Source organism: Streptomyces sp. NPDC012825 (assembly GCF_042900925.1).
GTDB lineage: Bacteria > Actinomycetota > Actinomycetes > Streptomycetales > Streptomycetaceae > Streptomyces.
Genome location: NZ_JBIBBZ010000007.1, coordinates 166,027 through 221,545, shown reverse-complemented (window position 1 = coordinate 221,545; position 55,519 = coordinate 166,027). Strand labels below are relative to the sequence as shown.

The 55,519-nt window shown below is 73.7% G+C and carries 55 protein-coding genes (2 of these 55 running past the window's edge); 23 read left to right on the top strand and 32 right to left on the bottom strand.

Features of this window, described 5'->3' with window-relative positions; genetic code table 11:
* Nucleotides 1-307: the end of a serine/threonine-protein kinase gene (locus tag ACFY7E_RS18350; protein ID WP_389486016.1), read on the top strand. It extends 1,238 nt beyond the left edge of the window; 307 of the gene's 1,545 nt are visible here — the last part of the coding sequence; its start codon lies off the left edge, out of view; its stop codon occupies nt 305-307.
* 6 nt (nt 308-313) lie between these two features.
* Here the strand turns inward: ACFY7E_RS18350 and ACFY7E_RS18345 are convergent, their stop codons facing one another.
* From ACFY7E_RS18345 to ACFY7E_RS18310, 8 genes are all read right to left on the bottom strand, one after another.
* A complete protein-coding gene (locus ACFY7E_RS18345) occupies nt 314-1,243 on the bottom strand; it encodes a M23 family metallopeptidase (protein WP_389486014.1) in 930 nt (309 codons plus the stop codon).
* Between the two features lie 374 nt (nt 1,244-1,617).
* Nucleotides 1,618-2,037: a peptidase inhibitor family I36 protein gene (locus ACFY7E_RS18340; protein WP_365542068.1), complete on the bottom strand. Its 420-nt coding sequence runs from the start codon at nt 2,035-2,037 to the stop codon at nt 1,618-1,620.
* 115 nt (nt 2,038-2,152) lie between these two features.
* Nucleotides 2,153-3,073 carry a hypothetical protein gene (locus tag ACFY7E_RS18335; RefSeq protein WP_389486012.1) on the bottom strand — a complete coding sequence of 307 codons (921 nt, stop codon included), beginning with the start codon at nt 3,071-3,073 and terminating at the stop codon, nt 2,153-2,155.
* Between the two features lie 199 nt (nt 3,074-3,272).
* Complete coding sequence (locus ACFY7E_RS18330; RefSeq protein WP_389486010.1) at nt 3,273-4,073, bottom strand: peptidoglycan DD-metalloendopeptidase family protein; 801 nt, start codon at nt 4,071-4,073, stop codon at nt 3,273-3,275.
* Between the two features lie 625 nt (nt 4,074-4,698).
* Nucleotides 4,699-4,884: a DUF1737 domain-containing protein gene (locus ACFY7E_RS18325; RefSeq protein ID WP_389486008.1), complete on the bottom strand. Its 186-nt coding sequence runs from the start codon at nt 4,882-4,884 to the stop codon at nt 4,699-4,701.
* A 236-nt stretch (nt 4,885-5,120) separates the two neighbouring features.
* Complete coding sequence (locus ACFY7E_RS18320; protein WP_389486006.1) at nt 5,121-5,906, bottom strand: calcium-binding protein; 786 nt, start codon at nt 5,904-5,906, stop codon at nt 5,121-5,123.
* A 186-nt stretch (nt 5,907-6,092) separates the two neighbouring features.
* The gene (locus tag ACFY7E_RS18315; protein WP_389486146.1) at nt 6,093-6,308 is read right to left on the bottom strand and encodes a hypothetical protein; all 216 of its coding nucleotides are present in this window, start codon (nt 6,306-6,308) and stop codon (nt 6,093-6,095) included.
* Nucleotides 6,309-6,370: 62 nt separating this feature from the next.
* A complete protein-coding gene (locus ACFY7E_RS18310; RefSeq protein WP_383447560.1) occupies nt 6,371-6,886 on the bottom strand; it encodes a lytic polysaccharide monooxygenase auxiliary activity family 9 protein in 516 nt (171 codons plus the stop codon).
* A gap of 378 nt (nt 6,887-7,264) precedes the next feature.
* Between ACFY7E_RS18310 and ACFY7E_RS18305 the strand changes: the two genes are divergently transcribed.
* A complete protein-coding gene (locus ACFY7E_RS18305; RefSeq protein ID WP_389486004.1) occupies nt 7,265-7,492 on the top strand; it encodes a hypothetical protein in 228 nt (75 codons plus the stop codon).
* 348 nt (nt 7,493-7,840) lie between these two features.
* Here the strand turns inward: ACFY7E_RS18305 and ACFY7E_RS18300 are convergent, their stop codons facing one another.
* Complete coding sequence (locus ACFY7E_RS18300; RefSeq protein ID WP_389486002.1) at nt 7,841-10,060, bottom strand: ATP-binding protein; 2,220 nt, start codon at nt 10,058-10,060, stop codon at nt 7,841-7,843.
* A 292-nt stretch (nt 10,061-10,352) separates the two neighbouring features.
* On the opposite strand from ACFY7E_RS18300, the gene ACFY7E_RS18295 reads away from it, so the two are divergent.
* A complete protein-coding gene (locus ACFY7E_RS18295) occupies nt 10,353-11,099 on the top strand; it encodes a phosphotransferase family protein (protein WP_389486000.1) in 747 nt (248 codons plus the stop codon).
* A gap of 192 nt (nt 11,100-11,291) precedes the next feature.
* Here ACFY7E_RS18295 and ACFY7E_RS18290 read toward each other — a convergent pair whose 3' ends face one another.
* From ACFY7E_RS18290 to ACFY7E_RS18270, 5 genes are all read right to left on the bottom strand, one after another.
* A complete protein-coding gene (locus ACFY7E_RS18290; protein ID WP_389485998.1) occupies nt 11,292-12,215 on the bottom strand; it encodes a serine hydrolase in 924 nt (307 codons plus the stop codon).
* A gap of 319 nt (nt 12,216-12,534) precedes the next feature.
* Nucleotides 12,535-13,404 (bottom strand): alpha/beta fold hydrolase, encoded by an 870-nt coding sequence (locus ACFY7E_RS18285; RefSeq protein ID WP_389485996.1) that lies wholly within the window; start codon nt 13,402-13,404, stop codon nt 12,535-12,537.
* A 439-nt stretch (nt 13,405-13,843) separates the two neighbouring features.
* Complete coding sequence (locus ACFY7E_RS18280; protein WP_383443921.1) at nt 13,844-14,044, bottom strand: cold-shock protein; 201 nt, start codon at nt 14,042-14,044, stop codon at nt 13,844-13,846.
* A 146-nt stretch (nt 14,045-14,190) separates the two neighbouring features.
* A complete protein-coding gene (locus ACFY7E_RS18275; protein WP_389485994.1) occupies nt 14,191-14,472 on the bottom strand; it encodes an HU family DNA-binding protein in 282 nt (93 codons plus the stop codon).
* A gap of 186 nt (nt 14,473-14,658) precedes the next feature.
* On the bottom strand, nt 14,659-15,339 hold the full coding sequence (locus ACFY7E_RS18270) for an NAD(P)H oxidoreductase (RefSeq protein ID WP_389485992.1): 681 nt from the start codon (nt 15,337-15,339) through the stop codon (nt 14,659-14,661).
* Between the two features lie 121 nt (nt 15,340-15,460).
* Here ACFY7E_RS18270 and ACFY7E_RS18265 point away from each other — a divergent pair, with 121 nt between their 5' ends.
* Nucleotides 15,461-16,399: an AraC family transcriptional regulator gene (locus ACFY7E_RS18265; RefSeq protein WP_389485990.1), complete on the top strand. Its 939-nt coding sequence runs from the start codon at nt 15,461-15,463 to the stop codon at nt 16,397-16,399.
* A gap of 92 nt (nt 16,400-16,491) precedes the next feature.
* On the opposite strand, the gene ACFY7E_RS18260 is transcribed toward ACFY7E_RS18265, so the two are convergent.
* Both ACFY7E_RS18260 and ACFY7E_RS18255 read right to left on the bottom strand, forming a co-directional pair.
* Nucleotides 16,492-17,115, bottom strand: a complete 624-nt coding sequence (locus ACFY7E_RS18260) for a hypothetical protein (RefSeq protein ID WP_389485988.1) — start codon at nt 17,113-17,115, stop codon at nt 16,492-16,494.
* A 212-nt stretch (nt 17,116-17,327) separates the two neighbouring features.
* The gene (locus tag ACFY7E_RS18255) at nt 17,328-17,990 is read right to left on the bottom strand and encodes a DUF5701 family protein (protein ID WP_389485987.1); all 663 of its coding nucleotides are present in this window, start codon (nt 17,988-17,990) and stop codon (nt 17,328-17,330) included.
* A 515-nt stretch (nt 17,991-18,505) separates the two neighbouring features.
* On the opposite strand from ACFY7E_RS18255, the gene ACFY7E_RS18250 reads away from it, so the two are divergent.
* From ACFY7E_RS18250 to ACFY7E_RS18225, 6 genes are all read left to right on the top strand, one after another.
* A complete protein-coding gene (locus tag ACFY7E_RS18250; protein ID WP_383443904.1) occupies nt 18,506-18,679 on the top strand; it encodes a hypothetical protein in 174 nt (57 codons plus the stop codon).
* A gap of 312 nt (nt 18,680-18,991) precedes the next feature.
* Nucleotides 18,992-19,201, top strand: coding sequence for a helix-turn-helix domain-containing protein (locus tag ACFY7E_RS18245; protein WP_125660277.1), 210 nt, complete (start codon nt 18,992-18,994; stop codon nt 19,199-19,201).
* Nucleotides 19,201-19,752, top strand: coding sequence for a Clp protease N-terminal domain-containing protein (locus ACFY7E_RS18240; RefSeq protein WP_389485984.1), 552 nt, complete (start codon nt 19,201-19,203; stop codon nt 19,750-19,752). The genes ACFY7E_RS18245 and ACFY7E_RS18240 overlap by 1 nt, the downstream gene beginning before the upstream one ends.
* A 61-nt stretch (nt 19,753-19,813) precedes the next feature.
* Complete coding sequence (locus tag ACFY7E_RS18235; RefSeq protein ID WP_389485982.1) at nt 19,814-23,419, top strand: hypothetical protein; 3,606 nt, start codon at nt 19,814-19,816, stop codon at nt 23,417-23,419.
* Between the two features lie 266 nt (nt 23,420-23,685).
* On the top strand, nt 23,686-25,623 hold the full coding sequence (locus ACFY7E_RS18230) for an ATP-binding cassette domain-containing protein (protein ID WP_389485980.1): 1,938 nt from the start codon (nt 23,686-23,688) through the stop codon (nt 25,621-25,623).
* A gap of 194 nt (nt 25,624-25,817) precedes the next feature.
* A complete protein-coding gene (locus ACFY7E_RS18225) occupies nt 25,818-27,302 on the top strand; it encodes an NUDIX domain-containing protein (RefSeq protein ID WP_389485978.1) in 1,485 nt (494 codons plus the stop codon).
* Between the two features lie 209 nt (nt 27,303-27,511).
* On the opposite strand, the gene ACFY7E_RS18220 is transcribed toward ACFY7E_RS18225, so the two are convergent.
* Complete coding sequence (locus tag ACFY7E_RS18220; RefSeq protein WP_389485976.1) at nt 27,512-27,808, bottom strand: hypothetical protein; 297 nt, start codon at nt 27,806-27,808, stop codon at nt 27,512-27,514.
* Nucleotides 27,809-27,852: 44 nt separating this feature from the next.
* Between ACFY7E_RS18220 and ACFY7E_RS18215 the strand changes: the two genes are divergently transcribed.
* Together ACFY7E_RS18215 and ACFY7E_RS18210 are read left to right on the top strand one after the other, a co-directional pair.
* On the top strand, nt 27,853-29,058 hold the full coding sequence (locus ACFY7E_RS18215; RefSeq protein WP_389485974.1) for a cupin domain-containing protein: 1,206 nt from the start codon (nt 27,853-27,855) through the stop codon (nt 29,056-29,058).
* A gap of 9 nt (nt 29,059-29,067) precedes the next feature.
* Nucleotides 29,068-29,964, top strand: a complete 897-nt coding sequence (locus ACFY7E_RS18210) for a sucrase ferredoxin (protein WP_389485972.1) — start codon at nt 29,068-29,070, stop codon at nt 29,962-29,964.
* A 25-nt stretch (nt 29,965-29,989) separates the two neighbouring features.
* Here ACFY7E_RS18210 and ACFY7E_RS18205 read toward each other — a convergent pair whose 3' ends face one another.
* On the bottom strand, nt 29,990-30,484 hold the full coding sequence (locus tag ACFY7E_RS18205; protein ID WP_389485970.1) for a hypothetical protein: 495 nt from the start codon (nt 30,482-30,484) through the stop codon (nt 29,990-29,992).
* Between the two features lie 402 nt (nt 30,485-30,886).
* Between ACFY7E_RS18205 and ACFY7E_RS18200 the strand changes: the two genes are divergently transcribed.
* Entirely contained in the window at nt 30,887-31,471 is a 585-nt protein-coding gene (locus ACFY7E_RS18200) for a TetR/AcrR family transcriptional regulator (RefSeq protein WP_389485968.1), read from the top strand.
* Between the two features lie 161 nt (nt 31,472-31,632).
* Nucleotides 31,633-32,064: a DUF6003 family protein gene (locus tag ACFY7E_RS18195; RefSeq protein WP_389485966.1), complete on the top strand. Its 432-nt coding sequence runs from the start codon at nt 31,633-31,635 to the stop codon at nt 32,062-32,064.
* A 54-nt stretch (nt 32,065-32,118) separates the two neighbouring features.
* On the opposite strand, the gene xdhC is transcribed toward ACFY7E_RS18195, so the two are convergent.
* From xdhC to ACFY7E_RS18180, 3 genes are read right to left on the bottom strand one after another with little or no spacing between them, the layout of a single operon-like run.
* Nucleotides 32,119-32,928, bottom strand: a complete 810-nt coding sequence (gene xdhC / locus ACFY7E_RS18190) for a xanthine dehydrogenase accessory protein XdhC (protein ID WP_389485964.1) — start codon at nt 32,926-32,928, stop codon at nt 32,119-32,121.
* A gap of 1 nt (nt 32,929) precedes the next feature.
* The gene (gene xdhB, locus ACFY7E_RS18185; RefSeq protein ID WP_389485962.1) at nt 32,930-35,305 is read right to left on the bottom strand and encodes a xanthine dehydrogenase molybdopterin binding subunit; all 2,376 of its coding nucleotides are present in this window, start codon (nt 35,303-35,305) and stop codon (nt 32,930-32,932) included.
* A gap of 37 nt (nt 35,306-35,342) precedes the next feature.
* Nucleotides 35,343-36,806: a xanthine dehydrogenase small subunit gene (locus ACFY7E_RS18180; RefSeq protein WP_389485960.1), complete on the bottom strand. Its 1,464-nt coding sequence runs from the start codon at nt 36,804-36,806 to the stop codon at nt 35,343-35,345.
* A 585-nt stretch (nt 36,807-37,391) separates the two neighbouring features.
* On the opposite strand from ACFY7E_RS18180, the gene ACFY7E_RS18175 reads away from it, so the two are divergent.
* From ACFY7E_RS18175 to ACFY7E_RS18165, 3 genes are read left to right on the top strand one after another with little or no spacing between them, the layout of a single operon-like run.
* On the top strand, nt 37,392-38,819 hold the full coding sequence (locus ACFY7E_RS18175) for a uracil-xanthine permease family protein (protein WP_389485958.1): 1,428 nt from the start codon (nt 37,392-37,394) through the stop codon (nt 38,817-38,819).
* A complete protein-coding gene (locus tag ACFY7E_RS18170; RefSeq protein WP_389485956.1) occupies nt 38,816-40,234 on the top strand; it encodes an amidohydrolase family protein in 1,419 nt (472 codons plus the stop codon). Before ACFY7E_RS18175 ends, ACFY7E_RS18170 begins: the two co-directional genes overlap by 4 nt.
* Nucleotides 40,231-40,941: a TSUP family transporter gene (locus ACFY7E_RS18165; RefSeq protein ID WP_389485954.1), complete on the top strand. Its 711-nt coding sequence runs from the start codon at nt 40,231-40,233 to the stop codon at nt 40,939-40,941. Before ACFY7E_RS18170 ends, ACFY7E_RS18165 begins: the two co-directional genes overlap by 4 nt.
* On the opposite strand, the gene ACFY7E_RS18160 is transcribed toward ACFY7E_RS18165, so the two are convergent.
* The 6 genes from ACFY7E_RS18160 to ACFY7E_RS18135 form a co-directional block, all read right to left on the bottom strand.
* Nucleotides 40,925-41,965 (bottom strand): substrate-binding domain-containing protein, encoded by a 1,041-nt coding sequence (locus ACFY7E_RS18160; protein WP_389485952.1) that lies wholly within the window; start codon nt 41,963-41,965, stop codon nt 40,925-40,927. The two genes, ACFY7E_RS18165 and ACFY7E_RS18160, sit on opposite strands and share 17 nt — an antisense overlap.
* A 92-nt stretch (nt 41,966-42,057) precedes the next feature.
* On the bottom strand, nt 42,058-42,372 hold the full coding sequence (locus ACFY7E_RS18155) for a hypothetical protein (RefSeq protein WP_389485950.1): 315 nt from the start codon (nt 42,370-42,372) through the stop codon (nt 42,058-42,060).
* On the bottom strand, nt 42,362-42,994 hold the full coding sequence (locus tag ACFY7E_RS18150) for an RNA polymerase sigma factor (RefSeq protein ID WP_389485948.1): 633 nt from the start codon (nt 42,992-42,994) through the stop codon (nt 42,362-42,364). Before ACFY7E_RS18150 ends, ACFY7E_RS18155 begins: the two co-directional genes overlap by 11 nt.
* Nucleotides 42,995-43,235: 241 nt before the next feature.
* Nucleotides 43,236-43,808, bottom strand: a complete 573-nt coding sequence (locus ACFY7E_RS18145) for an antibiotic biosynthesis monooxygenase (RefSeq protein WP_383441800.1) — start codon at nt 43,806-43,808, stop codon at nt 43,236-43,238.
* A 61-nt stretch (nt 43,809-43,869) separates the two neighbouring features.
* Nucleotides 43,870-44,751, bottom strand: coding sequence for a diacylglycerol/lipid kinase family protein (locus ACFY7E_RS18140; protein ID WP_389485945.1), 882 nt, complete (start codon nt 44,749-44,751; stop codon nt 43,870-43,872).
* A 66-nt stretch (nt 44,752-44,817) separates the two neighbouring features.
* Nucleotides 44,818-46,413 carry an FAD-binding oxidoreductase gene (locus ACFY7E_RS18135; protein WP_389485943.1) on the bottom strand — a complete coding sequence of 532 codons (1,596 nt, stop codon included), beginning with the start codon at nt 46,411-46,413 and terminating at the stop codon, nt 44,818-44,820.
* A gap of 74 nt (nt 46,414-46,487) precedes the next feature.
* On the opposite strand from ACFY7E_RS18135, the gene ACFY7E_RS18130 reads away from it, so the two are divergent.
* The 3 genes from ACFY7E_RS18130 to ACFY7E_RS18120 all read left to right on the top strand — a co-directional run bounded on the left by ACFY7E_RS18130 (nt 46,488) and on the right by ACFY7E_RS18120 (nt 49,561).
* The gene (locus ACFY7E_RS18130) at nt 46,488-47,126 is read left to right on the top strand and encodes a TetR/AcrR family transcriptional regulator (RefSeq protein WP_389485941.1); all 639 of its coding nucleotides are present in this window, start codon (nt 46,488-46,490) and stop codon (nt 47,124-47,126) included.
* A complete protein-coding gene (locus ACFY7E_RS18125) occupies nt 47,123-48,682 on the top strand; it encodes a glycerol-3-phosphate dehydrogenase/oxidase (RefSeq protein ID WP_389485939.1) in 1,560 nt (519 codons plus the stop codon). The genes ACFY7E_RS18130 and ACFY7E_RS18125 overlap by 4 nt, the downstream gene beginning before the upstream one ends.
* Before the next feature lie 150 nt (nt 48,683-48,832).
* Complete coding sequence (locus ACFY7E_RS18120; protein WP_389485937.1) at nt 48,833-49,561, top strand: hypothetical protein; 729 nt, start codon at nt 48,833-48,835, stop codon at nt 49,559-49,561.
* Nucleotides 49,562-49,634: 73 nt separating this feature from the next.
* Here ACFY7E_RS18120 and ACFY7E_RS18115 read toward each other — a convergent pair whose 3' ends face one another.
* On the bottom strand, nt 49,635-50,762 hold the full coding sequence (locus tag ACFY7E_RS18115; RefSeq protein WP_389485935.1) for an NADH:flavin oxidoreductase: 1,128 nt from the start codon (nt 50,760-50,762) through the stop codon (nt 49,635-49,637).
* A 184-nt stretch (nt 50,763-50,946) separates the two neighbouring features.
* Here ACFY7E_RS18115 and ACFY7E_RS18110 point away from each other — a divergent pair, with 184 nt between their 5' ends.
* Nucleotides 50,947-51,348, top strand: a complete 402-nt coding sequence (locus tag ACFY7E_RS18110) for a MarR family winged helix-turn-helix transcriptional regulator (protein WP_389486137.1) — start codon at nt 50,947-50,949, stop codon at nt 51,346-51,348.
* Nucleotides 51,349-51,370: 22 nt separating this feature from the next.
* Here ACFY7E_RS18110 and ACFY7E_RS18105 read toward each other — a convergent pair whose 3' ends face one another.
* Together ACFY7E_RS18105 and ACFY7E_RS18100 are read right to left on the bottom strand one after the other, a co-directional pair.
* Complete coding sequence (locus ACFY7E_RS18105; protein WP_389485933.1) at nt 51,371-52,213, bottom strand: alpha/beta fold hydrolase; 843 nt, start codon at nt 52,211-52,213, stop codon at nt 51,371-51,373.
* A 4-nt stretch (nt 52,214-52,217) separates the two neighbouring features.
* Nucleotides 52,218-52,835 (bottom strand): dihydrofolate reductase family protein, encoded by a 618-nt coding sequence (locus ACFY7E_RS18100; protein WP_389485931.1) that lies wholly within the window; start codon nt 52,833-52,835, stop codon nt 52,218-52,220.
* A 145-nt stretch (nt 52,836-52,980) separates the two neighbouring features.
* On the opposite strand from ACFY7E_RS18100, the gene ACFY7E_RS18095 reads away from it, so the two are divergent.
* Nucleotides 52,981-53,856, top strand: a complete 876-nt coding sequence (locus ACFY7E_RS18095) for a YihY/virulence factor BrkB family protein (RefSeq protein ID WP_389485930.1) — start codon at nt 52,981-52,983, stop codon at nt 53,854-53,856.
* Nucleotides 53,857-53,931: 75 nt separating this feature from the next.
* On the opposite strand, the gene mscL is transcribed toward ACFY7E_RS18095, so the two are convergent.
* Nucleotides 53,932-54,375 (bottom strand): large conductance mechanosensitive channel protein MscL, encoded by a 444-nt coding sequence (gene mscL / locus ACFY7E_RS18090; RefSeq protein ID WP_389485928.1) that lies wholly within the window; start codon nt 54,373-54,375, stop codon nt 53,932-53,934.
* Nucleotides 54,376-54,564: 189 nt separating this feature from the next.
* Between mscL and ACFY7E_RS18085 the strand changes: the two genes are divergently transcribed.
* Complete coding sequence (locus ACFY7E_RS18085; RefSeq protein WP_383446434.1) at nt 54,565-55,314, top strand: ZIP family metal transporter; 750 nt, start codon at nt 54,565-54,567, stop codon at nt 55,312-55,314.
* A 73-nt stretch (nt 55,315-55,387) separates the two neighbouring features.
* On the opposite strand, the gene ACFY7E_RS18080 is transcribed toward ACFY7E_RS18085, so the two are convergent.
* Nucleotides 55,388-55,519: the 3' end of a serine hydrolase gene (locus ACFY7E_RS18080; RefSeq protein ID WP_389485926.1), read on the bottom strand. 771 nt of this gene lie beyond the right edge of the window; only the last 132 of its 903 coding nucleotides appear in the window; its start codon lies beyond the right edge, outside the window — the gene reads right to left on this strand; its stop codon occupies nt 55,388-55,390.

Here is a 55,519-nt window from a genome sequence, read left to right as displayed (position 1 = left end):
ACGGTCGTGTCACGGGCTGGGTGCGCGGGACAACCTGTGCAGCCTCGGACTCGCCGTCGACCCCTCGCTGCCGTACGACATCGACAACGTCGTGCGGACCAGGGTGTGGGACGGCGACGTGTTGGTCGCCGACTGCCAGCTCCCCCAGGGAATGCCGGTCGCCGACGAGGCGGGCACGCGCTCGGTGCGGTGGTACAGGGTGCGTCTCACGGCGGAGAAGGGCCGGACCGCGGCCTGGCTGCCGGCCGTGCGGACGAAGGACCGCCCCGCGCTCGCGGAGTGTCCGGCCCGGCCCTCTCCCGGTTGACTCCGGTCAGCACGGCCGGATGTCGCGCCCCTCGTTGTCCTTCGCCTCGTCGTTCCCCCACCGCTGGAGGAAGTAGGCGGAGACGTACGCGCGGCCCGAGCCGCCCGGTGACACCTCGTCGAGGTCGGTGAGCAGCCACCAGTGGTTGAAGGAGCTTCCCACGCGCACCTCGTCGCCCCACTTCTTGCAGAGGACGTAGTTGGTGCCCTTGAACAGCTTTCCCTGGACCGCGCAGCGGGGGCCGGTGTCGCCGACGCAGTCGACCGCCGCGTAACCGGGGGCGTCGGCGAAGGTGTCCACCCAGAACCGCTCCGGAGTGGTGCCCCCGCCGCAGGCGTTGGTGCTGGTGACGCGGGGGAACGGCCCGGAGGGGGAGAGCCGGTGTTCGGTGCCCTGGATCACCGGGTAGACCATCTCGTTCGTCTCGCCGTCGTTGTCGCCGTTGGTGTCGTACAGCTGCTCGTAGTGCAGGTGCGCCGAGGTGGTGCCGACCAGTCCGAGCCTGCCGAGCGGCGTGCCCGAGGGGACCTGCTGGCCCAGGCGCACGTCGATGCGGTCCATGTGCAGGTAGACCGAGAACCAGCCGCCTCCGTGGTTGATCTCCAGGCCTCCGGGCTCGAAGAACTCGGTGACGGTGCCGGCGGCCGAGGCGACGACCGGAGCGCCGAGGGTCGGTCCGCCGACGCGGTACATGTCGAGTTTCTTGTCGTCGGGCGCGTGTCCCGCGTAGGTCTGCAACTGCCAGGTCTCGCCGCAGGCGAAGGGCAGCCGGAAGTCGGGGCGGGCGCCCGCGGGAGCCCGTGTCGGCGCGGCGGCCGCCGGTACCGCGCCGGAGGCCGCCCACAGGCCGAACACCGCGAGGACGGCCACGACGGCGAGAGCGAACGACTCGGGCAGCGGCGACCCGGAGGCGCGTCCGCCGGGGAACGTGTGCATGGAGATCCTCCCTGTCCGCCCGGCTCGGTGCCGGGCGGTCGTTTCGTACGGTGTTCCGGGGCGGACCGGCGTCAGCACCGCCGTGTGACGCCTCCGGTCGCGTCCCCCTTGAGGTGGATGCCGCTCACGCAGCCGATCCCGCCCGCGTCGAGCGGCAGTCGGACCCACGTGTCGCTCGTGTGTCCCTCGGCCGTGACCTCCTGGCCGGTCGTCCGTCCGGCAGTTCGCGGGGCAGGACTCGCCGGCGCGTGGAGACGTGTGCGTGCGGTCTGTTCCGGAGGACGAGGGCGGGAGAGGACGGGAACGGCCGCGCGGGCGCGGGGCCCGGTGCGCGCCGGCCGGAGTCGGCGCGCACCGGGGCGTCCGTCGGCGGATCAGCAGCCGTTGACCCAGCGGTTGGCCTCGCCCTGGTCGTTGGCGACGCTGTCCCAGGTGTTGCCCCAGCCCTTGTCGAGGCAGAAGGACCGCCCGCCGTACCCGTTGTCGTGGTAGACGACGACGGAGCTGTACGAGGTGCCGGTGCCGTTGTTGTACCAGGAGGAGTCCTCGTGGGCGATGTAGGCGTTGGCGGTGTCCGACCAGATGGGGTTGTCGTACTTGAACCGGGCGATGCCCACGCCCGCCTGGTCGTAGTTGATGCCCTTGTACACGCACAGGTAGCCGGAGTCGCAGTTCCCCGGGTTCCGGGTGGAGTAGGTGGGGTTGGTGCCGTCCGCGTGCGCGGTGGCGGCGGCGAGGGGAAGCATCACGGAAGCGAGGGCCAGGCCCAGGGTGACGCGTGTCGACTTGCGCATGGTGTCCGATCCTTGTCTGTCGGGTGCCGGCCTCCGGGGTGCCGGAGGCGCCTGCGGGACCGTGTCGCGGTGGCGGCACGGGGTCTTCGGGGAGGTGAGGCCGCCGGAGCGGGCCTCACCGGTGTCGGGTCAGGGCGCGTGCCTCGGCCAGCGCTCCGGTGACCGCGTCGGTGAAGTGCCGTGCCTGCCGGGCGAAACGGGTCCTCGCGGCGGCGCGGATCCGTTCGCGTTGGAGCCGGGTGCCGGTCCGGGCGAGTCCGGCGTCGCGGTTGCACTCGGCGTCCGCCACGGCGGTGCGTCTCTCGCGCTCGCGGGCGGTTCCCGCGGACCCGGCGCGTCCGCGGGCGGCGACGTCGCCGATGGCCTCGGAGGAATCCGCGTAGGCGAACCCCTTGCCGGCCATGCAGGTGCGCCACGATTCCAGGGCCGTCGTGTACTCCGGGGCGGAGACCACCTGGTCCCAGGTGAGATAGCCGAGGTTGACGACGATCGCCTTGGCCTCGGTCCAGGACCGCAGGTCTCCGTACAGCCGGCGGCGGGCGTCGGCCTGACACCCGTCGGCGCTGGTGAAGACCTGACCGCGTCCCGGTACCTCCACGGTGATCGCCGCCCGGTCCGTGCCGTCCAGCGCCCGGTCGAAGGCGCGTCTGCGTTCGGGCGTGAGGGAGGCGAGGTAGCGTTCCTGCGTGCTCACCCGGACGGCGGCCCTGCCGTCGTCCCTCGGCCCGTCGGTGTCGAGTCCGTACCCGTGGTGGCGCGCCCAGGCGACGTCGTCGAGGCCGAAGGGGCGGTCGGGCGCCCGGTCGCGGTCCTCGGGCAGGACGTCGACCGTGTAGGCGAAACCCTTCTCCTTCATGCACGTGGTGATCAGCCGCCGCTCGGCGTCGGCGAGGAGGCCGTTCTCCACGTCGGTCAGCCCGGTGCGCACGCCCGTGGCCGGGGCCGGCGGGCCGGGTGCGGCGGCCGGGGCCGAGCAGGCCGTGACGAGCACCAGGAGCAGGGTGGTGAGGGCGGGCCGCGGGTCCTTCCCGGGCATGGCGGGCTCCCTTGCTGTGGAAACGGTGTGAGGGGCCGGTGGACCGGCGGTACGGAGGGGACGGGGGGGCTCGTCGGAGCGGTGACCGGACGTCCGTGGAAGGGCTGCCTCCGGGTCGGTACCGGTCCCGGCCCCGGGCTTCCGCCGTCGTTCACGGACGGCCTCCCGGCGTCCGTCGCGAAGCGGAACACGGTGTGTTCTAGCAGGCGTTGGGCACGTTGCCCTTGTCGTCGCCCTTGAGGTAGATGGCACTGACGTAGCCCACGCCGCCCGCGTTGAGGCGCAGTTGGACCCAGTTGTCGTTGCGGTAGCCCTCGGCCTCGACGAGCTGGCCCTTGACCCAGCAGTTCGCCGGATAGCTCTGGCCGGCGTAGACGTCACTGATGTCCTCGCAGGTGGTGGAGGCGCACCTGCGGACGTTGGCGTCGGCCCAGGCGGTGACGGTGGAGCCGCCACCGCCTCCGCCGCCGGGTGTGCAGGGCAGGCCGACCCCGCGGTCGCGGAGGTAGGGAACGGGGTCGATGCCCCGGACGCCGGTGGAGGTGCCGACGCGGATCCGCAGGTGCAGGTGGTTGCCCGAGGAGTCGCCCTCACTGCCCATGAGCGCGATGCGCTGGCCGGCCGCGACGGTGTCCCCCACGGCGACGTCGCGCTGGTACATGTGGCCGTACTCGCTGACGGTCCCGTCGGGGTGCTCGATGCGGATCCACTGGCCGTAGCCCTGTGCCGGACCCGAGTTGATCACCCGGCCGGGGCCCACCGCGTGGATCGGGGTACCGCGGCCGTTGGCGATGTCCACGCCGTCGTGGCCCGAGTGGTACCACTGAGAGACGACACCCGCGGCCGGGCACGCCCCGGTGTAGGCCGTCGCCGAGGTGGCCGACGCGGGCGCCGCCGGAGGGGCGGCGTGGCCGGGGGCCGCCGCCGCGAGCAGCAGGAGCGCCGTGGGGGCGAGAGGGAGGCCGCCGCGCAGGAAGCGGCCGAGCGGACGTGGATGCACGGGTGTTCCCCCTGGATGTTCCGGACGCGTTCGCGCACCGTGAGGTGGTCGGTACCGGCCCCTCGTCGTCGTGACCGGACCGGTGCCTGGAAGGTATCCGCGGGGGCGCGGGGGGCGACATCCGGAAGATTCCGGAGTGATGTCCGCCCGGGGCGGGCCGTCGGCCGCTCCCCGACGGAGGAGCCCTGGACGGGCCGGAGGTCTTCGGGGACCTCGGCCCGTACGTCGGCACGGTCTGTCGGGTGTCGGCGAGAAGACGCTCGTCCGGTGGCTGCGGGAGAGGAAGGAGGACGGCCTTGCGCAGCGCGAGGCGTACCCCGTGGTGCCGCCCGGGGTCGAGCGGCTCCCTGACAGAGCACGGGGTCTCCCCCGGCGCCGCGTGGGAATCCCCGGCGGTGTGGGGACAGGGGCAGATCCGGTGGATCTGCGCGGAGAGGACCACCGTCGAGCCCGCCTGACGAGCCGGGGCCCGACCGCGGTGGAGTCGCGACGGCTCGGTTCGGCTCGTCGCTCGACGAAGCGGCGCCCGGGCGCCCGCTCCACGGCCCGGGGGTCGCGGAAGCGGGCGTACTCCTCGTCCTGCCCCCGTCACGGGCAGGCTGCGGCCACCGCTCCCCCCGAGGTCCTACGACCCTGTCGGCCAGAGCAGCGCCTGGGCGACGACGACGTTCTCCCCGTCGAAGGCGATGGAGGGACCTTCGTACAGCTCGTAGCCGAGACCGAGCGCCTCGCTCACACGGTGGCAGAACGCGGCATCGTCCGGTCCGGTCAGAACCCGGTAGACGGGCAATCCATCAGGCGGTGTGCTCATGGGCGAAGGATCTCACGCGGGCCCGGTCGTGCCCGGGAGTTCCGCCCGATCCCCGACGGCCCGCAAGAGCGTGAGCGGCTCGGTCCGGTGCCCACGGGGGACAGCACGAGCGCGGCGCCGCCCGGGGTTCCGGGTACGGCATGACGCGCTCCTGCGGCAGGCCTTCACCGGCACGGTGGCTCTCGCCTCCGGCAGGTGGCATCGGGCTCGCGGACGGCCTCCACGCCCCGGCCCGTTCACCGGAGGACGACGTCGTGGCCCGGGCCGCCTTCGACGTGGTCTTCTCCGGGACCGCCGCTGACCAGGTCGTTGCCGTCCTCGCCGTACAGCGTGTCGTCACCGGGGCCGCCGAGGACGACGTCGTGGCCCTCTCCTCCCATGGCCCGGTCGTCGCCCGGGCCCGCGTCCATGACGTCCGCGCCACCGTACGCCTCGATCGTGTCGTCACCCGGGCCGCCCCGCATTCGCTGGTCACCGTCGTCGCCCATCAGACGGTCGGCGCCGTCGCCGCCGTCCAGGACCGCGCGCCCCATGACCATGTCGTCGCCCGTGTCGCCCCTTACCGTGTGCGCCGTGTGCGCGTGCAGGATGTCGTCGCCGGGGCCGCCGCTGACGAGGGCGACCCCCGGGTCACTGGTGACGATCGTGTCGTCGCGGTCGCCGAGGAAGACGTCGATCCTGTCCGCCCGGGAGCCGTCGGCGGGCAGTTCGCAGACGACGAAGGTGTCGTCCCCGGGTTCGAGGTACGCACAGTGGTCGCCGGGTTCGAGCGGGACCGCGTCGCGAAAGCCGATCCGCCGGACCCCGGCGTCGACGCCCATGGGGATCACGTGGAGGTCGTTGACCTGTCCCGTGCCGGCGGTGAAGACGACCGACCGGGTCTCCCGGTCCGCGTCGACGCGAGCCTTCGCCCCGGTGTCCGCGGGGGCCCCGGCTGACGAAGCGACGGCGGTAGTGGTGGTGAGACCGGTGGTGAGCAGCGCCACGGCGACCGCGCGGGCGGTGGCTCCGTATCGGTTCATGGTTGTCTCCTCGCGATGAGCGACTGGTGGGCCGACCTGTCGTCGCCATGGCCGTCGGAGCCTGGCGGACGGTCGTGCCGGTGGTGGCCGTTCCGTGGACCGTCCTTCGTGAACGGGGGCGGCGCGTGGGGGTGTTCCGGGCGGACCTCCGCGCCCGGTCGGCGTGTTCCGGCGCTTCGGACGTCCTCACGCTGGCGCCGTGCGGCCGCACTCGTCGGCCGCCACCACCAGACAGGCCGCGACCAGGACGATGTTCTTGATGACGCACTGGCCCTCCAGGGTGGGGACCGGCGCGTCGCCCTGCCACGAACGGTTGCCCGGGGCCTTCCGGTCGCCGGGCGACCGGGAGACGGGCAGGCACCCGGTGCCCGGAGCGGACGGTGCACCGTCCGCTCCGGGCACCGGGACATCGGTCGGCCCCTACGACGGGTTCACGCCGACGGGACCTGGTGGTACGGCACCGCTCAGCTCACGTTCACGTCCACGCAGGCGTAGAAGGCGTTGGGGGTGTCCGCGATGTTCCAGACCGCCAGCACCTTCTGCTTGCCCGTCAGGCTGCCGAAGTTCACCTGGTGGGTGACGGTGGCGCCCGGACGAGCACCGCCGTCGTTGAACTCCGCGATCTTCCGGCCACCCGCGTAGTACTGCCAGGTGCTGGTGGCGTGCTGTGCGGTCAGCCGCCAGTTGAAACTGGTCGTCCGGCCGACCGGGGTGACCTTCCAGCCCTTGCTGTCGTTGTCGAGCTCGGCGAAGGCGGCGTTTCCTCCGCTGCAGCTCGTCAGGCCCTTGGGGCCCTCGACGCTCTGCGGTTCGTACTTGATGGAACCGCAGGGGACGAGGCCGGCAGCGCACTGGGCCTGCCGACTGGGGGGTGAGGAGATGTAGCCGTGCGCACTCGCGTTGCCGGCCGGCAGGCTCACGGCCAGGAGCGGGGCGATCCCCGCTCCGATGACCGCGGCCAGCGTCTTCCTGCTCTTCATGACAACTCCTTTGTGGGGGTTCACGCCTGCCCGCCCGAAGGCGCTCAGGCATGAGCATGTCAATCCGGCCTTCCACGGCCGCGCGAACGGCCGAGGTCGGTGACGCAACCTTACCCCGCTTGGTCTAGACCAAACTGACCTCGTTTCCCGTCCCGCCGCCGACCGCCGGGGTCCGGCAGAAGAACGCCGACCGTATTTTTGCGGGGAGAACTGCCTGGGACCGTACTCGTCCACCGTGATCGACTGGGTTCGCCGCAGGGGGCCTCCTCGCGCCGGTGGACAGCTCGACCGCCGACGCACAGCGCCCCGGCCCGGCCCCTCGTTGGTTCGGGAACGAAGAGCGGGAAACGTCGAGCAGAGCGAAAGGCAAGAACCGACATGAAGCAGAAGCTCACCTCGTTCGCCGGTGCCATGGCCGTGGCCGGTGGCGTCGTCGTCGCGGCCGTGGCCGCGGCCACCGGCCCGGTGTCCGAAGTGGACCACGGACGGTCCGTCTCCGCCCCCACCCCGCACGCGACCGTGGTCTTCGGCCGGCAGTTGTCCGATTCCGACACCGTCGCGCCTCTCGGCGAGTGGGGTGCGGGCCGGCGGACGCCGCGCGCCTGAGCGGTCTCGTCCGCAGCAGCGGGACGACCGCGAGGGGGTCTCCGTCCGGAGGTTCCGAGAGTACGGCGTGACCGGCCACGGGCTGCCCGGCGGTGCGACCGCGAGCGGGAAGCGCTCACCGGGCCGTCATCACGCTCCCGACCGGTGGCCCGTCCCGTCGTACGTCGTCGGTGTGAGCCCGCGGAAGAACGTGGACGGGGGCGCCGCCCGACCCGCGTTGCGCGCGGTTCCCGCCGTTTCGGGCCGTGCGGCAGACCGTCCGACCCGGCCGCACGGTCCCGGGCCGAAAGCGCGACGGACGATCGGTTCCACCGGCCGCGGGGACGTGCGGGTGCCGACCGCGCGGCCTCACGTCCGTGTCGTGAGCCGTGTGACCGCCGTGTCGTATCGTGCCCGGAACCCCGCGTCCGCCGAGACCTTCAGCAGGGCACCGAGCGCGCGTACCGCGCCGTCGTCGTAGCCGGAGGACTCCGCCTCCCGGGCGGCGAGGTCGAGTTGCCCGATGCCCTCGGCTTCGTCGCCGAGACCCAGCAGGGCCTCTCCCCTCACCATGAGCAGCAGTATCCCGGGGATGTCGGCCGTGCCGGACCGGTCGTCGAAGGCCAATGCCTCCGTCGTCGTGTCGAGGGCCTCGCGCCACTTCCCGGCATCGGCCCGATGACGGGCCAGGTGCTGCAGCGCCAGTCTCTCGACGGTCCGGTCACCGGCCGTGCGGGCCAGCTCCACCGCCCGCTCGCATCCCCGCGCGGCCTCGTCCGGGCCGCCGAGTGCCGCTTGCGCCATGGCAAGGACGAGCAGGGCGTTCGCCTCGGCCACCGGATCGCCCGTCCCGGAGGCGAGCGCGGAGGCCGCCTCCAGGTGGGTGAGTGCCTCCTCGATGCGCCCTTCCTCGATCAGCACCCAGCCGAGCACGTTCAGCACGCGTGCCTCGCCGTGCCGGTCGGCGTCGGCCCGTGCCGCCTCCAGCCCGGTCTCCAGGAGCGGGATCCAGCCGTCCCGTACGCGCCACACGATCAGCGGCCACATCGTCAGCACGATCCGCCAGGTCCTGTCGTGCAGTCCGGCGGCACGCGCCGCGGCCACCGCGAGCGTGAGGTCGTCCCTCTCCGCCGCGTACCAGGCCACGGCGGCGGACCGATCACCGAACTCCCGGACGGCAGCGGGCGGCAGGTGGTCCGCCGGCAGCGGGAAGCACTCCTCGTTGCCGGGCTCGGCCGCCGCCACGGCCGCGAGCCCCGTGGTGACGTAGTGGTCGAGCACGCGTCTGAGCGTCTCGGGCACGACGTCCAGGCTCCGTGCGTAGAGCCGCACGAGATCGTGCATGGCCCATCGGCCGGGCGCCGTCTCCGTGACGAGGTGTGCGAGGGCCAGCCTCTCCAAGGCCGCTTCGGCGGCCGCCGGATCGACATCCGCCAGGGCTGCCGCCGTGTACCGGTCGACGTGCGTGCCGGGGTGGCGGCCGAGGTGGGCGAATTGGTGGGAGGCGTCCTGCGGGAGCCGCTGCAACGTCACGCGCAGCGCCGCCCGCACACCGGTGTCCTCCACGTCCAGCAGGCTCAGCCTGCGCGTCTCGTCGGACAGTTCGGCGGCCATCGCGTCCAGGGACAGGCCGGGTCGTTGCGCCAACCGGGCAGCCACCACCCGCAGGGCGAGGGGCAGTCCGTCGCACAGCTCGGCCAGCCGTCGGGCGGCCGCCGGCTCCGCGGCGACCCGTTCCGTGCCGAGTACCGCGGCGAGGAGCATCGTGCCGTCCTCCGGGCCGAGCACGTCCACCGCGACGGGTCGAGCGGTGTCGGTGACGATCAGCCCCGGCAGCCGGTGCCTGCTGGTGACGACGGTCACGCAGTGGCGACCGCCGGGAAGGAGTGGTCTGACCTGCTCGGAGGCCCGCGCGTTGTCGAGCACCACGAGGAGCCGGCGGTCGGCGGCGAGCGACCGGAACAGCGCGGCCGCGCCGTTGACCGACTCCGGTATCCGGTCGAGCGGCACACCGAGCGCCGGCAGGAACTCCCGCAGCACCTCCATGAGCGCGGGCTCGCCCGTGTCGCCGAAGCCTCTCAGGTCGGCGTAGAGCCGTCCGTCGGGGAATCCGGCACGGTTGTGGTGGGCCCACCGCAGCACGAGGGCGGTCTTCCCGACCCCGGCGGGTCCGACGACCAGACAGACGGGCGCCTCGCCTTCGGCGGCTCGGGACAGGGCGCCGAGTTCCACCACCCGTCCGTGGAAGCCGCGCGGTGCGCGCGGCAGCAGGTCGGACGCGTCGTTCCGTTCGACGGCATCCGGTACGACCGCGGGTGGTGGAACAGTGGCGCGGGTCCTCCGGGGGCGGCCCAGGCTCGCGGTGTGTTCCAGTTCCTGGGCACCGGCCCCGTCCAGGCGGAGGGCGGCGGCCAGTGCCTGCACGGTGCGACGCTGCGGCCCCCGGGACTGTCCGCGCTCCAGGTACGACAGGGCCCGCACACTCACCCCCGCGGCGTGTGCCAGTTCTTCCTGGCTCAGCCCGGCCCTCGTCCGCAGAAGGTGCAGAAGCGCGCCGAAGCCGCCGGTGACCGGCGTACCGGTGTCCATACCCGCGTGTCCCCTGGTCGGTGTGGCGCAGCCGGAACGCCGTACCCCGCCCGCAGAAGTATGCACGAAGCACTTCTGCGGGCGGAACGTGCCGGGTGGTGTGCGCCGTGAGTCGTCTCCTCGGACATCGTGTCCCACGGGGTGGGGCGGCCATCGGGTATCGGCCACGTGGGCGGGGCCGTGGAGCGGATCGTTCCGGACGGGCCGGGGAGGCCGCGAAACCGTCGGCCCCGCCGTCGGAGGCGCGGAAGTCCGGTGACGTCGGCGATCGGCTCCGGGATACTGGTCGGCCATGGAGGAAGTCAGCGTCGTCGTCGCCCATTCCGAGCGTGTGACCCTGCGCGTCGGTGACGTGTTCCTGAAGGTGGACGCCGATCAGGCGCGTATCGACGCCGAGGTCGAGGCGATGGCCCGCGCGCCGGTCCCGACCCCGGAGGTCCTGTGGCGCAAGCCGCCCGTGCTCGCGCTCGCCGCGCTCCCGGGGACGACGCTCGGCCGCCTCGGCGGGCCGTCGACCGGGTCGCCGGTGGCGTGGGCCGCGGCGGGTGCCGCCATCCGCAGGCTTCACGACGCGCCGCTGCCGGACCGGCCGGGGCGGGCCGGTCGGAGCGGCGTCGCGCTGGCGGCGGAACTCGACGCCGAGTGCGAGCTGCTCGTGACGAGGGGCCTTCTGCCCGCCGACCTGGTCGCCCGCAACCGCCGGGTCGCCCAGGCCGCGCTCCGGCCGTGGGCTCCGGCGTTCACGCACGGCGACCTGCAGATCGCGCACGTCTTCGTCGAGGACGACGAGGTGACGGGCGTCATCGACTGGTCCGAGGCGGGCCGGGGCGACGCCCTGTACGACCTCGCCACCTTCACGCTCGGCCACGAGGAGCACCTCGACGACGTCCTCGCCGGCTACGGCACCGGCGTCGACCTCGCCGTGGTCCGCGCGTGGTGGTCGTTGCGGAGCCTGCTGGCGGTTCGCTGGCTGGTCGAGCACGGCTTCGACCCGTTCGCGCCGGGTTGCGAGGTCGACGTACTGAGATCCCGGGCATGAGTCCGGTCGTGAGGCTGCGCGGGTACGACCGCCACATATGCGTTCCGACGCGTCGGGCAGGGCGTCCCCTCGGCGACCGCCCCCGCTCCCGGCCCACGGCCCGGCGGACAGGACGAGCCCGGTGAGCGTGTCGTGGACCCCGGCGTTCGGGGGCCGGGCGACGGATTCGTCCCCTCCGACGTCTTCAGGGCGTCAGCCCCGGGGCACCGCGACGTACGCCTCCCTGGGCATGGTGGTCGGCACGTAACGGGACGCGGCGGACGCGGTCGGGGTCAGATCCCGGTGGATCGTCTTGGACACGGCCTGGATCGTGGTCACGCCGTAGTTCATCGTGCTGTTGCCGTCGGTGAGCACGGAGATGGTGTAGTCGTGGCCGCCGCCCTTGAACGCGCCGACGCTGTGCACGCGCCAGCCGCGCGTGGCGCGCTGCAGCCAGCCGTTCTTGACGTGCTTGGACACGGAGGAGGGCGCGCCGGCCGGGGTGCCCCACCTCTGCGAGGTGACGACGTTCCCCATGAGCTTGAGGATGTAGGCGCGGGCGTTGTCGCTCAGGACGGTGTTCTTGGCGGTGATCAGCGAGAGCAGCCGCTGCTCGTCGGTGACGTTGATCCGGGTGAGCCCCCAGTATCCGCCGGATCCCGGCACCGTCCGCGTCATGCCGGCGGCCGCCAGGAAGCCCTTCACCTTGGTGACGCCGAGCTGCTTCCACAGGGAGGTGGTGGCGGCGTTGTCGGACTTGGTGATCATGGCGGTGGCGAGGGTGGTCTCGCGTGGGGTCAGGTACCGGTTGGTCTTCTTGGCGTCCCAGAGGAGCGCGGCGAGGACGGTCACCTTCACGACGCTGGCCGAGTCGTACGAGGTCGTGGCGCGCAGGGTGCAGGTGGTGTTCGTGGTGCGGTCGCGCAGGCCGACGGCGACGGTGCCGGTGCGCCCGGCGAGGGCGGCGGTGATGTCCTTCTGGAGCTTGGCGGCGAGCCCGGTCTTGCCCGACGTACAGCTGACCTGCGGCGCGGTGGCGGCGGAAGCGGGTGCCGCGCCCGCGACGACGGGCACGAGCATTCCGGCCGCGGCCACGGCCGGAAGCACGCGGGCGCGCAGGGATATGTGGTGAGTCATGCGGGTCCCCCCTGGAAACGAAACGCATGCGCCTACGGCGCACTCGCCTTACATGACTCCTGAGCGTGCGGATGGTTGTACGAATCCAGTACGGCGCGGTCCGGGGGGCGGGGGGACGCCGGTACGGCCGTGGGGGGGGGGCCGGGGGGGGGGGGGGGGGGGGGGGGGGGGGGGGGGGGGGGGGGGGGGGGGGCCGCCCCCGGGGGGGGGGGGGGGGGGGGGGCCACGGCCGTGGAGCGCGAGGGGGTCAAGGGCACGCCCGGCGTCCCCAGACGGCTGAAGCCTCACGTGCCGGGAGCAGCACCCGTCAGCGGTCGGCCTACGAGGCGTCGTCGAGGACCTGGCGCAGTCGGTGCGCGAACTCGTCCGGCTTCCCCGGATATCCGAACTCCCCGTCGCAGAAGCCGCCGTGATGGCTCGGGAACACCGTCACGCGCTGCCCGAGCAGTTCTGCGGTCGCGACGGAGGTACGTCCGGTCTGCACGCCTTCGGACTCCTCCCCCACGGCGATCACGACACGGGTCGGCGCGGCGGCGAGCGCGGCGGTGTCCGGCTGATAGCCGCTGACCGCCCACGACCGGTCGGACAGCAGCGGATCGTCACGTGAACCGTCGTCCTCCGTGGGCATCCCGAACGCGGCGGGATCGGGATGCGGCTGTGCGAAGTACGCGTCGGTGAACTCTCCCTCCCACGAGGTCATGGCCACGAACGCGGCCATCCCGGCCCCCCATCCCCGCTTCTCGTAGGCGTCCCGGACTCCGGCCCGCGCCCGCACGGCCGCCGGGCCGTCCGGGGTGAGGGTGATGAGCGGCGGCTCGTGCGCGACCAGGGTGGTCACGTCCCCGGGGTACTTCGCCACGAGCTCCAGTGCGGTGATCGCCCCGCCGCTGCTGGCGAACATCTCGACCGGCCCGCCCCCGACGGCCCCGATGACGGCGTGCACGTCGTCGGCCTGGGTCTGCGGCGTGTGGTCGGCCCGCCCGTCCTTGCGGATGCTGCGGCCGAGCCCGCGCGGGTCGTAGGTGACCACCGTCCGCCCGGGGAAGCGCGCGGCGAGCGCGGCGAAGCCGGTGGCGTCCATGGGCTGCCCGATCATGAACAGGGGCGGGCGTCCGTCTGTGGTCGGCAGCGGCCCGCGGACGTCGTAGACGAGGTCCGCGGCGGCTGTCTCGAGTGTGTGCGTCTCCATGCACGTACAGACCGGTCCCGCCCCGAGAACTCATCGGTGCGCTCGACCGGGATTCTCCGTGGCCGCGGGGTGCCACTGGGCGGCGTGCCGGTGCCGGTGCCGGTGCCGGTGCCGGTGCCGGTGAGAGACTCGGCGATCACCGGCACCCACCCCGAATTCGGCCGGTTCGGAGCGCGTATCGCGCTCCGCCGTGAGCCCTGGCGATGACCACCGCGCCGGTGGAACGGCGGATTTCGTGGCCCTGAGACGCATACGTCTTCCCGGGAGGGTGGCGGAGTCGCGACAGGTCCGTCCCCGTCTCCTGTGGCACCGGGGACGTTACCCGACTTCCCGGGCCATGCGCCCGGCGAGCCCGCAAGTCGCTCCGCCCCGCGTCGGGGGCAGCGCCGTGTGCGGCGGCCGACGTGGGGCGGAGCGGATCTTCGTGCGGGTCGGCGGGTCAGCCGCGGACGATGTTCTCGGCCTGCGGGCCCTTCTGTCCCTGCGTGACGTCGAAGGTGACCGTCTCGCCCTCGACGAGCTCGCGGTAGCCGTTGCCGGAGATGCTGGAGTAGTGGGCGAAGACGTCCGGGCCGCCGTCCTGGGCGATGAACCCGAAGCCCTTCTCGGAGTTGAACCACTTCACGGTACCGCTGGCCATGCTGCTGTCCTTCGATCGAGCCGGAGATCCCGGCCGGGTTGAGAAAGAGCGCCCTCCCCCTGTGGGAGGACACCCGGAACCCCTTCCGCCCCGCGCGTGGTTCGGTCGAGCCCCCGCGGGGCCGGAACGGGTGGTACGAGGGGGCGTTACGCGCCCTTGGCGGCTTCCTTGAGCTTGGAGCCCGCGGAGACCTTCACGCTGTAGCCGGCCGGGATGTCGATCGGGTCGCCGGTCTGGGGGTTACGAGCGGTGCGAGCGGCACGGTGGGTGCGCTCGAAGGTCAGGAAGCCGGGGACGGTGACCTTCTCGTCGCCCTTGGCGACGACCTCGCCGACGGTCTCGGCGAGAGCGGCCAGCACGGCGTCGGCGTCCTTGCGGGTCACCTCGGCGCGGTCGGCCAGGGCGGCGATCAGCTCACTACGGTTCATGGGTGGAGCACTCCGTATCTGTGGAACCCCCCGGCCGTCTGAATCGCGGGCGGGGCACCTCCTCGTTACCCTGCCATCGGACTTTGACACCTCCCGGCAATCAACACACCCGACATGACCCGTATGGGGCATCGCCCGGGCATCGCGCGACGGTGCGGAACGGCCGGCCCCCCTGCCTCCCGGCGGTCAGACCGGTACGCGTTCCTCGGCGACGAGCCTCTCCACGAACTCCAGGGCACGCCGGTCGAGATCGGCGTACTGCGCCTCTCGCTCGGCACCCGAGACCGCTTCGCCGACCAGGAGGTTGCCTTCGGCGTCGACGCGCTGCGGGCGCTCCTCCGCGTCCGTGAGCAGGCCGACGGTGGAACGGGAGAACCCGCAGTAGGAGGCGATGCCTTCGCTCAGGTTGGTCTCCAGGACGGTCTGCATGTCCGGCACGATGGGATCGTCGGAGGTGGCGCCGGCCAGGCCCAGCCACAGCATGCGCTTGCCGGCGAGGCGGGGCCTGCTGCGGCCGTAGGCGAACCCGTAGTTCCACACGCGGTCGATCCAGCCCTTGAGGATGGCGGGCACGCTCAGCCAGTACACCGGGAAGACGGCGACGACGACATCGGCGTCGAGGATCCGCCGCATGTGGGCGTGGACCTCGTCCGAGTACGGCTTCTCCCTGTCGCCCCAGTCCGGCTGGTCCGCCGTGTTCATCCGCGGGTCGAACCCCTCGGCGTGCAGGTCGAGCACGTCGACGCGGTATCCGGCGGTTTCGAGCCGGGCGGCGGCACGGCGGGCCGTGTGCGCGGTGAGGGAGTCGGTGCGGTGGTGCGCGACGACCACGAGGGCCGTCCTGGTGGAGCTGTCGTGCTGCGTCACGGGGTCTCCCGGCTGTTGCGGTGGATGCGGTGGATGCGGTGGATGCGGTGGATCCAGTACAGCCTCGGCGGCGTAGATGATCCATGGGAGAAAAGCTCCGGGGCATAGGAGATCGTCTACAGTGCCTTCCGTGGATCCCCTGAGTTCGCTCCTGAGCGGCATCCGGGCCGAGGGCTCGGTCGTCAGCCACGCCGTACTGACGGCGCCCTGGGTCATCGGCTTCGCCGACGGCGCGCCGCTCACCATGATCAGCGTGCTGCGCGGCGGAGGAACCCTGATGCTGCCCGACGGCACCGAGCAGGTGGTCGGCGCGGGTGACACGGCCATCGTGAGCGGGACCGCGCCGTTCCGCCTCGCGGACCGCTCCACCACCGTCCACGGCTCCCACGTCGCGTACGAGATCTCCTGCTTCGGCGCGGATGCCGAGTGCGGCGACCAGGAACTCGGCGGCATCCGCTGGGACGCCGGCTCGGAGGAGGCGACGGCGCTGATCGTGGGCGCCTACCGCGCCTCCGGCCACCGCCACGTGCGGCTCCTGCGTGCCCTGCCGCCCGTCCTGGTGATCAAGGAGGACGCCGAGGTCTGTGCCTGGCTGGAGACGGCCGCCGTCGACGCCGCCCGGTCCTCGGCCGGTTCGCAGGCGCTGATGGACCGGCTCCTCGACTGGGCTCTGGTGTGCACGTTGCGCAATTGGTTCGACCGGGTCGGCGCCGACGCGCCCAGCTGGTACCGGGGCCTCGCCGACCCGGTCCTCGCCCCCGCCCTGCAGGCCTTCCACGACCGGCCCGCCGAGACGTGGACGGTGGCGTCGCTGGCCACTCGGTCCGGCGTCTCCCGGGCGCTGTTCGCCAAGCGCTTCACCAGTCTGATGGGCCGTCCTCCCCTCGCCTACCTCACCGAATGCCGGATGGACGAGGCCGAGACCCTCCTGACCGACACCGACCTCAGCATCGCCCAGATCGGGAGGTCGGTCGGCTACGCCGACGCCTTCGGCTTCAGCGCCGCGTTCAAACGCCACAGGGGGCTGAGCCCCAGCACGTTTCGCGCCACGGCCGTCTGAGCCTTCGACGGCCCGGGGCGTGAAGGGCGACCGCGCTCCTTGTCTCGCCCCCGAAGGGTCGGCGCCGGGCGGAGAGCCCGGTCCGCCACGGCTCAGACTCTGCCCTCGGGTTTCGACAGGTGCGCCCGCAACCGCGCCCCGGCCTGCTCCGCCTCCAGGCGGGGGACGAGGGTGACGTACACCTCGGTGGGTTCCGGGCCGGGCTCGGGCGCGGTCACCGCCGCCCAGAGCAACACGCCCCAGAGCAGTACGGCGACTCCGTCCTGCCGCCGGACCCCGACCCCGACCGGCACGGCGGCGCCGATCCGCGACGGCGGCGGGCCGGCGAAGTCCGGCGGCGCGAAGGAGACCGGGTCCTCCCCCGCCAGGGCGACCGGTTCGGCCAGCACCTTCAGCCACTCCACGGTGACGCCCGGCACGAGCCGTTGCAGGACCACCTCGGTCCACGCGCGTACGGTGGCGGACGGATCGTCGAACATGTGCAACGGGCAGTCCGGGTCCGCCAGTCGGTCGAAGTCGTCCTTCGGTGGGCCGTAGTGCGGATTGTCGAAGGTCTCGCCGGTCTCGCGGCCCCGGTGGTCCACCTTCCAGCCGCGGCGGATCGTCTCGTTGGGCGTCCAGCCGTCCTCGCCCGCGTACTCCCCCGAGATCTCGTAGATCCAGCTGCCCTCCCCCGCCGGCTCCGGTGTGCGCCTGCGTAATCCGAACAATCCCATCCGTGCCCCCACCCCTCTCACGGGCCGTGCGCTTCCCGCCCCGGACCGACGCCCCGATCGCCCGAGGCCTCGGGATCCTGCCCGCTCGCCCGGCCCGGCAGTCCTGTGGGTCCGTCCCGCTGCTGTCCCCTACGTGCCCCTGCTCTCCTCGCCCGACCGGCGGACACGGTCATCCGCACGAGCAGCGGTCGTACGGCCTCCGGTCGCGCGGTTCACACGGCGGGGTGGCGGCCGGTGGTGGAGGCGAAGCCGAGCCAGGTGTGGCGGTTGTTCCACCAGCACCAGCCGATCTTGGGGGCGTCGCGCCGCTCGCGGCCGTCCCGCCCGGTGCCGTTGCTGATCCAGATCGCCGGAGTACGGGCGTCCCAGGTGCCGTTCGCCTTGCGCAAGCGGGAACCGATGGTCATGAAGCAGTGGTTGCGGACGAGGACGTCCGGCGTCTGGAGGACCCAGTGCATGCCCTCGGTGAGCAGCAGGGGGGTGCGGCCCTCGGCGGTGAGGGCGGGGAGTGCCTCGTCGGGGCTCCAGTTGGACATGCGGTCGCCTCGGTCGACGTCGCCGACGAGGTAGAGCGGCCCGTCGGGCAGTTCGACGGCCGTCGGGGCGAAGAGGTCGACGTCGGGCATGTCGGTGACGACGAAGCCGGGCCGTCCGGCGTGGCGCAGGAGCGGGGCGAGCGTCGAGGCGGGGAGGGCGCCGGGGTGGACGGCGAGGAGGGAGCCCTCGGCCGTGCCGCCGGCCTCCGTCGCGAAGGACCGCACCTCGTCGGCGGTCAGCCCGGCGAGTTCGGGCACTCCCAGGTCGATCAGCCGGTCCGCCTGGACCGCGAGGGAGGGAAGCGGCGGCAGGGGCGGGGGCGGGGTGGTGTCGGGCACGATGGGTCCGTTTCGCAGTCGGGGCGGGAAAAGGGGAGTGGGGCCGGGGCCGGGGGCGATTACCGTGCTGTGGATCAGGGACCGGTGGGGGGGACCGGGGCAAGATGATGCCCCGGCCCTCCACGTCCTCCCCGTACTCCCCCGTTCCCAGGACCCGGCCGCGACAGCGGCGGCGGCTTCGGCGCCTGTACGGCCCTCGTCTCCCCCCGTGACCTGGATGAACGCGTTCGATCATAGGGTCGGGACGATCACGGGCGAGGGGCATTTCACGCCTTCGACAGGGCCCTGCGTGCCAAAGTACCGCCGGGTTGATCCGGGTTCCCGCTGCTTGGTTTCAGCAGCGCTCGGAGGAACGAGTTCCTCCGCTCTCGGCCCGGCGCCTCGATCGCCGTCCTGGGCCGTACCGGGCCCGACTCCCCGGCCGGGTGACACGTACACGTCTATACGGCCGGTGCGGGGGCAGATGGATCAGCGCAGTGGAACCGTCCGTCCCCTCCTCTCAAGGGAGTTGCCCCATGGCCGCCATCGCCGCCGCCGTCCTGTTCTTCATCGCGTTCCTGATCAACGCCGTCGACATAAGCACCAATGCGGTGTTCTCCTCGGCCAACATCATGCTGCTCGGGCTCATGCTGCTGGCCCTGCATGTCGCGGGGATCGGCAACTCCCTGCGCACCGGTCGGCGGCGCTGAGCGGGCGGTGCCCCTCGGCGGGCCCTCGCCACCAGCATTCGGAGCTGTTCAGGACCACGTTCGGCCCGCACCGTCACCCGGTGCGGGCCGTTCAGCTGCCCAGGGGCCCGCCGGAGGGGGGAAGACCGGCAGGCCCCTGGACAATTGGAGCGGTCCCATGCGCTCCTCACTCGCCTCACCCCCCCCCCGATCCCGCCATCCATGCACGCCTCCGGTCCTGAAAAATTCGAGCGGTGGCGAGCGGAGGCCGCCCCCGCTCCATCCATGTCAACCTTGGTTGACGCATGCGACTTGTCAATGTAAGTTGACACCATGAGTGATGCGACCGATCTCGCCGAGCGGGCGGGCGACCGCGATCCACGGGTTGGACTGCGTGCCGTCTCCGCGCTGCGGCGTCTCCTCGAACAGCTGGAGGCCGTTCAGGTGCGCAGCGCGCGTGCCCAGGGCTGGTCGTGGCAGGAGATCGCGGCCGAACTGGGCGTGAGCCGACAGGCCGTCCACAAGAAGCACGGGAGGCATTGATGTTCGAGAAGTTCACGAAGGGGGCCCGGGCGGCGGTGACCGGAGCGGTGGCGGTGGCCGAGCGCGAGGGCGCGCCCGAGGTCACGGAGGAGCACCTCCTGCTGGCGCTGCTCGACGCGGAGGGGACCAAGGCGGCCTTCGCGCTGCGGGCACTGGGGACGACGGAGCGGCGCGCGTCGTTGGAGGCCGCGCTCGCGGCGGCCCGTCGCAGGGGCGGGCTCTCGGCGGTCGACGTGGACGCGCTGGCGGATCTCGGCATCGACGTGACGCGGATCGTCGCGCGGGTCGAGGAGACGCACGGTACGGGCGCGCTCGCCGCCGGTCCCGACGGCCGGGGCCGGGGCGCGAAGCGGCGGCCCTTCACCCGGGAGAGCAAGAAGGTGCTGGAGCAGTCGCTGCGCGTCTGCCTCGGCCGACGCGAGAAGGCCATCGGCGACGAGCACCTGCTCCTGGCCCTGACGGCCCGCCCCGGAGTCGTCTCCGAGGCCCTGGCGGATCACGGGGTCACCTACACGGCAGTGGAGCACGCGCTCGGCCGGGCCCGGAGCTGAGGGACGGGGCCGGTATGGGTACTGGCCGGGATTGTCAGTGCCCGTGCCTAGCATGGCGATCATGACGAAGACGCAGGTGGGGGCGGCGGGGACACTGCTGCGCGAGTTGATCGGGGCCGGTCGGAAGCCGGAGAAGGCAGGGCCGTCGAGAGGTGCCGCGCTGCGGGCGGTGGAGCGGGCGCGGCCCGCGCGCTCGGTGGCGGCCGAGGTCACCGCCGCGGGTGGGGTCGACGGCGAGGCGGCCGCTCTTCTCGGGGAGTTGACGGGGCGTCACCTCGGGGCGGGCACGGGCCGTTGGCGCGGGCTGTACGACGCGCTGACCGGGTACCGGGGCGGCCTGATCGAGCTGCTCGCCACGTCGCCGGCTCCGTCGGTGTCCGACGACACGCTTCGTCCGCCCGCGCCCCGCAGTGTCCACCGCACGCTCGGCCTGCTTCTCGCGCACGCGGAACCGCGGCACGCCGTGGCCGCGCTCGCCGCGCTTCCCGAGCGGATGACGACCGAGCTGCTCGCCGGTGGGAGCCCGCCGGCACCCACCCTCGTCGCCGCCGCCGTCGACCACGGCGACACCCGCGCCCGGACGGCCCTGGCCCGCCACCCCCGACTCGACAGTCGGGTGCTCGCGCGGCTGGTGGCGGTCGGTGACGCCCGGGTGGCCGCGGCCGTCTATCGGAATCCGCGCACCACGCAGTCCCTGCGCCGCACCGTCGTGGAGCGGCTCGACGCCGTTCCGCTCGACGACGCGTTGCGCGCCGAGCTGACGGCGCCGCACGGCCGGGCCCCGCGCACCTGGGTCGTCCCGCTGCTCGGCTCGGGCGACCCGCAGCTCGTACTGCCGGCGCTCCGGTGGGGTGTGCGCCAAGTCGCCCAGCAGTACGCCCTGGCGAAGGTCTGGGAGCGGAGCGGCCCGGACGCCGTCCGCGCCCTGCTCGACGATCCCGCCGCGGCCGCCTGGCTGAGCCGGGCCGTCATGGACACGGTCACCGAGGCCCTGGCCGCCTCGGGTGATGACGGGCCGCGCCGACTGCGCACGCGGGGCGAGCCGTACGAGGACCCCTCCCGATTGCCCGCGCTGCTCGCCACCGCCCGGGGCACCAGCACCCTGCGCGACCTGCTGTCGGAGCCGTACGTCCATGATCTCGACGCCCTCGCCGCCGCCCATGCCGCGACCCCGTTCATGCCCAAGGCCTGTGAGGAGCTGGCCCGCCACGAGGCGGCGAGCGACGCGCAGCGTCACGCGTTCCGGCTGAGCGTCCTCAACGAGCCGTGGCGGGCCGGAGGACGTCGCGCGGGGAACACCGTTCCACCCGCGCGGCGTCTCGCGGAGGAGGGGCTCGACGACAGTGCCGCCGTCTGGGCGGAGGGCATGGCAGTGGCCGGACTCCTCGATCCGGTGGGACTGGTCCGCACCGCGCGCCCCGCCGTCCACGCCCTGGCCGCACTCGCCCGTCTCGCCGAACGGGACCTGCTGGACGCGGCGACGGTCGCCGAGCTGTGCGCGTTGACGGAGGTTCACCTGGGAGAACGGGAGCGGGCCTGGGCGGCGTTCGACGCCCTGCTGCCCGAACATGGGGGAACGATTGCGGAGTTGATCTCCGAGGCGGGGAGGATCTCGGCCGGGACCGCCACCGGGGCCGAGCCGTCGCCCGAGGCCGAAGTGTCGACCAGGAACGAGGTGTCGGCCGGTACGGAGGTGTCGGCCTGTACTGAAGTGTCGGCCGGTACCGAGCCGCCGGTCGTGGCCGGCGGCGAGCCCGTGCCGTCGGCCTTCGAGTCCACGCCCCGCCCGGCCCTCCGCCGGAGTGAGCGTGTACACGCTCTGGCCGCGCTCGATCTGTTGTACTCCCTCGCTCCGGACGGTGCGCCCCGGCCGGAGGATCCCGAGGTGCTGCGCGCGCTCGCCGTGTACGAGCCGGCGACCGCGCCCGGCCTCGCCACTCCTCCCTGGTTCGCCGCCGCCTGCGCCGCCCACGGCGTTCCCGTGTCCGAGGACGGCTTCGCGTACGAGGCGCCCGGTCTCGCGCAGGTGCGCGCGCGACTCCCCGAGACGTACGAATCCGGCGCCCAGCACATCGAACGCGCCTATGTACAGGGCGTGTTGCCGACCGACGAGTTGCTCACCCTGCTGCCCGCGCGGCGCATGCTCCTGCTGCCCCACGACTGGGAGCGGCTCGCCTTCGCCGACGCGTGGCGGGGCGCGCTCGCCCGCCGACTGCGTACCGAGCTCGGTGCCGACCCCGGGGCGTGGCTCCGCCTGGCCGCGACCGTGACGGCGTCCGAAGCCGTCTCGGAGGGACTGACCTGGGCACGGCTGCTGGAGCGCGCGCGGTCCGGTGCCGTTCCGGTGGCGGACGCGGGCACGTCCGTCGGCAGGGCCGGTCCGGGTACTCCCGACGAGGCGATCGGGCTGCTGGAGCGCGGCGACCATCTGTGGGGATGGCCGGAGGGCACCCTGCTCTGCCTCGCCGACGCCGAGGTGGTCGACGCCGTACTGCCCCGGCTCGGCCACGACGGGTCCTGGCGGCTCGCCGCGTACCTGCTGCGCCACGAGCGCACACCGCTCGTCGTCCTCGACCGGCTGCTCGCGGGCCGCGACCGCGACGCGCTGCGTGTCCTCGCGGCCCAGTCCCGCTGGATGAAGCGGAGCGGTGCGGTGGAGCGTCTCGTCGACCTCGACGATCCCGAGGTCGACCTCGCCCTGTTGCGGGACTGGCTCCCCCGGCCCACCGTCCACCGGATCGTGACCCGGTCACGGCCCGGCGCCGGACGGCCGTCCCTGGGTGCCCGGGTGCTGGCCGACTGGCGTGCCGAGGGTTCCGCGTGGCCGGCCGGCGGTGCGATGTGGCTGTGCTCGGCCGAGCCCGACCTCGTGGAGGAGCTGCTCGGAAGAGAGGGGGCGCGGTTCGCCCTCGGGCACCAACTGCTGGGCTGTCTGCGGCTTTTCGAGTACGGCGGTGCAGACCGGCTGGCTCGGCTCGCGGGGCGGGACGTGCTGGGGCGCTCCGCCGTCACCGTGTGCGCGAAGGCCCTGGCGTCGGCCGATCCCGCCGCCGTCCTCCGCGCCCGTCTCGACCGCGAACTGGCGCCGGAGAAGCTCGTACGGAAGCTGCGGCGTGCCCGGCACGCCTGGCAGGCGCGGGATCTCGTCGAGTCCCTCCCCCCCGGCGAGTCCGTGGACTGGGCCGCTCTCGAAGCCGTCCACGCCCGGGAACCGCTCCCGCACTGGCAGGACATCGTCGGCGTGGACGGTGTCCCCGAGGACGTACGGCTGCGGCATGCGGCGCTGCTGTCCGAGCCGGGCCCCGACGGTCTGCCCGACGGCGCGCGGCTCACCCGGGAGCGGGCCCGGTACGGTCTCGGCGGCCTGTTCCACTGTGCGCCGTCCACCCAGTTGGACGGGTTGCTCGGGGCGGGCCTCCTCACCGGTGCGGACCTGGTGCGCCTCGCGGCTCCGGCCGTGCGGCTGCTCGCGTATCTGGGCGCCGCCGGCCGCCGTACGGACGCCCCGCCCGAGGCCGCCGAGGCCCGCGTCCTCCTCACGGACCTCGTGCGCTCCGGGCTCGGCACGGACGCGGCGGCCTGGCGCCGGGTCGCCGAGCGGCTGACCGGCCTCGACGCGGAGTGGGATCCGGTCTCGACGGTGGAGGCGCTGCTCGTCGGTCGGTGATCCGGGCCCGGCGCTCGAACGGGTCACGCCATCGCGTCCGGTCCGCTCCGGTACGAGCCGCCGGGTGCGTACGGCGGGAGGCTCGGCGTTTCGGCCAGTTGCGTGCCGTCTCCGCTCCTTGTGCCGCACGGGTGGATGTAGTTCGCATGTTCGTGCAGGCCCGGTGCCGTAAGGCGCGGAGCTCGGCCGAAACACAAGCGTTCGACTTCCGGCAGGAGTCGTTAGGCCTCACGACACAGCCGTGACGACATCCAAGGGGGACCACGTTGACCTCGGCCCGTACACCCGAACAGACCGGCACGGACACACTGGCGGAAGCAGCTCCCGAGGAGGAGGGCGCGAGTGCGGCGCGGGAGGAGTTCCTGTTCCGCGACGAGTCCCGGATCCGGGCCGGTGCCCTGCTGACGACCGGCACGATGGCGCGGCGGCTTCCCGCACTGGTGGTCCGGTCCCTGAGGATGGCGTGGCGGGTGGACCGGGGTGCGACCGCCGGGCTCCTCGTCTGCCAGGTCGGCACCGGAATCCTGGCCGCGCTGGGGCTGCTCGCGGTCACGAGGACCATCACCGCGCTGATCGCCCCGGGCGACCTCGCCGACCGGCTGTGGGGCGCGGCTCCCCAGCTGGCGGTCATCGCCGCGGCCGCCGGGACGCGGGCGCTGCTGGGGATCGCGGTGACGTGGCTGACCGGCCGGCTGCGGCCGGTCCTGGCCCGGGCGGCGGAGCTGACGATGATCGAGGCCGCGCTCGGCGCCGAGCTCGCGGCGAACAACGTGCCGGGTTACAACGACGCCTACGACATCGCCGACCGCGGCGCCCAGGTCACTCCCGACCTCGTCGCCGAGGCCCAGGACGTGCTGGCCGCCACCGCCACCCTCGTCGCCGGCGCGACCGTCCTGGCCGTCCTGCACCCCGTGCTCCTCCCGCTGCTCCTCGTCGCGTGCCTGCCGCAGGCCGCCGCGTACGTACGGGGTGCGCGCGTGCTGTACATGGCGGGGCTGGAGACCTCCGGGCGGCGGCGCATGCTGTCCAAGCTGCGCTGGCACATGGCGTACACGGAGTCCAGCGAGGAGATGCGGGCCTGCCTGGCCGGTCCGTTCCTCCTCACCCGCTACCGGCGGCTGGCCGACCAGGTCAGCGCCGCCGAGCGCAGGGCCGCCGGAACCGGGGCGTGGATGGGTCTGGCCGGTGCCGCAGTCGGCGGGGTCGCCTCGGCCGCCGTCTGGGCGGCCCTCCTCCACCTCCTGGCCTCGGGCCGCATGGACCTGGCGGCGGGAGGCGGCGCGGTGTTCGCCCTGCAGACGGCCACCGGGTCGGTGCGCGGCATCATCAACGGCGGTGCCCGGCTGGTGCGCACCGGCTGGTACGTACAGGACTGGCAGCGGTTCCTCGACAACGCCCACGGTCAGGCCATGGCCCTCTCCCGAGGCACCCGGGTGCTGCCGGCCGCGCCCGAACGGTTCGAGGTCCGTGACGTCTCCTACCGCTACGACGGCGCGCCCGCCGACAGCCTCGCTTCGGTCTCCCTGCACGTCGAGCGTGGCGAGATCGTGGCACTGGTCGGGGAGAACGGCTCGGGGAAGTCCACCCTGTCCCGGATCCTGGGGGGTCTGCTGCTCCCCACCTCCGGAGAGGTCGCGTGGGACCACGTCAGGACCGCCGACCTCGATCCGTGGAAGGCGTGGGAGCACGTCGCCCTGGTCCCGCAGAAGTTCACCTATCTGCCGCTGTCGTTGCGCGACAACATCACCTTCGGGCAGGGCGACACCGGCGACGCGGCCGTGCTCGCCGCCTGCTCGGCGTCCGGCGCCGACGACATGCTGCCCTCCCTGCGCTCCGGCCTCGACACGCTGCTGACCTCGGAGTGGTTCGGTGGCCAGCAGTTGTCCGGAGGGCAGTGGCAGCGGGTCGTCCTCACCCGCGCCTTCCACCGGCGGGCGTCCCTGCTGGTGATGGACGAGCCCACGGCCGCGCTCGACGCCCGCGCCGAGCACCGCGTCTTCACCGGGCTGCGGGAACTGGCCAAGGACCGCGCCGTCCTCCTGATCACCCATCGGCTCGCCAACGTGGCCGTCGCCGACCGGATCGTCGTCCTCGACCGCGGACGCGTCGTCCAGGAGGGCACCTACGACCGGCTCACCCGGGAGCCGGGTCTGTTCCGGTCCCTGTGGGAACTCCAGCAGCGCACGGGCGAAGGAGCCTCCTAGTCCTCGGTGCCACGGGCTTCTCCCGCCGCGTCGCGGTCCGTCGGGCTCCTCACCGCCACGGCCCTGTCCGCCGTGGCGAAGCCCCGGGTGGCCAGGCGCGTCAACGGGCCGCGCGTGCTTCGTCCACGGCCGACGCCCCCGCCCTCCCTCCCTTGTCCTCGTCCGCTCCCGCCGCACCCCATGAGGTCCTGCCCATGCCTCCGTCCCGCGCCCGGATCCGCCGCCTTCTCTCCGACTACCTCGGCCACCACCCCGGCGAGCGCGACGCCCTCGCCGGGTTGTCGGCCGCGCTCGACGCCGCTGCCGACGCCACCGCCGACGTCACCAGTCGCTCCACCTTGCCCGGGCACATCACGTGCAGCGGAGTGGTCGTCGGCGCCGACGGCCGCGTCCTGCACGTCCGCCACCGGACGACCCGGCTGCTGCTTCCGCCCGGCGGCCATGTCGAGGCCGGTGACGACACACTGCTGGGCACCGCACTGCGAGAGATCCAGGAGGAGACCGGTATCCCGCCCTCGGACCTCGTCCCGGCACCGGAGTTCGGACACGCGCTGATCGACGTCGGCGTCCACGCCGTCGACGCCGACCCGGTGAGGGGCGAGCCCGCGCACACGCACTACGACTTCCGGTTCGTCTTCCGCTCGGTGGGCGGCCCCGCCCCCGTCCACCGGCAGGAGGAGGGTGCCGGGTCCGCCTGGCTGCCGCAGGACGAGGTCCGGCCGCGGGCCCTGCGTACGAAGCTCCGCGCGGCCGTCCCGGACGGCGTGGTCACCCCGGTGAACGCCTCGGCGGTCGTCCACGACGGCCACGGCAGGTACCTGCTGCACCTTCGGGACGCGAACAAGCCGGGGATCTGGGCACCGGGCTGCTGGGACGTGCTCGGCGGCGGCCGGGAGCCCAGTGACGCCACCCTCCGCGACACGGTCGTCCGCGAGCTGCGCGAGGAAGCCGGCCTGGAGCCGGACGACCTGGAGCCGTACAGGGTCGAGCGTGTCGTCGGGACCGACGGGACCTGCGTTCCGATCCAGATCTTCACCGGCCGGTGGGACGGCGACCCGTCCACGCTCACGCTGACGGAAGGGCAGCTGCTCGCGTGGATCCACCCCGCTCAGCTGCCCCACCTGACCATGCTGCCCACCACCCGCGAACTCGTCGGGCGGCACGCCGCCGAGCATCCCGCGCCTACCGCCCGGGCCCGCCGGCGTACGGCGGACCCCGCCACCGCGGGCACCCCGTCCGGGACCGTGCCGCACGTCATCGGCGTCCACCTGCATCTGGAACACGAGGGCAAGGTCCTGCTGGGGCTGCGGCACCCGGACTCGGTGTACGCGGGCGGACGGTGGCACGCCCTCGCCGGACATCTGGAGGCGGAGGCGGCGACCGCGGGCCTCGCCCGCGAGGCCCGCGAGGAGGCCGGGCTCGTCATCGATCCGGCCGACCTCGACCTCGTCCACACCGTGCACACGGTGGACCGGCCCGGCGCGCGGCCGAGGATGCAGCTCTTCTTCCGGCCCCGCCGCTGGGAGGGCGTCCCCGAGGTGCGCGAACCCGACCGGTGTCTCGGCTGGCAGTGGTTCTCCCACGAGGACCTGCCGGAGTCGGTCGTGCCCTACACCCGGGTCGCGATCGAGGGAATCCGGGCCGGCCACTCCTACAGTGAACTGGGGTGGGCCCGTTGAGCGGCTTCTCGGCGGTCGATGCCGCCCGGACGGCCCGTTCGCGCGGTGCGCGGGGCCACTGTGTCCGCCCGGGTTCCGGTCCCGGGCGCGCCGTCCGTGCCCTTCCGGTTCGCGTTCCGTTCCGGTTGCCGCTCCGAGCTGTGTGAGTGAGCTTGTAAGGGGTACTGGGAGGTTCCGAGCGGGACCACCGATCCCCGGTCGTCCGATCTTCAGGAGGAAACATGACTCACCCGGAGCAGGACCCGAACCAGCAGGAGGGCCCCGCGGACGGTGGTGCGGCCGGTACGCCCGGTGTGCACGACGGCGGCGCCGACGGCGGCGCCGAAGGTCCTGCGGACGGCGGTGCGGCCGGTACGCCTGGCGTGCACGACGGCGGTGCGGACGGCGGCGCCGAAGGTCCTGCGGACGGTGGTGCGGCCGGTACGCCCGGTGTGCACGACGGCGGCGCCGACGGCGGCGCCGAGGGTCCCGCGGACGGCGGCGCGGCGGGTACGCCCGGCACGCACGACGGAGGCGCCGACGGCGCGGCCGACGAGTCCGGCCGCGGCGTTTGAGCACGGCTCCCACGACGCTTCGGGACACCGCCGCCGACACCGGCGGCGGTGTTCTCGGAGCACGTCTGACGAGACTCGGCCGTGAGGAGTTCGCCCGGGACGTCTGGGGGCGCACGCCGCTGCTCACGCGCGGGGCCGACGACTTCTCCGACCTGTTCTCGGCGTCCGCCGTGGACGAGCTGGTCTCCCGGCGCGGTTTGCGCACGCCGTTCCTGCGCGTCGCCAAGAACGGGTCCACCCTCCCCGAGTCCTCGTTCACCTCCTCCGGAGGGGTCGGCGCGACGGTATCGGACCAGCTCGACGACACCGCGCTGTGGCGGAGCTTCGCCGACGGCGCCACCCTGGTCCTGCAGGCCCTGCAGCGCACCTGGGAACCGGTCACGGACCTCGTGTCGCGGCTCGGTACGGAGCTGGGCCACCCGGTGCAGGCCAACGCGTACGTCACCCCGCCGCAGAACCGCGGGTTCGACGCCCACTACGACGTGCACGACGTCTTCGTCCTGCAGATCGCCGGCACCAAGCGCTGGATCGTCCACGAGCCCGTGCATCCGGACCCGCTGCGCGACCAGCCCTGGACCGACCACCGCGCCGCCGTCGCCGAGGCCGCCCGGGGCGAGGCGCACCTCGACACCGTGCTCGAACCCGGTGACGTCCTCTACCTGCCGCGCGGCTGGCTGCACGCCGCCGAGGCGCAGGGCGAGGTGTCGATCCACCTGACGCTCGGCGTCCACACGTGGACGCGGCACGCGCTGGCCGAACAGCTGACACGGGCCGCCCTCGCGCTGCTGCGCGACGACCCCGGGATGCGCGGCTCCCTCCCCCTGGGCGTGGACGGGCCGGAGGACGAACTCGCCCTCGTGCGCCGGCGTCTCGTCGCCGCCCTCGAAGAGGCCGACCCCGCGCCCCTGTTCCACCGTGCCCGTCGCGGTCAGGCGCGCCCCGGGCCCCTCGGGCCGCTGGCGCAGCTCGCGGCCGTCGACGGCCTCTCCGCCGGAACGCCGGTGCGCCTGCGCGGGGCGCTGGAAGCACGGCTCGACGGCGGGCGGCTCTCCACCCGCGTCGGCTGGCTCGACTTCCCGGACGCGGACCTGCCGCCGGTGCGCCGGATCCTCGACGGGGAGGCCCACCTCGCCGGCGACCTGGGGCTCCCCCTCGTCGAACGGCTTCTGCGGGCGGGCGTCCTGGTGCCCGCCGGGCGGTGAGGGGGCGGGATGGCGGCTCCGGCGCGCTTCTTCTGCGCCGAGGCCGCACGGCTGCGCGGTGACGCGCTCGCGGGCACGGCGCCGTACGGCTCGGTCTGGATCCTCATCGAGTACCGGGCCGGCTGGCCGGTCAACGGCTTCGACGGCCTCGATCTCGAACCGGAGGTCAAGGCACGGGTGTACGCCGCCGCCCAGGCGCTGCGCGCCCGCATGCTGCTGATCAGGCGTCACGGACGCCACAGGCCGGACGACCCGCCGCGCTGGGCCGTCCTGCGGTACGACGGGGACGGCGCCCACCGCCAGAGGTGGGGCGTCTGGCGGAACGACCAGGACCTGGCGGAGATCGTCGACGCCCTGGACTCGCCCGGAGAACGGGACCATCCGCCCGTCGTCCTCGTCTGCGCCCACGGCACGCACGACACCTGCTGTGCCGTCCGCGGCCGTCCGGTGGGGCGCGCGCTGAGCGAACGCTGGCCGGACCTGGTGTGGGAGTGCACGCACGTGGGGGGCGACCGGTTCGCCGCCAACGCCGTCGTCGTGCCCGACGGCGTCTACTACGGCAATCTCGACGCCGCCTCGGCGGTCACGGTGGTCGAGGGGCACTTGGCGGACCGCATCCGCGCGGACCACCTGCGCGGGTACACCGATCTCGTCCCTTCCCAGCAGGCGGCCCTGTCCGCCGTGCTCCGGCACGCGGGCCCGTCGGGGCGGCACGACTACGCGATCGGGGGGACGGTCCGCGAGGGCGACCGGTGGCGGATCCGTGTCACCGGCCGTCTCGCCGGTCTCTCGGCCTTCGAGGTCGAGGTCCGCGCCCACCGGTCCCCGCCCCACCGGCTCACCTGCCGCGGCCTGTCCGCCGCCTCGGCGGTGTCCTACGAGGTCGTGTCGCTCCACGTCGGCTGACCCGGCCGCCGACCACGGCCGGGGGTCACGCGGTCGTCGTCCCGCGGGCGGAGGGAGGGGCCGCTCGGCTCATCGACAGGGCGAAGGCGCAGCTGGTGAGGGTGAGGACGATGATCGGCGGAGGGGGCAGCAGGAGGACGGAGACCGCCAGGACGGCCAGGGAGGCCGCGAGGGCGGTCCATCCGAAGGCGGTGCGGTGCCGGACGAGCGCGGGGGCGTGCCGGACGGCCGCGAGGATCAGCAGGCCGCAGGTGATGCCGAAGAACGACATGGCGACGCTCAGGCCGTTGAAGAGGTCCAGGGTCGTGCGTTCCAGGCCCATGAGGGCGAACGCGGATTCCCGCATGGCCCTGTCGGTTTCACGCTGTTGGGGTGTCGGGGCGGTCAGTGCCGTGGCGGCGGAGAGGGCGAGGTGGCCGACGCCCAGGAGGACGAAGCCGTAGGCGCCGACGGTGAAGGGTCTCAAGGAGTCCGGCCGGGAGAGGGTGCGGGACGTGGTCGTGCTGGTCGTGGTGGTCATGGTTGCTCCTTGTCGCTGACGAGGGTGTGCGGGGCGACGGGGTCGAGGGGCGGTCGTCGGCCGAAAGTCGCGTCCGGGGCTTTCGGCGTGTCCGCTCGCGGCGCGGTCCGCACGGCAGGACGCCGGACGGATACGGCAAGAGGGCGGGAGGGTCTGCGAGTTCGCCGATGTGTCGGCGTCGGCGGCCGGTGCGAGTGGTTCGCCGGCGGCTGTCCTCGGTGGGGGGTGAGTCCGGCCCGGGGCCCCGACGCCCTCTCCAGCACCGCCCCCGAGGCCGCTTCCAATCGCTGAAGCGTGACGGACACCCGTACCGATCATCTTCCCCGCTCACCGTCCCGCCGCCTCTCGCCTCTACAGGTGTAGAGGCCGATGCTGCGCACTCTACACCTGTAGAGTGCGGGTGTGACCCTCCCCGATCGTCGAAACCTGATCGCCGATGCCGCCATCGGCACCGTGGCCGCCGCCGGGCTGCGCGGTCTGACCCATCGCGCGGTCGACGCCGCCGCGGGGCTGCCCGTGGGCAGCACGTCGTACTACTTCCGCACGCGCGGCGCTCTGATCGGCGCCTGTTACCTCCGGCTGGGCGAACTGTCGCTCGCGGACGTGGACCGGTGGGAGGCGGAGTACGGGAGCCCGGACCCGGACGCCGCCGCGGAGGCGCTGGCCGCGCTGCTGCACCACTGGCTGACGACGGAACGGGAGCGCCAGCTCGCCCGCTTCGAGCTCAGCCTGGAGGCGACCCGCCGCCCGGAACTGCGCGCCGACCTGGAGACCGCCGGTCTCGCCGCGCGGTCCAGGGCCGCCGCCCTGCTGGCGACGCTCGGTGCTCCTCGTCCGGCGCGGGCGGCGGACCTGCTCGTCGCCTGGACCGACGGCCTGCTCTACGACCGGCTCGCCGGCGCGACGGCCGCGACCCGGCCGGCGCCCGACATGGCCGAACTCGTCCCGGTCGTCGAGCGGATGCTGGCCGCCGCGCTCCTCGCCTGACCGGCCCCCGTCTCCCCTTCCGGCCCCGAACGAGCCGGGGCGACGGCGATGGCGCGAACGGGAGAACCCCGTCCGTCGTAACCGGTGGTCATGGCGGGGCCCGAAGCGGGTAGGCACAAGGGCAACGGCACCACGGCACACCTTTCGGAAAGTGATCCGCCATGACTGACGACGCCTACCTCTTCCTCGTCGACGCCCTTCCCGGCCCGGGCTGGCAGGGCACGCCCGTCTCCCTCGTCGGGGAGCTGGAATGCCTGCAGACCCCGGCCGTGCGGGCCTGGCTCGACGCCCACGAGACCGACGCGACCTCCGCGGCGCTGCGCATCGCGCCGCCCGAGCAGACCGGAATGATCCCCGAGGGGGCCGAGCGGCTGCCGGTGCCGCTGGACGGAGAGGAACTGGAGCGGGTGCGCCGGGCCGGCGCCACCGATCCGGTGGCGCTCGTCGAGGAGGAGCTGCTGACCTACCGCGACACCGAGGAGGGCCGCGACGCCCTGCTGCGCAAGGCCCTGGCCGCCGGTGTGCCGGTGCACCGCATCGTGGAGTTGTCCGGGGTGGACCCCACCGCCCTGCCTTCCACGCCCCGCCCCTGAACGGTCCCCCGCCGAACGGGACCTGCGCGCACACGGCGGGCGGGGGCCGGGGTGTCAGATCCCTTCGGTCTCGAAGGCGCGCAGCAGATCGGCGGCGACGCTCACGGCGATGGTCGCGGGTTCCTTGCCGGTGATGTCGGCCAGTCCGATCGGGGTCTTGATCCGGTCGACGGCGGTCTCGTCGTGACCGCCCTCCGTGAGGAGGCGCTTGCGGAACCGCCCCCATTTGGCCGCCGATCCGATCAGTCCGACGGAGCCCAGGTGGGGCGTGCGCAGGGCCGCGTCGCACAGGGCTGCGTCCTCGGCGTGGTCATGGGTCATGATCAGGACGTGGGCGCCGCGCGGCAGTTGTTCGAGGACCTCTTCGGGCAGCAGGGGCGTGTGGTGCACCCGTACCGCCGCCACCGCGTCCGCGAGGACGGCGAGCCGCTCCTCGGCGAGGACGGCGGAGCGGCTGTCGATCAGGTGGAGATCGAGGTCCTGGCGGGCCAGGACGCGCGCCAGTTCCATCCCGACGTGTCCGACGCCGAAGATCGCCACCGTCCGCACCACGGGGAGGGGTTCGAGCAGGATCGAGACCGTGCCCCCGCAGCACTGCACGCCGTGCCGGTTGGTCACCTTGTCGTTCAGGGCGAAGTCGATCAGCTCCGGTTCGGGCGCGGGCGCCGCGATCAGCTCCCGGGCCCGGTCGATCGCGACCGCCTCGACGTTGCCGCCGCCGATCGAGCCCCACGTCTCGGTCCGCCCCACGACGAGTTTCGCGCCGGCGTTGCGGGGGGCGTGGCCGCGCACGGTCGCGACGGTCACGAGCACGCCGGGCTCCCGGCGTGCTCGCAGCCGCGCGACCGCGGTGACCCAGGTCATGTCAGGCACGGTGCGACGCTTCTGCCCCGGTCCGGGCGGCGCCGCCGGCCCGGCGGGCCGCCCGGACCGCCCAGTACACCGCTTCCGGTGTGGCGGGCGAGGCGAGTTCCACGCAGGTCCCGGCGGGTCCGAAGGCCGCGGCGGCCTGCCGCAGCGCCTCGCGCACCGAGAACGCCAGCATCAGCGGGGGTTCGCCCACGGCCTTGGAGCCGTACACCGCGCCCTCCTCGGTGGCGTTCTCGAGGAGCCGGACGTGGAACTCCTCCGGCATCTCCGAGAAGCTGGGCAGCTTGTACGTGCTCGCCGCCTGGGTCAGCAGCCGGCCCCGGTTCGGTCCGTCGCCGGTGTCCCAGCGCAGGTCTTCGAGCGTCAGCCAGCCCGCGCCCTGGACGAAGCCGCCCTCGACCTGGCCGATGTCGATCATCGGGGAGAGGCTGTCGCCGACGTCGTGCACGATGTCCACCCGCCGGATGCGGTACGCGCCGGTGAAGCCGTCCACCTCGACCTCGGCCGCCGCGGCGCCGTAGGAGAAGTACTTGAACGGCGAGCCGCGGAACGTCTTCGCGTCCCAGTGCAGGCCCTCGGTGCGGTAGAAGCCGGCCGCCGACAGCTGGACCCGCTGGAAGTACGCGGTGCGCACCAGGTCGTCCCAGGGCAGTTCCCCGTCGCCGCCGAGGACGCGCGCGACGCCCTCGACGATGCGTACGTCCGAGGCGTTCGCCCCCAACCGGGTGGCGGCCACCCGCGTCAGCCGTTCGCGCAGCTGTTCGCAGGCGTTCTTCACGGCCCCGCCGTTGAGGTCCGCCCCGGCGCTGGCGGCGGTGGCGGAGGTGTTGGGCACCTTGTCGGTCCGCGTCGGGGCGAGGCGCACCTTGTGGAGCGGGATGCCCAGGGTGGTCGCGGCCACCTGCAGCATCTTGGTGTGCAGCCCCTGGCCCATCTCGGTGCCGCCGTGGTTGATCAGGACCGAGCCGTCCTTGTAGATCAGCACCAGCGCGCCGCCCTGGTTGAAGGCGGTGAGGTTGAACGAGATGCCGAACTTGATGCCGGTGACCGCGAGTCCCCGCTTGGTGTGCGGGTGCGCGGCGTTGAACGCGGCGATCTCGCGCCGGCGGTGGGCGACGTCGCCGTCGGCCCCGACCTGCCGCCAGACGGTGGAGATCCGTTCGGCGTGCGTGACCGGCTGTCCGTACGGCGTCGTCTGGCCCTGTCCGGGCCGGTAGAAGTTGCGCTCCCGCAGCTCCATGGGGTCGAGGCCGAGCAGCGGCGCGCACCTGCCCATGATGTCCTCGATCACCAGCATGCCCTGGGGGCCGCCGAAGCCGCGGAAGGCGGTGTTGGAGACCTTGTTGGTCCTGGCGATGCGGCCGGCGACGCGTGCGTTCGGGATCCAGTAGGTGTTGTCGATGTGGCACAGCGCGCGGGCGACCACCGGCTCGGAGAGGTCCAGGCTCCAGCCGCCGTCCGCGGTCAGGGTGGCGTCCAGGGCCTGGATGCGGCCGTCGGCGTCGAAGCCGATCCTCCACTCGGCGTGGAAGCCGTGGCGCTTGCCGGACATGGTCAGGTCCTGGGTCCTGTTGAGCCGGACCCGGACCGGTCGGCCGGTCAGCCTGGCGCCGAGCGCGGCGACGGCCGCGAAGCCGTGCGGCTGCATCTCCTTGCCGCCGAAGCCGCCGCCCATCCGGAGGCACTGCACGGTCACCTCGTGACTGGACAGTCCGAGCACGTGCGCGACGATCTCCTGCGTCTCGGACGGGTGCTGGGTGCTGCTCTGGACGAACATCTGCCCGTTCTCGTCGACCAGGGCCAGCGCCGTGTGCGTCTCCAGGTAGAAGTGTTCCTGGTCGGAGAACTGGAACTCGCCCGAGAACACGTGCGCGGAGTCGGCGAAGCCGGCGTCGACGTCGCCGGTGAGCATCACGGGCCGGGCGCCGTGGAAGCTCCCGGCGGCGATCGCGTCCCGCAGCGAGATCAGGGAGGGCCGTTCGTCGAGATCCACCTCGACGGCCGCCGCGCCGAGGCGCGCCGCCTCCAGGGTCTCGCCGAGCACCCAGGCGACCGCGTGGCCGTGGAACATGACCTCGTCGGGGAAGAGCGGTTCGTCGTGCTTCATCCCGGCGTCGTTGACCCCGGGCACGTCGGCGCCGGTCAGTACGCGGACCACGCCGGGTACGGCGAGCGCGGGCCCGGTGCGCAGTCCGGTGATACGGCCGTGGGCCTTCATGACCTGGACCGGACAGGCGTGCAGCACGTCCTTGGTGCGGTGCACCAGGTCGTCGGTGTAGAGCGCGGCGCCCGTGACGTGCTGGTAGGCGCTCTCGTGCGGCATCGAGACGCCGACGACGGGCTTCTCGGGGCGCTCGGACAACTGGCTCATGACGACACCGTCCCCATGGTTCGTACGGACGACTGGCTCATGACGACACCGTCCCGGTGGTTCGCACGTACAGCTTCCTCAGGCTCTGGCCGAGCATCTCGGCGCGGTAGGCGGCGCTGGCCCGGTGGTCGTCCATGGGGGTGCCCTGGGCCCGCAGCACCCGGGCCGCCGCCTCGACGGTCTCGGCGGTCCACGGCTCGCCCTCCAGGGCCGCCTCGGTGGCGAGGGCTCGGATCGGGGTGGCCGCCACGCCGCCCAGGCCGATGCGCGCCTTGCGGACCGTCCCGTCCTCGATGTCGAGCGCGAAGGCGACCGCCACGCTGGAGATGTCGTCGAAGCGCCGCTTGGCGATCTTCTGGAAGGAGGCCACCGGCGACAGGGGCAGCGGGACGCGCACCGCGCGGATCAGCTCGCCGGGGCGGCGCACGCTCTGCCGGTAGCCGGTGAAGTAGTCCGCCAGCGGGACCTCGCGCTGTCCGTCGGCGTCGGCGAGCACCAGCGACGCCTCGAGCGCGAGGAGGACCGGCGGGCTGTCCCCGATGGGGGATCCGGTGCCCAGGTTGCCGCCGAGGGTCGCGCCGTTGCGGATGAGCCGGGACGCGAACTGCGGGAAGAGTTCGGCGAGGAGGGGCACTTCGCCGTCGAGGCGGCGTTCGATCTCGGTGAGCGTCAGCGCCGCCCCGATCTCGATGTGGTCGGGCGCGATCCGCAGCTCGCGCAGTTCGGGCAGCCGGTCGACGGCGACGACGCAATCCGCCCTCCGGGAACGGATGTTGACCTCCACGCCCCAGTCGGTGGAGCCGGCGATCACCACCGCGTCGGGGCGCTCGCGCAGCAGCCGCAGCGTTTCGTCCAGGGTGTCCTTCCGCAGGAACGCGCCGTCGCCCCGGGTGTACTCGGTGGCCGCCGGTTCCGGCGGGGACTGCCTCCGGCGCCGGGCCAGGGGGTCCGCCTCGGTGGGCGTGCCGACGGCGAACGCGGCGTCGCGGATGGGGCGGTAGCCGGTACAGCGGCACAGGTTGCCGCTCAGCGCGTGCAGGTCGAAGCCGTTCGGCCCGTGTTCGGGGTCGGTGCGGCCGACCGGGTCCGCGTGCGCCCGGCGGTCGGGCCGGTAGTACTCGGCGGCCATGCTGCAGACGAATCCCGGTGTGCAGTAGCCGCACTGGGAGCCGCCGCGGACCGCCATCTCCTCCTGCACGGGGTGCAGGACGGCCGGGGTGCCGGCTTCGCCCGGGGTGGCGAGTCCCTCCGAGGTGACGACCTCCTGGCCGTCGAGGGCCGCGACCGGGAGCAGGCAGGCGTTGACGGCCACCCAGTCGGTGGGCTCGTGTGTTCCGGGGCGGGCGACCAGGACCGCGCAGGCTCCGCACTCGCCCTCGGCGCAGCCCTCCTTGGTGCCGGTGAGGCCGCGCTCGCGCAGGAAGTCCAGCACCGTGGTGTGGGGGGCGGCCGGCGAGATCGGTGCTTCGTCTCCGTTGACCGTGATCCGCGCCGCCGTCACGACAGGCCTGCGTTTCGGCGCGCGGTCGACCGGTTCTTCGTGTTCGTCAATTTTCAGGCAGCTTTCTGGATTCGGACGCGCCGCGCGAAAGGAGCGGGCGCAGGAAGGCATGCGTCAGCGGGGTGCTGGGGAAAGGAGGCGGGGGTTTGCGGGCCCCGCGATGTGCCGTGGAAGAGGGCGGGGAACTGCGGGACCCGCGATGTGCCGTGGACGGGCACAGGAGAGAGGGCGCGTTCAGCAGCCGTGCGCGATTTGGCCCGGGGCCCAGGCGGTGCGCTCGGTGGGGCGACCGAGGTCGGAGGGGGTGGACATCCGCCGGTCGCCTCCTTCCGGGAGCTGTGGGACGACGTTGACGGCAAGGTAGTGGCCGGTGCCGTGCAGGTCAAGGGGACAACCGCCACGTCACGGGAGGTGCGCCGTCTTCGCGACCTCGCCGGACCTGTTCGCCCTCGTGCCCTTGACGCCCCTCGGCGGCGTCTCCATACTGACGGCCAAATCGATTTGGCCAAATCGATTTGGCCCTCCGTTCGGGGCCGGATCACGGCTGATGTCCGAGCACGCCCCACGCCCGAATGGAGCTCGCACGTGTCCAGTCACCGACCGCCCGCAGCCGATACGGCACAACCACCGGCGCCGGAGCCCGCCCCGTCCGGCGCCGCGCACGACGGCACTCCGAAGCCCGCCGTCCACCCCGTCGACGAGTCCCGCCCCCTCGGCCGGATCGTCCTCTTCGGGATCCAGCACGTCCTCGTCATGGCCGCCACCCCCATCTCGGCGATCTTCCTGATGAGCGCCACCCTCCGGCTCGACCCCGGACTGACCGTCGACCTCCTCTCCGCCGCGTTCGTGCTCTCCGGCGTCGGGTCACTGATCCAGTCGCTGGGACCGTGGAAGTTCGGCCCCCGGCTGCCGTTCGTGATGCTGCCGGGCGGCGCGCCGCTCATCCTGTTCCTCGCCATCGCCGAGCAGCACGGTCTGCGGACCGCCACCGGCGCGGTCGTCCTCACGGCCGCGTTCTCCTTCGTCGTCCTGCCGCTCTTCTCGCGGCTGCTGAAGTTCTTCCCGGCCCTGGTCATCGGCACCATGATCGTCATCGTCGGCGTCAACCTGGTGAAGGTCGGCGCGGTCCTCCTCACCGGTCGGCCCGGCGAACCGGGGTTCGCGGACACGACGAACCTCGCGCTCGGCATGGCGACGATCGGGTTCACCGTCGTCTTCTACCTGGTGTTCACCGGCGTACTGCGGCAGCTCGCCGTCATGCTCGGGCTGGTCGCCGGCACCGTGACGGCCGGTCTCCTCGGCCGCTTCGACCTCGGCGGCGTCGCCGGGGGCGGCCTGATCAGCCTGCCACAGCCGATGCCGTTCGGTTCACCGCAGTTCAGCCTGGTCGCCGCGCTGCCGCTGATGCTCTACAGCCTCGCCTCCATGGCGGAGGCCACCGGCCAGACCGTCATCAACGCCGAGGCCGTCGGCAAGCGGATCGACCCGCGCACCGACGTCCCCCGGACCGTCCGCGGTGACGCGCTGACCTCCCTCTTCGGCGGCTTCTTCGGACTGCCCCTGATGGTGACCAGCGGCGAGAACATCGGGATCGTCCGCGTCACCGGCGTCCGCAGCCGCTTCGTCACGGCCGCCGCCGGCGTGGTCCTCGTCGTCATCGGATTCCTCACGCCGGTGACCCGCGCCATCAGCGTCGTCCCGTCCGCCGTGGTCGGCGGCACGGCCATGGTCGTCTTCGGCGTGATCACCGTGCTCGGCATCCAGATGCTCGGCCGTTCCGACCTGGACGGGCACACCAGCACGTTCGTCTGCGCCGTCGCCCTGGCGCTGGGTCTGCTGCCGATCCTCGTGCCCGGCGTGTACGGCGGCTTCCCGCCGAACGTCCGCATCCTCCTCGAAAGCGGCGTCGCCGTCGGCGCGTTCGTCGCCGCCGTGCTCAACGTCCTGTTCCACCACGTCAGACCGCGCTTCGGCGCCCGTCCGACCACCCCGCGCGCCGGAGGCGACCGATGAACGAGCCCACCCGTGAACTCCTGGCCTCCCCCGGCCCGCTCCTCCTCGTGCCCGACACCGTCCTCCTGCCGGAAGGACCCGTCGGCGGCCACGCGGTCGTCGTCGCCGACGGCTCCTTCCGGGCCGTCGGGCCCGCCGGGGAACTGGCCCGTACGCACCCCCGGCTCCACGCCGTACCGCTGCCCGGCCACCTCCTGATGCCCGGCTTCGTCGACGCCCACCACCATCTGACCCAGAGCTTCGGCTCCGCGCTCGCCTTCGGGGAGCCGTCGGAGATATTCCGCAGGGTGTGGGTTCCGCTGGAAGGGGCGCTGGACGAGGAATCGGCCTACGTCGCGGCGAAACTGGCGGCTCTGGAGGCCCTGCGGGGCGGTTTCACCACCGTCGCCGACGCCGGCACCCGCGCCTCCGTCGACACCGGCGTCGTCGCGTCGGCCGCCCGGGACGCCGGGATCCGCTGCGTGCTCGGACTCGTCTGCAACGACGTCCAGGACGGCTCCCCCGGCGGCGACGGGGACGCCCCGCGCGCCTCCGCCGTCCTCGAAAGCGCCGAGAAGCACCTCGCCCGGTACGACGGCGACCCGCTGATCCGTCCCTCACTCGCCGTCTCCATCCCCGAGGCCGCCACCTCCACGACCCTGCACGGCACCGCACGCCTCGCCGCGGAGGCCGGGGCCACCGTGCAGATCCACGTCAACGAGCATCTGGCCGCCGTCGAACGCTCCCTCGTACGGCACGGACTGCGCCCGCTCGAACACCTGCACGAGATCGGTGCGCTGGGCCCGCAGCTGCTCGCCGCCCACGCCACCCTGGTCACCCCCCGCGAACTGTCCCTCCTGGCCGACACCGGGACCGCCGTCAGCTACAACCCGGTCGCCAGCGCCTGGAAGGGCAACGCCGTCGCCCCGGCCACCGCCATGGCCGAGCGCGGCATCCGCTTCGGGCTCGGCACCGACGGCACCCGCGGCGACGGATTCCGGCTCGCGGACGCGGCCGAGTTCGCCCAGCGGATCGCCTACGGGCTGACCACCGGGGACTCGTCGTGCGGCGCCGGCTGGACCTGGCTCGAACACGCCACCGCCGGCGGTGCCGACGCGGTCGGCCTCGGCGCGCGCACCGGCGCCGTCGCCGAGGGCCTGGCCGCCGACTTCCTCCTCGTCGACGTCACCAATCCCGAGCTCGCGCTCTCCTGGGACGTGCCGTGGGAGCTGGTGCGCCGGGGCAACCGGGACCAGATCACCGCCGTGTTCGTCGCCGGGCGCATGCGGCTGTGGCGCGGCGGGCCCGTCGGCTGGGACGGCCCGGCACTCGTGCGGCAGGCGGCCGAACTGTCCCGCGCCGCCGTCGAAAGGGCTCCCATCACCCGCGTACACCCCACGTCCACGGTGGCACGGCGGCGGAGCGTGGCACGGTGAGCACGCAAGCGTTCGCGGTCCTCGCCGTCGCGGTGGCCGTCGCCTCGTTCGTCCAGGGCAGCAGCGGGCTGGGCTTCGCCCTGATCGTCGCGCCCGTCGCCGGGATCCTCGACCCCGGTCTGCTCCCGGTGTTCCTCCTGGCCGCCATGATCCCGCTCAACCTGTACGTCGCCTGGCGCGAACGGACCTCGATCGACCTGCGCGGCGCGGGCTGGATCACCGGGGCACGGCTGGCCGCCACCCCGGCCGGGCTCGCGCTGCTCTGGGTGATCCCGGACCGCGACATCGGCCTGTTCGTGGGCATCGCCACCGTGCTGGCCGCGGTCGTGAGCCTCGCCGCACCCGCCTTCACGCCCGGCCGGCCGGCCTACATCGGCGCGGGCGCGGTGACCGGGCTCACGGAGACCGCGACCGGCGTCGGCGGGCCCCCGCTCGCGCTCGTCTACCAGCACCGCCCGCCGGCGGAGCTGCGCTCGACCGTCGCGGTCTGCTTCCTCGTCGGGGAGATGGCGTCGCTGGTCCTGCTGTTCGCGACGGGCGAGGGGCGTCTCGCGGACCTGGGGCCGGCGGTGGCGATGCTGCCGGTGATCGCCGCGGGCGCATGGCTGAGCCGACTGGTGCACCACCGGCTGAACGCGCGCAGGACACGGCTGTTCGTGCTCGTCTTCGCCCTGGTCTCCGGGCTCGTGCTCATGCTCGGGCCGTGACCCGCAGCGACGACGCGCGCGGAACGACCCGCGGTTCGGGCGCCGTCGCCACGGTGACGGCGTCCTCGCCGCGCAGCCGGCCGAGCAGCAGCTCCACCGCGTCGGCCGCCGCACGGTCCAGGTGGAGGTCCACGGCGGTCAGCGGCGGTTCGCAGGTCCGGGCGCGCAGTCCGTCGTACCGGGTGGCGACCATGACGTCGTCCGGCACGGATCGCCCGCTGTCCCGGATCGCCCGCACCGCGCCCACCGCGAAGGCGTCCACCAGCGCGCAGACCGCGTCGGTCCCGGGGTGTGCGGCGAGCAGGGCGGCGCAGCACTCGTAGCCGGCCTGTTCACCGCCCGCCTCCGGCGCGCTCGCCACGACGGGCGGCCAGCCGAACCGCCCGGCGGCCCGCTCGTACGCCGCGAGCGCGTCGACCGACGAGTGCCGCGAGCCCGAGCCGACGATCAGCGCGGGCCGCTCGGCGCCCTGTTCGCGCAGGTGCGTGAGGAGCAGTTCGGCGACGAGCCCGCCGCGCAGGTCGACGTACGGCGACGTGTCGTCCGGCGACACCGGCCGGCCGAGCGACACGTAGGGCAGGCCCCGCTCCCTCAGCTGCGCCGCCGCCGGGTCGTTCACGTCCGGCTCGACGACGATGGCCCCGTCGATGTCGACGGAGTACAGCGCGGATCCCGACTGGGCGGGCGGGACGAGCACCAGCGCGTAGTCGTGCAGCAGGGCGCTCTCCGCGGCGGCGGCGGCGATCTGCATGTAGAACCCGAGCCTCGACGGCCCGCCGGCCACCGCGAACGGCATCGAGGAGGCGAGCGCGATGGCCTTCGCCTCTCCCCTGCGCAGCCGCTGGGCCCGCAGGTTGGGCCGGTAGCCGAGGTCGGCGGCGGTCTGCTTGATGCGCTCCCTCGTCCTCGGGTCGACCTTGCCGATCCCGTTGAGCGCGTGGGAGACCGTCGTGCGTGACACCCCGGCGACCCGCGCGACGTCGGCGATCGTCGGGGGCCGCGAGCCGGGACCGGGGGTTCGCATCGACGGGCACTCCTTGCGGGCTGGGGACGGGCACCCCCATCTTCGCCGACCGGGCTCCCCGGGACACCACCCCGGCGGGGGCCCGGGCCCCGTCAGGTGCGTCGCAGTGCGCAGCTCCCCTCGGTGCAGGAGCGGCGCAACCGCCCGGCCGAGACGGTCTCCACGAGGCCGACGGCCCAGCACACCGGGCAGCCGCGCAGGGCGACCAGGCCGATCGGGGCGAGCAGCAGGCTCGCGGGGCCGACGGCCGGCAGCAGGGCCAGTGATCCGGCGAGCGCGCCGAACCCGACCGCGCCGCGGGCCAGGTGGCGCGGGACGGTGGCACTGGAGAAACCACCGCGCCCCGGCACGCCGTCACCGGCGGGAGCGCCGGACGGGGCGGTGCTCGTCGTGGGTTCAGGTGTCACCGTCGTCTCCTTCCGTACGTGCCGGGTCCTCGCGCAGCGCCTCGCGTACCGCCGAACGGGCCCGGTGCAGGCGGGACTTCATCGCGGCGGTGCTCAGTCCGAGGCTGTGCGCGACGGTACGGCCGGGCAGGCCCCGGACGTCCCGCATGACCAGCACCTGCCGCTGGTCGGCGGGCAGGGCGGCGATCGCGGCGGCGACGCGTTCGGCCTCCAGGCGCAGCAGGACGTCCTCCTCGGCGGACCGCGCGGTGCCGCCGGACGCGCGCTCCCCGTCCGGCGGCTCGTGACGGTCCGGGTCGTCGCGGCGCCCGGGTCCTCCGGGGCCCGGGGCGGCCGGGTCGTGGGAGAGCAGGGCGCGGGTGCGGCGCAGACACTCGTTGCGGACGATGCGGAACATCCAGGACGCCAGCGCCCCGGAGGCCCGCAGCATGCCGATCTTGCGGTAGAGGATGATCAGGGCCTCCTGCGCGGCGTCCTCGGCGTCCTGGGGCGTGGCGCACAGCGTGCGCGCGAACCGGTGCACGTGCGGGTACGAGCCGTGCACCAGGCCGGTGAGCGCCTCCGCGTCGCCGCGCCGCGCCGCCGCGACCAGGGTCTCGCCGGGCCAGGTGTGGTCAGCCACGCCGACGCCTCCGGCGGTGCAGCACCGTGACGGTGCACGCGCACAGCAGCAGCGCGGCGGCCGCGGCGATGACGACGGTGGTCATGGGGTCCTCCCGGTGGGTCGCGGGGCGGACCGGATCGTCCGCCCCTTCATAGGAGCCGGGGAGGGCACGAAAGGATTCACCCCGTGCCGCGACGCGTCGTGTCGGCTCCCCCGTCGGCCCGGCGTCACGGCCCGGCGTCACGGTTCGTGGGCGGTGCTACGGGGTGAGCCAGCCGCGCAGGAGCCTGCTGACGGCCGGCATCGCCACGTACGTCATGAGCACGTTGAAGACGCAGGCCGTGACGGCGCTGCTGAGGAGGAGGGGCAGCGCGGTCAGGTGGGGCAGGAGGAAGAGGCCGCCGAGGACGGTGATCGGGTAGACGGCGAGGGTCGCGCCGATCGCCATCTTCCACCGGGGCGGCGCGGGACGGGTGGAGCCCGGTTCGGCGAACCAGGTCTCCATGCCGGTGAGGGTCCGCCGGGCGATCTCGGTGTGGTGGTGCCCGTCGCAGTCCGCGAACCAGGCCGCGCGTTCGGGCGACTCCTGCCAGGTCCGGCACGCCCCGGCGTCCCGGAAGCGGTGGACCAGGAACCAGGGGGCGTCGCCGCCGGAGGAACGGAAGAATCCGTACCCGAGGTGCCCGGGGAAGGCGGCGGCGGTGTCGAGGATGCCCTGCGCCCACCGCTCGAAGGCGGCCTCGTGGCCGGGGTCGACCCGGCGGGCTATCAGGAGGGTGACCTCGCCGGTGTCGGCGGGGACGGTGGCGTGCTCGAGACTGACGGCGGTCAAGACGGACTCCTCGTGATCTCGCCGCGCCCCCCGGTACTGTACGCGCCCGCCCCGGGGGAGGTCAGGCCAGGACGCGGAGGGACTTCGGCCGCACCCGGGCCGTCACCGGCAGGACCGAGTCGACCTCGCCGTCGGTGCCGTAGGGAAGCGGCCGGTCCGCCTCGATGCGGATCTCCCTCCCCCGCAGGATCTCCACCTGGGGGCGTCGTACGTGCGCGCCGGTCTTCAGCTCGTTCATCACCGCGAAGAAGTGCCGCTTCGAGGTGTCGTGGATGACGACGACGTCCAGGAGACCGTCGTCGAGCCGGGCGCCGGGGGCGATGTTCCTGCCGAAGCCGTAGAAGCCGGAGTTCGCGGCCACGACCGTGTAGCCGGTGCGCTCGTGCGCGACCCCGTCGACGGTGACGCGGTAGGTCGCGGGTTTCCAGGCGAGGACGGCCCGCAGGCCGCCCGCGTAGTACGACGCCGCTCCGCGCAGGAGTCGTGACGCGTTCGCGTGGCGGTTGGCGATCGCGTCGATGCCCGCGTACACGCTGCCCAGGACGGAGGTCCGCGCGTGTGCGGCGGACTCCACCTCGATCGTGTCCACCGGGCGCGGCTCGCCGTGGAGCAGTGTCCGCGCGAGTTCCCGGGTGTCGGCGGGCAGGCCGAGCGCGCGGGCGAAGTCGTTGCCCCGGCCGGCGGGGACCAGGCCGAAGAGCGTGTCCGTCCCGCTGAGCGCACCGCCGACGCAGCCGGCCATTCCGTCGCCGCCGACCGCGAGCACGACGTGTCCCCGTTCGCCCGCCCGGTGGGCGAGTTCGCGTGCGTGCTCGAGGCTCCGGCTGTACACGGTGTCGAGCCGTGCGCCCTCCTGCCGCAACGACCGGGCCAGGGGGAGCAGGGCCGCCACGCCGCTGGAACCGCCTGCGGCGGGGTTGACGACGGCGGTGAACTGTCGCATGGGTCGGGCCTCCGGGCGAGAGAGAGGTGTCGGCGGGCGGGATCCGCGGACCGGCGGGATCCGGGTTCAGCGGACGGGGACGAGGACGCCGGGGCTGAGGACGCCGGACGGGTCGATCTCGGCCTTGACGGCCTGGAGGAGGCGGACGCCCAGGGGGCCGATCTCGCGGACGTACCAGTCGCGGTGGTCCGTGCCGACGCCGTGGTGGTGGCTGATCGTGCCGCCCGCCGCGAGGATCGCGTCGTTCGCGGCGCGCTTCGCGGGCGCCCAGTGGGCGACCGCGTCCTCGCCCTGCGCGGAGACGACGGTGAAGTAGAGCGAGGCGCCGTTCTCGTAGGTGTGGGAGATGTGGCACATGACCAGGGGCGGGGTGCCGGCCTCGGTCAGGGTCGTCGTGAGCGCGTCGCGCACTCCGGCGTACAGCCGGGGCAGCGCGGACCAGAACGCCGCGGTCTCCAGGGTCTCGGCGAAGGCGCCGGCGTCGAGCAGCGCGTCGCGCAGGTACGGCGCGTTGTAGCGGCCGTGTTCCCAGCGGTCGCCGGGTTCCTCGCCGAGGTACTCGCCGCCGGCGTCGAGCAGGACCTCGCGGGCGGCGGCGCGGCGGTTCGCGGTGTCGATCTCGGTTCCCTCGTATCCGGCGACGGCCACGCAGCCCCCGCCCGGCGGGGTGTCGGAGGCGCCGATCGCGTCCGGCTGGGCGAGCCCGACGAAGGTCTCCGTCTCGTCGGAGAGCCGCAGCACCGTGGGGCGCGGGCCGTCCTGGGCGAGCCGGCGGAGGGCCGCGGTGCCCGCCTCGAAGGAGGAGAAGCGCCAGCCCTCGTAGACGCGGCGGCGGGGCAGCGGGCGGATGCGCACGGTCACGGCCGTGATGACGCCGAGGGCGCCTTCGGAGCCGAGGACCAGCTGGCGCAGGTCGGGGCCGGCGGCCGAGCGGGGCGCGCGCCCCGTGTCGAGGGTGCCCTCGGGGGTGGCGAGGGTGAGCGCGAGGACCATCTCGTCGAAGCGGCCGTACCCGGCCGAGGCCTGGCCGCTGGAGCGGGCGGCGGCGAAACCGCCGACGGACGCCCACTCGAAGGACTGCGGGAAGTGGCCGAGGGTCCAGCCCTTGTCGTTCAGGAGCGCCTCGACCCGCGGGCCGCGCAGTCCGGGTTCGAGGGTGGCGGTGCGGGAGACCTCGTCGATCGCCACCAGCCGGTCGAGGCGGCGCAGGTCCAGGGCGACGAACGGGCGTTTCGTCTCGGGCGCCAGGCCGCCGACGACGGAGGTGCCGCCGCCGAAGGGGACGGCCGACAGGCCGTGTGCGGCGCAGGCGCGCAGGACGGCCACCACTTCGTCGTGGCCGCCAGGGAGGACGACGGCGGCCGGCACGTCGTCGGCCTCGCCCGCGCGGATGCGCAGGAGGTCGGGGGTGGACTTGCCCCGGGTGTGGCGCAGGCGGCTCTCGGCGTCGTCGCGCAGGGCGTCCCCGGCGGCGAGCGCCCCGGCGAGCGCGGCGCGCGCCTCGTCGGTCAGGGGCGAGGGCGGTACGTCGACGGCGTCGAGGGTCGCCGGTCCGCTCGGGCGCGGGGTGACGCCGAGCAGGTCGCGCAGCAGACCGGTGACCGCGTCGGGCAGGGGGGCCGCCTTGGCCGGGTCTCCCCAGCCGCTCCACAACATGTCCACTTCGAGGCGTTCCTCTCGGTCTGTTCCACGGGCGGTGCTGCCGTTCGGCCCGCGCTGGCATTACACTGTGACAGATGACGCCCATTCGTCACAACCATTCCGGTCGAACGGAACCCGACCGGTCCGATCGCCACCGCTCGGACACCGACCTCCTCCTGGACGCGGCGCGCGACTGCGTGCTCGCCGTCGGCGTGCGCAGGACGACGCTGACCGACGTCGCCCGGCGCGCGGGCGTGTCCCGGATGACGCTGTACCGCCGGTGGCCCGACGTCCGCAGCCTGGTCGGCGACCTGATGACCCGTGAGTGGATCGCCGTCGCCACGGACGCCGTGCCGGTCGGCGCGGACGGCGGGCCCGTCCGGGCGCGGCTCGTCGACGGGCTCGTCGCGGCCGCCGCGGCGCTCAGGTCCCATCCGCTCTTCCACAAGATCCTCGACGTGGACCCCGAGCTGCTGCTGCCGTACGTCCTCGACCGCAGGGGGGCCAGTCAGGAGGCCTTCCTCGGGCTCCTGGTCACCGCGCTCGGCGCGGGCCACGAGGACGGGTCCGTACGCGGGGCGCCGGTGGACCTCCAGGCCCGGTCCCTGCTGCTCGTCGTGCAGTCGTTCACGCTCTCGCTGCGCACCATGACCGAAGAGACCGATCCCGACCTGAGCGAAGCCGCCTTCCTGGGCGAGCTGCGCACCCTGCTGGAGAGGACCCTCACCCCATGACCCCCACGAACAGCCCCTCCCCGCCCGGCTCCTCGCTGAACGCGGGACGCCGTACGCGCGAACTCGCCCGGCTCGCCGACGGCGAGGAGGTCGACGTCCTCGTCGTGGGGCTCGGCGCGACCGGCGCCGGCGTCGCGCTGGACGCGGCCGCGCGCGGACTGCGCGTGGCCGCGATCGACGCCCACGACCTCGCGTTCGGGACGTCGCGGTGGAGCTCGAAGCTGATCCACGGAGGACTGCGCTACCTCGCCACCGGGCAGCTCGACGTGGCCCACGAGAGCGCCGTCGAGCGCGGGGTCCTGATGGAGCGGACGGCGCCCCACCTGGTCCGCGCCCAGCCGTTCGTCCTCCCCCTCACCCCGCTCGTCGGCCGCGCCCAGGCCGCGCTCGTGCGGGCCGGCTTCCTCGCCGGTGACGCGCTCCGGGTCTCCGCCCGCACCTCGCGCCGCACGCTGCCCGCTCCGCGCACCCTGTCCGCCGTCGAGACGCGCCACCTCGCACCCGCCCTGCGGCCCGCCGGACTGCGCGGCGGCCTGCTCTCCTGGGACGGCCGGCTCACCGACGACGCGCGCCTGGTCACCGCGATCGCCCGTACCGCGGCGGCGCACGGCGCGCGGATCCTCACCCGGGTCCGCGCGCTCGAACTCGACGGCGGCGGCGCGCGGGTCCGGGACGAGACGACCGGCGAGGAGCTGCGCGTCCGCGCCCGCGCGGTCGTCAACGCGGCCGGGGTGTGGGCGGGCGGCCTCGTCGGCGACGTCCGGCTGCGGCCCTCCCGCGGCACCCATCTGGTCCTGCGCGACCGGGACCTCGGCGGGCTCTCCGCGGGGCTGCACATCCCGATCCCCGGCGAGACCAACCGCTTCGTCCTGGTCCTCCCCCAGGGCGACGGCCGGGTGTACGTCGGACTCACCGACGAACCCGTCGACGGCGAGGTCCCCGACGTCCCGGACGTGCCCGAGACCGACATCGGCTTCCTCCTCGACGTCCTCGGCTCCGCCCTCGACGTCACCCTCCACCGGGGGGACGTCGTCGGGGCCTTCGCGGGCCTGCGCCCCCTCCTGGACACGCGCGGCGAGGGGGGCCGCACCGCCGACATCTCGCGCAGGCACGCGATCCTCCACTCCCCCGACGGCGTCGTGACCGTGGTCGGCGGCAAGCTGACGACCTACCGGGGGATGGCGCAGGACGCCCTGGACGCCGCCGTGACGGCCCGAGCCCTGGACGCCGGCCCCTGCCGCACCGCTTCGGTGCCCCTCGTGGGCGCGGCGGCGCCACGCACCCTGGCCCGTCTCGACGCCCCGTCGCACCTCGTGCGGCGCTACGGGACCGAAGCCGTCGCCGTGCACGAGATCGGCCTCGGGCGGCCGGAGCTCGCGCTGCCCGTCGTCCCCGGACATCCCGTCACGCGCGCCGAGCTGCTGTGGGCGGTCCGCCACGAGGGCGCCCTCGACATTTCCGACCTCCTCGACCGCCGTACCCGCATCGGACTCGTGGCCGAGGACCGGGCCGTGGCGGAGGCCGAGGCGGCCGGGATACTGGCGCAAGCGACCTGAGGCCGCGCCGGAGGACACGCGCCGGGGCCGCGGGGATCCCCACGAGAACGTCCCGGCCGGACCGGTCGGCGGGAAGCCGCCCGGGGCCCGTCGGCCGCCGGTCCGGCCGGGCGCCGTCCCCGGCCGGTCCGGCGGGGCAGAATACGCGGCATGGACGACTACCCACCGGTGGACCGGTATCCCGCTCCGGAGCAGTACGGACGCCTGCGCGTGGAGACCGCCGATCTCGGCCCGGCCCGTTGGCTCACCGAACGCGCCCCGGGGTACGGCGACTTCGGGACGGTGGCGGGTGTCGCCGCGCCCGGTTTCGCCGCCTACGCCAGGATTCTGCATCCGGCTTCCCTCGACGAACGGCCGGTGCGGTGGGCGGCTGTGGCCGCCGCCCGGGGGCGCGCGATGACACCCGGCACGGACTGGCACGAGCTGATCGAGATGGACCGCTTCTACCAGAACGCCTCCGAGTACGGCCTGCCCGGCGTCTGGGACGAGCATCCCGCGGAGGGTCCGACCCCGCCGGACGTCGCCCGGGCCCTGATCCCCGTCCTGGCCCGGCACACCCGGACCCCCGAGCACTGCTGGTTCGGTCTGTGGAACGGCTACGGACGGTGGGACTTCGACCGGTTCCCCTCCTTCGAGACTCCCGGGCGGGACGAAGTGCTGCTCTCCGGGACGCTGGCCGACGCCGTCTCGCCGGTGTCCCTGGACGAGTTCGCCGAGCTGCCGGACCTGTGGTGGCCGCAGGACCGCGCGTGGTGCCTGGGCGGTGACGTGGACCTGGTCAGCACCTACGTCGGCGGGTCCCCGGAACTCGTCGCCGACCTGCTGGCCGCTCCGGGTCTGGAGGCGCATCCGACGGCGCCCGGAGAGGGGGTCGGCTGAACCCCCGCCGCGAGCGGTCTCCGGCTCGACCCGGCGGCCCGGCGCCCCCGCGACGGGGACGCCGGGCCGCGCTTCAGCTCAGCGTCCTCAGCGCGGCCGCGTCGTACGGCTTCAGCTCGTCGGTCCTGCCCGCGAGGATCTTGGACGCCCACTGCGGGTCCTGGAGCAGGGCGCGGCCGACGGCGACGAGGTCGAACTCGTCGCGCTCCAGTCGGTCGAGGAGGTTGTCGAGGCTGCCGAGTTCGGCGCCCTTGCCCGCGAAGGCGTGGAGGAAGTCGCCGTCGAGGCCGACCGAGCCGACGGTGATCGTGGGCCGGCCGGTGAGCTTCTTGGTCCAGCCGGCCAGGTTCAGGTCCGAGCCCTCGAACTCCGGGATCCAGTAACGGCGGGTGGAGGCGTGGAAGGCGTCGACGCCGGCCGAGGCGAGCGGGGCCAGGATCGCCTCCAGCTCCTGCGGGGTCCCGGCGAGACGCGCGTCGTAGGCCTCCTGCTTCCACTGCGAGTAGCGGAAGATCACCGGGAAGCCGGGCGAGACGGCCGCGCGGACCGCGGCCACGATCTCGGCCGCGAACCTCGTACGGGCCACGGAGTCGCCCCCGTAGGCGTCGGTGCGGCGGTTGGTCCGCTCCCACAGGAACTGGTCGACGAGGTAGCCGTGGGCACCGTGCAGTTCGACGCCGTCGAAGCCGATGCGCTCGGCGGCCGCGGCGGCCTCGGCGAAGGCGCCGATGACGTCGTCCAGGTCGCTCCGGGTCATCGCCCGGCCCGCGCCCTCGGTGCCGTCGACGCGGATGCCGGAGGGGCCCACGGCGGGGGCGTCGGCGTAGGGCGCCTGGCCCTGCTCGCGCACCATGCCGATGTGCCACAGCTGCGGCACGATCGTGCCGCCCGCCGCGTGCACGTCCTCGGCGACCTTCGCCCATCCCGCCAGCTGCTCCTCGCCGTGGAACCTCGGTACGCGGTCGCTCTGCCCGGCCGACTCGTGGCCGACGTAGGTCCCCTCCGTGACGATCAGGCCCACGCCGGCGGCGGCGCGGCGGGCGTAGTACGACCGCACGTCCTCACCGGGGACGCCACCGGGAGAGAACATGCGGGTCATCGGCGCCATCACGATGCGGTTCGGGACGGTCAGGCCGTTCAGTGCGACGGGCCGGGACAGGATCTCGGCCGCACGGGAGGCGGGGGACGCGGTGACGGTCACGGGGACGCTCCTCATGGCTACACGGCTGCGTGACTACTGCTTGACAACCTTGATGCTTGAGAACTTCAAGCAACAGGAAGAAGGTAGACATCGATATTTGAGATGGTCAAGTTTCCCGGGATAAAGTGGACTCATGACAGAAGCTCCCCGCGCGCGGGCACCCCGCGTCGGCACCGACCGGCTCATGGAGCTGCTCTCGGTGTCGCTCGGCGTCTACTACGGCGACTTCACCGTCGCGGCGGCGAGCGAGAACCTCACGGCCAGCCAGGGCAGGGCACTGACCGCGCTGCGCCGGGGACCGGCCGCGATGCGCGCCCTGGCCGAGAGCATGACCTGCGACGCCTCCAACATGACCGGCATCGTCGACCGGCTGGAGAAGCGCGGCCTCGTGCGCCGCGAGGCCGACGCCTCCGACCGGCGCGTCAAGAACGTCGTCCTCACGGCCGAGGGCGAACGCGTCACCGACGCGATCCGCGCGAGGATGTGCGCCACGCGGGACGGTCTGGACCGGCTCGACGACCGGGACCGGGACCGCCTGCACGCCCTGCTGGAAAGGGTCTTCGGGTCCGGGTCCACCGCCTGCTGACCAGGGGCGGACCGCGGCTCCCCTACCCGAGCGCGAGCATCGCCCCGGCGACCTCGTCGACCGCCGCGCCGGGGATCGCGGTGGCGGCCTCCTCGAGGACGAGGAGCCGCGCGCCGGGGATCTCGCGTGCGAGCGCCTCGCCGTTGCCGAGGGGGAAGAACCGGTCGTGGCGGCCGTGGACGACGAGGGCGGGGATCCCGAGTCCCGGCAGGCGCTCGCGCCAGCGGGGCGCGCAGTCGAGCGCGGAGAACACCGTGCCCAGGTGGTTGGCCGTCCGGACCGATGGCGAAGCGCCGGGCGTGCGGTCCCAGACGCGCGCGGCGACCGCCCGCGCGGCGGCGGGGTCGTCGCCGAGGACCTCCGCACCGGCGGCGGCGAACTCCGCGACCGCCTCGCGGTCGGTCCAGTCCGGCATCGGGTGCGCGAACAGCCGGCGCGTCGTCGCCCGGTCGTGGTCGGGAAGGTCGTCGTCGGGCGGGCCGGGGGCGACCGCGCGGGTGCCGACCAGGGTGAGTGCCGAGAACGTGTCCGGGTGGTCGAGCGCGGCCACCTGGGCGACCATCCCGCCGACGCCGATGCCCGCGAGGTGCGCGGGTCCTCCGCCGAGCACGCCGACGAGCGCCGCCGCGTCGGCGGCGAGGTCGCGCAGGGTGTAGGCGGGTGCTTCCGGATCCGCCGTCGTCGACTCCCCGCTGTCGCGCAGGTCGTAGCGGACCGCACGGCGGCCGCCGGCGGCGAGGCGCTCGCACAGCGCGTCGGGCCAGGAGAGCATCGTCGTCCCGCCGGCGAGCAGGACGAGGGGCGCGTCGCCGTCACCGAACGACTCGATGCCCAGGGTGACTCCGTCGAGATCGACCGTGGTCATCGGATCACCTCAGGACGTCGTAGGTCAGGTGAGTCGCGTTCGACGTCGGGAGCACGTCCGTCCGTACGAGCGTGTGGGGCGCTCCCCCGGCGAACAGCGGCGTCCCGGCGCCCAGCACGACGGGGGCGAGGTGCAGCGTCAGCACGTCGACGAGTCCGGCTTCGAGGGCCGAGGCGATCGTGGCGCCGCCGCCCATGAGGACGACGTCGAGGTCTTCGCCGCGACGCGACGACGCCGCCTCGGCGCGCTCGCGTGCGGCGGCGACGGCGTCGGGCAGACCGGTGGTGACGAACGTCCAGTCGAGGCCGGTGAGCCGTACCGACTCCGGCACGGAGCCCGTCACGACGACGAACGCGGGTCTGCCCGCCTCCTCGGCGCCGTAACCGATCTCGTCGTCCCATCCCCCGGGTCCGTCGACCAGGTCGAAGAGGCGGCGCCCGAGGACGACGGCGCCCGAGCGGGCGGTGCCCTCCCGCAGGCAGCGGCGCTCCTCGGGATCGTCGGAGAACGCCCAGGTGTGCAGGGCTTCGCCTCCGGTGCCCAGGCCGTTGCCCGGGCCGGGGTCGGGCCCCGTGACGAAGCCGTCCAGGGAGACCGAGATGTCGGCGATGATTCGAGTCATACCGGGGTGGACCCGGTCCGCCCCCGGAACTCATCGCTCGCCCGCGTACACGGTTCGGGACCCGGGGCCGGAACCCGTCATCCGGAACCCGTCATCCGGTGCTCGGACCCGGGGTGAGAGCGGTGACGCAGGGCAAGAGGACACCGTGGTAGCGAACACCCTCCGGACACGCCGGAGCACTCCGGGCAGCCGTGCCGCCGAGTCGTCGAGGCCGCTGCGCTCGGCCCTGCGCGGCACCGCCGTACGCCTCTGGCACGACAACATCGCCGACTACGCGGCGGCTCTCACCTACTACGCGGTGCTGGCGCTGGTGCCCGCCCTGCTCGTCTCGGTCTCCCTGGTGGGACTGGCCGGGGGCGGCACCCGTGAGCGGCTGATCCTCGACCTCACCGCCTACGCCCCGCCCCAGTCGGCGCAGGTGCTCCGCGAGGCGTTGGAGGGTCTCACCTCGACGCCGTCCTCCTTGTGGACGCTGCTCGTCAGCGGCGTCCTGAGCGCCCTGTGGTCGGCCTCCAGCTACCTGGCGGTCTTCCGCCGCGCCCTGCACACGATGTACCGGCTCCCCGACACGCGGCCGCCCCTGCGCGCGGCGCACGTCCTCGTCCTCACCGCCGGCGCGCTGCTGGCCCTGCTCGTGGCGGGCGCCGCGAGCCTTGTCGCGACCGGCCCCGTGGCCCGCAGGCTCGCGGCGGCCGTCGGCCATCCGAACACGGACGCCGTGGCGTTCCTGCGGTGGCCGGTGCTCCTGGCGATCGTGACGGGCCTCATTCTCATCCTCTACCGCACCGGGCCCGCCCGGGCCCGTGGAAGGCACCGGGGGTTCTCGGGCGGCTTCCTGGCGGCGTTCCTGTGGCTCGGCGCCTCGGTCGTCTTCACCCTCTACACGCAGTTCGGGACCTACAGCCGCCTCTACGGTTCCCTGGCGGGAATCGTCGTCTTCCTCGTGTGGCTGTGGTTCACCAACCTCGCCCTGCTCGCCGGCGCTCAGTTCAACGCGGTGCGCGCGCGGGCGGAGAGCTGAACGGGCCCGTGCCGGCGGGGTCCGGGCCGGCCGGCGGCACCGGCTGGAGTGGCGGCGGTGCTCCGGCCGGACCGGTCACCCGACGCGCTTGGTCGTCTCCTCCGGCTGGACCGGTACGGCGGGCAGGGGGGCGGTGCACGACGCGCAGCGGCGGGCCCGGGCGGGGACGGGGCTGAGGCATTCGGGGCAGTCCCGTTTGGGCGCCTGGACGTCCTGGTGCGGTGCGAGGCGCTCGTGCAGCTTGTTGATCGGCAGTACCACGAGGAAGTACAGGGCACTGGCGAGCAGGAGGAAGCTGATCAGCGCGTTGATGAAGGCGCCGTAGGGGAAATGGATGGCGCCCAGGGTGAAGGTCTTGCGATTCATGTCACCGGTGGCGCCGGCGGCCAGCCCGACCAGGGGCGTCAGGAAGGCGCTCACGAAGCCGTTGACGACGGCGGTGAACGCCGCCCCGATGACGATGCCGACGGCCAGATCGACCACGTTGCCGCGCAGGATGAAGCTGCGGAACCCTTTCACCTTCTCACTCCTCGGAGTTCTTCGACGTTGAGGGACGGCGCGGGGGTGCGACCGGCCCCTCCCCGGATGCCCGGCCGCGTCCCGCCCATGCCTGCCGGGTACCGGCCGGGATCGTGGCGACATCCGTTTCTCCGCTGTTCGAGGGGTAGGAGGGCCCTCGTCCATGGACAGCGTCGAGAGGGGCCGGTTGTGACGGGAGCGTTGGTTGCGGGTGGATGGGGTCTGTTCGCGGGGGCGGCCCTGCTGGTGGGGGCGGCCGTCGGCACGTTGGTGCGGGTCCCGCCCCGGCTGATCGCCCTGGTCATGGCCTTCGGCAGCGGTGTTCTGATGGCCGCGGTGTCGTTCGAACTCATCGCCGAGGCGTACGAACGCTCCGGCATGGTGCCCGTGGTCACCGGCGCCGTCGGCGGGGCCGCCGTCTACTCGGGGGCCAACGCCCTCCTGGCACGGCGCGGCGCGCGGCACCGGAAGCGTTCCGGGGAGGAGCAGCCCTCCGAGAGCGAGGAGCCGGGTTCGGGCAACGCCATAGCCCTGGGAGCGCTGTTGGACGGGGTCCCGGAATCCGTCGTCATCGGCACCAGCCTGCTGGGCGGCGGGCACCTGGGAGTGGCGACGGTGGGAGCGGTGTTCATCAGCAACCTGCCCGAGGGGCTCGCGAGCGCCGCCGGCATGCGTGACGCCGGACGCAGCCGCGGATACGTGTTCGCCCTGTGGGGAGGCATCGCGGTGATCAGCGGCCTGGCGGCACTGGCCGGGTACGCGTTGCTGGGCGGCGCATCCGCGGCCGTGATGGCGACGATCACGGCGGTGGCGGGCGGGGCGATACTGGCGATGATCGCGGACACGATGATCCCCGAGGCGTACGGCAGGGTGCACCTGCTGACGGGCCTGACCACGGTGGCCGGGTTTCTGTCGGCGTTCGCCCTGGCTCACCTCTAGGAGCTCCGGCTCACCTCCGGGAAGTGCCCGGCGCATCGGGACCGGGCAGGACGCGGCCCGGCGGTTCGGGACGTCAGACGTGCCGCAGGTGGTCGCGCAGTGTCCGGGCCGCCTCGCCCATCAGCGCGTCCGCGCCGGGCTGGACGGCGGCCGGGACCAGGGATTCGGTGAGCGCCGCGACGGCGTAGGCGCCGCCGTCGGTGTG

Coding starts and splice junctions, on each gene's coding strand:
- ACFY7E_RS18195 (WP_389485966.1), top strand. CDS start 31,633: ATGACTGACGACGCCTACCTCTTCCTCGTCGACGCCCTTCCCGGCCCG.
- ACFY7E_RS18140 (WP_389485945.1), bottom strand. CDS start 44,751: ATGCGACAGTTCACCGCCGTCGTCAACCCCGCCGCAGGCGGTTCCAGC.
- ACFY7E_RS18340 (WP_365542068.1), bottom strand. CDS start 2,037: ATGCGCAAGTCGACACGCGTCACCCTGGGCCTGGCCCTCGCTTCCGTG.
- ACFY7E_RS18300 (WP_389486002.1), bottom strand. CDS start 10,060: ATGGACACCGGTACGCCGGTCACCGGCGGCTTCGGCGCGCTTCTGCAC.
- xdhC (WP_389485964.1), bottom strand. CDS start 32,928: ATGACCTGGGTCACCGCGGTCGCGCGGCTGCGAGCACGCCGGGAGCCC.
- ACFY7E_RS18160 (WP_389485952.1), bottom strand. CDS start 41,965: ATGCGAACCCCCGGTCCCGGCTCGCGGCCCCCGACGATCGCCGACGTC.
- ACFY7E_RS18335 (WP_389486012.1), bottom strand. CDS start 3,073: ATGCCCGGGAAGGACCCGCGGCCCGCCCTCACCACCCTGCTCCTGGTG.
- ACFY7E_RS18290 (WP_389485998.1), bottom strand. CDS start 12,215: ATGACTCACCACATATCCCTGCGCGCCCGCGTGCTTCCGGCCGTGGCC.
- ACFY7E_RS18130 (WP_389485941.1), top strand. CDS start 46,488: ATGACGCCCATTCGTCACAACCATTCCGGTCGAACGGAACCCGACCGG.
- ACFY7E_RS18110 (WP_389486137.1), top strand. CDS start 50,947: ATGGAGCTGCTCTCGGTGTCGCTCGGCGTCTACTACGGCGACTTCACC.
- ACFY7E_RS18285 (WP_389485996.1), bottom strand. CDS start 13,404: ATGGAGACGCACACACTCGAGACAGCCGCCGCGGACCTCGTCTACGAC.
- ACFY7E_RS18310 (WP_383447560.1), bottom strand. CDS start 6,886: ATGAAGAGCAGGAAGACGCTGGCCGCGGTCATCGGAGCGGGGATCGCC.
- ACFY7E_RS18245 (WP_125660277.1), top strand. CDS start 18,992: ATGAGTGATGCGACCGATCTCGCCGAGCGGGCGGGCGACCGCGATCCA.
- ACFY7E_RS18240 (WP_389485984.1), top strand. CDS start 19,201: ATGTTCGAGAAGTTCACGAAGGGGGCCCGGGCGGCGGTGACCGGAGCG.
- ACFY7E_RS18100 (WP_389485931.1), bottom strand. CDS start 52,835: ATGACTCGAATCATCGCCGACATCTCGGTCTCCCTGGACGGCTTCGTC.
- ACFY7E_RS18210 (WP_389485972.1), top strand. CDS start 29,068: ATGGCGGCTCCGGCGCGCTTCTTCTGCGCCGAGGCCGCACGGCTGCGC.
- ACFY7E_RS18345 (WP_389486014.1), bottom strand. CDS start 1,243: ATGCACACGTTCCCCGGCGGACGCGCCTCCGGGTCGCCGCTGCCCGAG.
- ACFY7E_RS18225 (WP_389485978.1), top strand. CDS start 25,818: ATGCCTCCGTCCCGCGCCCGGATCCGCCGCCTTCTCTCCGACTACCTC.
- ACFY7E_RS18275 (WP_389485994.1), bottom strand. CDS start 14,472: ATGAACCGTAGTGAGCTGATCGCCGCCCTGGCCGACCGCGCCGAGGTG.
- ACFY7E_RS18305 (WP_389486004.1), top strand. CDS start 7,265: ATGAAGCAGAAGCTCACCTCGTTCGCCGGTGCCATGGCCGTGGCCGGT.
- ACFY7E_RS18295 (WP_389486000.1), top strand. CDS start 10,353: ATGGAGGAAGTCAGCGTCGTCGTCGCCCATTCCGAGCGTGTGACCCTG.
- ACFY7E_RS18125 (WP_389485939.1), top strand. CDS start 47,123: ATGACCCCCACGAACAGCCCCTCCCCGCCCGGCTCCTCGCTGAACGCG.
- ACFY7E_RS18250 (WP_383443904.1), top strand. CDS start 18,506: ATGGCCGCCATCGCCGCCGCCGTCCTGTTCTTCATCGCGTTCCTGATC.
- ACFY7E_RS18260 (WP_389485988.1), bottom strand. CDS start 17,115: ATGGGATTGTTCGGATTACGCAGGCGCACACCGGAGCCGGCGGGGGAG.
- ACFY7E_RS18120 (WP_389485937.1), top strand. CDS start 48,833: ATGGACGACTACCCACCGGTGGACCGGTATCCCGCTCCGGAGCAGTAC.
- ACFY7E_RS18320 (WP_389486006.1), bottom strand. CDS start 5,906: ATGAACCGATACGGAGCCACCGCCCGCGCGGTCGCCGTGGCGCTGCTC.
- ACFY7E_RS18280 (WP_383443921.1), bottom strand. CDS start 14,044: ATGGCCAGCGGTACCGTGAAGTGGTTCAACTCCGAGAAGGGCTTCGGG.
- ACFY7E_RS18205 (WP_389485970.1), bottom strand. CDS start 30,484: ATGACCACCACGACCAGCACGACCACGTCCCGCACCCTCTCCCGGCCG.
- ACFY7E_RS18105 (WP_389485933.1), bottom strand. CDS start 52,213: ATGACCACGGTCGATCTCGACGGAGTCACCCTGGGCATCGAGTCGTTC.
- ACFY7E_RS18325 (WP_389486008.1), bottom strand. CDS start 4,884: ATGAGCACACCGCCTGATGGATTGCCCGTCTACCGGGTTCTGACCGGA.
- ACFY7E_RS18170 (WP_389485956.1), top strand. CDS start 38,816: ATGAACGAGCCCACCCGTGAACTCCTGGCCTCCCCCGGCCCGCTCCTC.
- ACFY7E_RS18235 (WP_389485982.1), top strand. CDS start 19,814: ATGACGAAGACGCAGGTGGGGGCGGCGGGGACACTGCTGCGCGAGTTG.
- xdhB (WP_389485962.1), bottom strand. CDS start 35,305: ATGAGCCAGTTGTCCGAGCGCCCCGAGAAGCCCGTCGTCGGCGTCTCG.